Annotated in this window: 63 protein-coding genes and 1 pseudogene (1 of these 64 only partly in view); 53 read left to right on the top strand and 11 right to left on the bottom strand. The window is 35.8% G+C overall.

Going from position 1 to position 57,671, the window contains the following annotated elements; all coding sequences use genetic code 11:
• The 22 genes from H9655_RS11245 to H9655_RS11140 form a co-directional block, all read left to right on the top strand.
• A protein-coding gene (locus H9655_RS11245; protein WP_080848941.1) for an AraC family transcriptional regulator crosses the window boundary here: on the top strand, positions 1-314 show its 3' portion. Its footprint begins 40 nt before the window's first position; 314 of the gene's 354 nt are visible here — the last part of the coding sequence; the start codon falls outside the window, past its left edge; it ends in the stop codon at positions 312-314.
• On the top strand, positions 307-1,152 hold the full coding sequence (locus H9655_RS11240; RefSeq protein ID WP_080848940.1) for a TnsA endonuclease C-terminal domain-containing protein: 846 nt from the start codon (positions 307-309) through the stop codon (positions 1,150-1,152). Before H9655_RS11245 ends, H9655_RS11240 begins: the two co-directional genes overlap by 8 nt.
• The gene (locus H9655_RS11235; protein ID WP_080848939.1) at positions 1,136-3,262 is read left to right on the top strand and encodes an integrase catalytic domain-containing protein; all 2,127 of its coding nucleotides are present in this window, start codon (positions 1,136-1,138) and stop codon (positions 3,260-3,262) included. Before H9655_RS11240 ends, H9655_RS11235 begins: the two co-directional genes overlap by 17 nt.
• Positions 3,249-4,859: an ATP-binding protein gene (locus tag H9655_RS11230; RefSeq protein ID WP_026682635.1), complete on the top strand. Its 1,611-nt coding sequence runs from the start codon at positions 3,249-3,251 to the stop codon at positions 4,857-4,859. Before H9655_RS11235 ends, H9655_RS11230 begins: the two co-directional genes overlap by 14 nt.
• The gene (locus H9655_RS11225; RefSeq protein ID WP_026682634.1) at positions 4,856-6,712 is read left to right on the top strand and encodes a TnsD family Tn7-like transposition protein; all 1,857 of its coding nucleotides are present in this window, start codon (positions 4,856-4,858) and stop codon (positions 6,710-6,712) included. The genes H9655_RS11230 and H9655_RS11225 overlap by 4 nt, the downstream gene beginning before the upstream one ends.
• Positions 6,713-6,839: 127 nt before the next feature.
• Positions 6,840-7,712: an NYN domain-containing protein gene (locus tag H9655_RS11220; RefSeq protein WP_026682633.1), complete on the top strand. Its 873-nt coding sequence runs from the start codon at positions 6,840-6,842 to the stop codon at positions 7,710-7,712.
• A gap of 537 nt (positions 7,713-8,249) precedes the next feature.
• Positions 8,250-8,714 carry a MarR family winged helix-turn-helix transcriptional regulator gene (locus tag H9655_RS11215; protein ID WP_026682632.1) on the top strand — a complete coding sequence of 155 codons (465 nt, stop codon included), beginning with the start codon at positions 8,250-8,252 and terminating at the stop codon, positions 8,712-8,714.
• A gap of 72 nt (positions 8,715-8,786) precedes the next feature.
• The gene (locus H9655_RS11210) at positions 8,787-9,287 is read left to right on the top strand and encodes an arsinothricin resistance N-acetyltransferase ArsN1 family A (protein WP_026682631.1); all 501 of its coding nucleotides are present in this window, start codon (positions 8,787-8,789) and stop codon (positions 9,285-9,287) included.
• Between the two features lie 85 nt (positions 9,288-9,372).
• Positions 9,373-10,740, top strand: a complete 1,368-nt coding sequence (locus tag H9655_RS11205; RefSeq protein WP_026682630.1) for an NAD(P)-binding domain-containing protein — start codon at positions 9,373-9,375, stop codon at positions 10,738-10,740.
• A 59-nt stretch (positions 10,741-10,799) separates the two neighbouring features.
• Positions 10,800-11,006, top strand: a complete 207-nt coding sequence (locus H9655_RS11200; protein WP_026682629.1) for a hypothetical protein — start codon at positions 10,800-10,802, stop codon at positions 11,004-11,006.
• Positions 11,007-11,148: 142 nt separating this feature from the next.
• Positions 11,149-11,490, top strand: coding sequence for an ArsR/SmtB family transcription factor (locus H9655_RS11195; protein ID WP_026682628.1), 342 nt, complete (start codon positions 11,149-11,151; stop codon positions 11,488-11,490).
• A gap of 18 nt (positions 11,491-11,508) precedes the next feature.
• Positions 11,509-12,807 (top strand): arsenic transporter, encoded by a 1,299-nt coding sequence (locus tag H9655_RS11190; protein ID WP_026682627.1) that lies wholly within the window; start codon positions 11,509-11,511, stop codon positions 12,805-12,807.
• 14 nt (positions 12,808-12,821) lie between these two features.
• Complete coding sequence (gene arsC / locus H9655_RS11185) at positions 12,822-13,241, top strand: arsenate reductase (thioredoxin) (RefSeq protein WP_026682626.1); 420 nt, start codon at positions 12,822-12,824, stop codon at positions 13,239-13,241.
• A gap of 90 nt (positions 13,242-13,331) precedes the next feature.
• Positions 13,332-13,694: an arsenite efflux transporter metallochaperone ArsD gene (arsD, locus tag H9655_RS11180; RefSeq protein ID WP_019156609.1), complete on the top strand. Its 363-nt coding sequence runs from the start codon at positions 13,332-13,334 to the stop codon at positions 13,692-13,694.
• 19 nt (positions 13,695-13,713) lie between these two features.
• The gene (arsA, locus tag H9655_RS11175) at positions 13,714-15,483 is read left to right on the top strand and encodes an arsenical pump-driving ATPase (protein ID WP_019156608.1); all 1,770 of its coding nucleotides are present in this window, start codon (positions 13,714-13,716) and stop codon (positions 15,481-15,483) included.
• Positions 15,484-15,512: 29 nt separating this feature from the next.
• The gene (locus H9655_RS11170) at positions 15,513-15,941 is read left to right on the top strand and encodes a protein-tyrosine phosphatase family protein (protein ID WP_019156607.1); all 429 of its coding nucleotides are present in this window, start codon (positions 15,513-15,515) and stop codon (positions 15,939-15,941) included.
• Between the two features lie 13 nt (positions 15,942-15,954).
• Complete coding sequence (locus tag H9655_RS11165) at positions 15,955-16,230, top strand: iron-sulfur cluster assembly accessory protein (protein ID WP_019156606.1); 276 nt, start codon at positions 15,955-15,957, stop codon at positions 16,228-16,230.
• A 365-nt stretch (positions 16,231-16,595) separates the two neighbouring features.
• Positions 16,596-16,964 (top strand): ArsR/SmtB family transcription factor, encoded by a 369-nt coding sequence (locus tag H9655_RS11160; protein ID WP_019156605.1) that lies wholly within the window; start codon positions 16,596-16,598, stop codon positions 16,962-16,964.
• Positions 16,957-19,086: a heavy metal translocating P-type ATPase gene (locus H9655_RS11155; protein WP_019156604.1), complete on the top strand. Its 2,130-nt coding sequence runs from the start codon at positions 16,957-16,959 to the stop codon at positions 19,084-19,086. The genes H9655_RS11160 and H9655_RS11155 overlap by 8 nt, the downstream gene beginning before the upstream one ends.
• 122 nt (positions 19,087-19,208) lie before the next feature.
• Positions 19,209-19,607, top strand: a complete 399-nt coding sequence (gene merR, locus H9655_RS11150; protein ID WP_026682624.1) for an Hg(II)-responsive transcriptional regulator — start codon at positions 19,209-19,211, stop codon at positions 19,605-19,607.
• 55 nt (positions 19,608-19,662) lie between these two features.
• Positions 19,663-21,279: a mercury(II) reductase gene (gene merA, locus H9655_RS11145; RefSeq protein WP_225230588.1), complete on the top strand. Its 1,617-nt coding sequence runs from the start codon at positions 19,663-19,665 to the stop codon at positions 21,277-21,279.
• A gap of 32 nt (positions 21,280-21,311) precedes the next feature.
• On the top strand, positions 21,312-21,767 hold the full coding sequence (locus tag H9655_RS11140; protein WP_026682622.1) for an NUDIX domain-containing protein: 456 nt from the start codon (positions 21,312-21,314) through the stop codon (positions 21,765-21,767).
• Positions 21,768-22,572: 805 nt separating this feature from the next.
• Here H9655_RS11140 and H9655_RS11135 read toward each other — a convergent pair.
• Complete coding sequence (locus H9655_RS11135) at positions 22,573-23,349, bottom strand: MerR family transcriptional regulator (RefSeq protein WP_191813924.1); 777 nt, start codon at positions 23,347-23,349, stop codon at positions 22,573-22,575.
• A 13-nt stretch (positions 23,350-23,362) separates the two neighbouring features.
• On the bottom strand, positions 23,363-24,304 hold the full coding sequence (locus H9655_RS11130; protein WP_225230587.1) for an alpha/beta fold hydrolase: 942 nt from the start codon (positions 24,302-24,304) through the stop codon (positions 23,363-23,365).
• A gap of 523 nt (positions 24,305-24,827) precedes the next feature.
• Here H9655_RS11130 and H9655_RS22720 point away from each other — a divergent pair.
• The 6 genes from H9655_RS22720 (at position 24,828) to H9655_RS11100 (ending at position 28,552) form a co-directional block, all read left to right on the top strand.
• Positions 24,828-25,163 (top strand): CPCC family cysteine-rich protein, encoded by a 336-nt coding sequence (locus H9655_RS22720; RefSeq protein WP_191813920.1) that lies wholly within the window; start codon positions 24,828-24,830, stop codon positions 25,161-25,163.
• Between the two features lie 149 nt (positions 25,164-25,312).
• Positions 25,313-25,894 carry a GrpB family protein gene (locus H9655_RS11120; RefSeq protein ID WP_191813918.1) on the top strand — a complete coding sequence of 194 codons (582 nt, stop codon included), beginning with the start codon at positions 25,313-25,315 and terminating at the stop codon, positions 25,892-25,894.
• A 176-nt stretch (positions 25,895-26,070) separates the two neighbouring features.
• A complete protein-coding gene (locus tag H9655_RS11115; RefSeq protein WP_191813915.1) occupies positions 26,071-26,220 on the top strand; it encodes a hypothetical protein in 150 nt (49 codons plus the stop codon).
• A 326-nt stretch (positions 26,221-26,546) separates the two neighbouring features.
• A complete protein-coding gene (locus tag H9655_RS11110) occupies positions 26,547-26,765 on the top strand; it encodes a hypothetical protein (protein WP_191813913.1) in 219 nt (72 codons plus the stop codon).
• A gap of 322 nt (positions 26,766-27,087) precedes the next feature.
• Positions 27,088-27,564 carry an SRPBCC family protein gene (locus tag H9655_RS11105; protein WP_191813911.1) on the top strand — a complete coding sequence of 159 codons (477 nt, stop codon included), beginning with the start codon at positions 27,088-27,090 and terminating at the stop codon, positions 27,562-27,564.
• Positions 27,565-27,829: 265 nt separating this feature from the next.
• Positions 27,830-28,552, top strand: a complete 723-nt coding sequence (locus tag H9655_RS11100; RefSeq protein ID WP_191813909.1) for a MerR family transcriptional regulator — start codon at positions 27,830-27,832, stop codon at positions 28,550-28,552.
• Here H9655_RS11100 and H9655_RS11095 read toward each other — a convergent pair.
• Entirely contained in the window at positions 28,544-30,562 is a 2,019-nt protein-coding gene (locus H9655_RS11095) for a HelD family protein (protein WP_191813907.1), read from the bottom strand. The two genes, H9655_RS11100 and H9655_RS11095, sit on opposite strands and share 9 nt — an antisense overlap.
• Before the next feature lie 442 nt (positions 30,563-31,004).
• Here H9655_RS11095 and H9655_RS11090 point away from each other — a divergent pair, with 442 nt between their 5' ends.
• On the top strand, positions 31,005-31,493 hold the full coding sequence (locus tag H9655_RS11090) for a GNAT family N-acetyltransferase (protein WP_191813905.1): 489 nt from the start codon (positions 31,005-31,007) through the stop codon (positions 31,491-31,493).
• Positions 31,494-31,794: 301 nt separating this feature from the next.
• Here the strand turns inward: H9655_RS11090 and H9655_RS11085 are convergent, their stop codons facing one another.
• Entirely contained in the window at positions 31,795-32,685 is an 891-nt protein-coding gene (locus tag H9655_RS11085) for a LysR family transcriptional regulator (RefSeq protein ID WP_191813903.1), read from the bottom strand.
• A gap of 143 nt (positions 32,686-32,828) precedes the next feature.
• Between H9655_RS11085 and H9655_RS11080 the strand changes: the two genes are divergently transcribed.
• The 3 genes from H9655_RS11080 (at position 32,829) to tcuA (ending at position 36,738) form a co-directional block, all read left to right on the top strand.
• Positions 32,829-34,118: a CitMHS family transporter gene (locus tag H9655_RS11080; protein ID WP_191813901.1), complete on the top strand. Its 1,290-nt coding sequence runs from the start codon at positions 32,829-32,831 to the stop codon at positions 34,116-34,118.
• A gap of 18 nt (positions 34,119-34,136) precedes the next feature.
• A complete protein-coding gene (locus tag H9655_RS11075; RefSeq protein ID WP_191813899.1) occupies positions 34,137-35,159 on the top strand; it encodes an AbrB family transcriptional regulator in 1,023 nt (340 codons plus the stop codon).
• Positions 35,160-35,256: 97 nt separating this feature from the next.
• Entirely contained in the window at positions 35,257-36,738 is a 1,482-nt protein-coding gene (gene tcuA / locus H9655_RS11070; protein ID WP_191813897.1) for an FAD-dependent tricarballylate dehydrogenase TcuA, read from the top strand.
• 52 nt (positions 36,739-36,790) lie between these two features.
• On the opposite strand, the gene H9655_RS11065 is transcribed toward tcuA, so the two are convergent.
• Complete coding sequence (locus H9655_RS11065; protein ID WP_191813895.1) at positions 36,791-37,423, bottom strand: D-alanine--D-alanine ligase; 633 nt, start codon at positions 37,421-37,423, stop codon at positions 36,791-36,793.
• A 930-nt stretch (positions 37,424-38,353) separates the two neighbouring features.
• Between H9655_RS11065 and H9655_RS11055 the strand changes: the two genes are divergently transcribed.
• From H9655_RS11055 to H9655_RS11030, 6 genes are all read left to right on the top strand, one after another.
• The gene (locus tag H9655_RS11055; protein WP_191813893.1) at positions 38,354-38,581 is read left to right on the top strand and encodes a hypothetical protein; all 228 of its coding nucleotides are present in this window, start codon (positions 38,354-38,356) and stop codon (positions 38,579-38,581) included.
• Positions 38,545-38,874: a hypothetical protein gene (locus H9655_RS11050; protein ID WP_225230573.1), complete on the top strand. Its 330-nt coding sequence runs from the start codon at positions 38,545-38,547 to the stop codon at positions 38,872-38,874. Before H9655_RS11055 ends, H9655_RS11050 begins: the two co-directional genes overlap by 37 nt.
• 229 nt (positions 38,875-39,103) lie before the next feature.
• A complete protein-coding gene (locus H9655_RS11045) occupies positions 39,104-39,430 on the top strand; it encodes a hypothetical protein (RefSeq protein WP_225230572.1) in 327 nt (108 codons plus the stop codon).
• Positions 39,431-40,519: 1,089 nt separating this feature from the next.
• Complete coding sequence (locus H9655_RS11040) at positions 40,520-41,086, top strand: HAAS signaling domain-containing protein (protein WP_191813888.1); 567 nt, start codon at positions 40,520-40,522, stop codon at positions 41,084-41,086.
• On the top strand, positions 41,083-41,700 hold the full coding sequence (locus tag H9655_RS11035) for an NDxxF motif lipoprotein (RefSeq protein ID WP_191813886.1): 618 nt from the start codon (positions 41,083-41,085) through the stop codon (positions 41,698-41,700). Before H9655_RS11040 ends, H9655_RS11035 begins: the two co-directional genes overlap by 4 nt.
• A gap of 386 nt (positions 41,701-42,086) precedes the next feature.
• Positions 42,087-42,377, top strand: a complete 291-nt coding sequence (locus H9655_RS11030; protein ID WP_191813884.1) for a hypothetical protein — start codon at positions 42,087-42,089, stop codon at positions 42,375-42,377.
• Positions 42,378-42,785: 408 nt separating this feature from the next.
• On the opposite strand, the gene H9655_RS11025 is transcribed toward H9655_RS11030, so the two are convergent.
• Entirely contained in the window at positions 42,786-43,073 is a 288-nt protein-coding gene (locus H9655_RS11025; protein ID WP_225230571.1) for a DNA-binding protein, read from the bottom strand.
• 286 nt (positions 43,074-43,359) lie between these two features.
• Between H9655_RS11025 and H9655_RS11020 the strand changes: the two are divergent.
• The 5 genes and pseudogenes from H9655_RS11020 to H9655_RS11000 form a co-directional block, all read left to right on the top strand.
• Positions 43,360-44,448 (top strand): annotated as a pseudogene (locus H9655_RS11020) (glycosyltransferase family 2 protein); the annotation flags it as partial.
• Positions 44,449-44,862: 414 nt separating this feature from the next.
• Positions 44,863-46,104, top strand: coding sequence for a nucleotide sugar dehydrogenase (locus H9655_RS11015; RefSeq protein ID WP_191814026.1), 1,242 nt, complete (start codon positions 44,863-44,865; stop codon positions 46,102-46,104).
• 67 nt (positions 46,105-46,171) lie between these two features.
• Positions 46,172-47,656, top strand: coding sequence for a glycosyltransferase family 2 protein (locus H9655_RS11010; RefSeq protein ID WP_191813882.1), 1,485 nt, complete (start codon positions 46,172-46,174; stop codon positions 47,654-47,656).
• Positions 47,646-47,885 (top strand): hypothetical protein, encoded by a 240-nt coding sequence (locus H9655_RS11005; RefSeq protein ID WP_191813880.1) that lies wholly within the window; start codon positions 47,646-47,648, stop codon positions 47,883-47,885. Before H9655_RS11010 ends, H9655_RS11005 begins: the two co-directional genes overlap by 11 nt.
• 19 nt (positions 47,886-47,904) lie before the next feature.
• On the top strand, positions 47,905-48,144 hold the full coding sequence (locus H9655_RS11000) for a hypothetical protein (RefSeq protein ID WP_191813878.1): 240 nt from the start codon (positions 47,905-47,907) through the stop codon (positions 48,142-48,144).
• 265 nt (positions 48,145-48,409) lie between these two features.
• Here the strand turns inward: H9655_RS11000 and H9655_RS10995 are convergent, their stop codons facing one another.
• A complete protein-coding gene (locus H9655_RS10995) occupies positions 48,410-49,096 on the bottom strand; it encodes a DUF1796 family putative cysteine peptidase (protein WP_191813876.1) in 687 nt (228 codons plus the stop codon).
• 105 nt (positions 49,097-49,201) lie between these two features.
• Entirely contained in the window at positions 49,202-50,335 is a 1,134-nt protein-coding gene (locus tag H9655_RS10990; RefSeq protein WP_191813874.1) for a CamS family sex pheromone protein, read from the bottom strand.
• Between the two features lie 169 nt (positions 50,336-50,504).
• Between H9655_RS10990 and H9655_RS10985 the strand changes: the two genes are divergently transcribed.
• Positions 50,505-51,269: a hypothetical protein gene (locus H9655_RS10985; RefSeq protein WP_191813872.1), complete on the top strand. Its 765-nt coding sequence runs from the start codon at positions 50,505-50,507 to the stop codon at positions 51,267-51,269.
• A gap of 254 nt (positions 51,270-51,523) precedes the next feature.
• Here H9655_RS10985 and H9655_RS10980 read toward each other — a convergent pair whose 3' ends face one another.
• Positions 51,524-51,910 (bottom strand): hypothetical protein, encoded by a 387-nt coding sequence (locus H9655_RS10980; RefSeq protein ID WP_191813870.1) that lies wholly within the window; start codon positions 51,908-51,910, stop codon positions 51,524-51,526.
• A gap of 122 nt (positions 51,911-52,032) precedes the next feature.
• On the opposite strand from H9655_RS10980, the gene H9655_RS10975 reads away from it, so the two are divergent.
• On the top strand, positions 52,033-52,377 hold the full coding sequence (locus tag H9655_RS10975; RefSeq protein WP_191813868.1) for a hypothetical protein: 345 nt from the start codon (positions 52,033-52,035) through the stop codon (positions 52,375-52,377).
• Entirely contained in the window at positions 52,371-53,126 is a 756-nt protein-coding gene (locus H9655_RS10970) for a class I SAM-dependent methyltransferase (protein ID WP_191813865.1), read from the top strand. The genes H9655_RS10975 and H9655_RS10970 overlap by 7 nt, the downstream gene beginning before the upstream one ends.
• A gap of 50 nt (positions 53,127-53,176) precedes the next feature.
• Here the strand turns inward: H9655_RS10970 and H9655_RS10965 are convergent, their stop codons facing one another.
• The gene (locus H9655_RS10965; RefSeq protein WP_191813863.1) at positions 53,177-53,890 is read right to left on the bottom strand and encodes a class I SAM-dependent methyltransferase; all 714 of its coding nucleotides are present in this window, start codon (positions 53,888-53,890) and stop codon (positions 53,177-53,179) included.
• A 305-nt stretch (positions 53,891-54,195) separates the two neighbouring features.
• Here H9655_RS10965 and H9655_RS10960 point away from each other — a divergent pair, with 305 nt between their 5' ends.
• From H9655_RS10960 to H9655_RS10950, 3 genes are read left to right on the top strand one after another with little or no spacing between them, the layout of a single operon-like run.
• Complete coding sequence (locus H9655_RS10960) at positions 54,196-54,495, top strand: NUDIX hydrolase (protein ID WP_318245472.1); 300 nt, start codon at positions 54,196-54,198, stop codon at positions 54,493-54,495.
• Positions 54,488-55,033, top strand: coding sequence for a hypothetical protein (locus tag H9655_RS10955; RefSeq protein ID WP_191813861.1), 546 nt, complete (start codon positions 54,488-54,490; stop codon positions 55,031-55,033). The genes H9655_RS10960 and H9655_RS10955 overlap by 8 nt, the downstream gene beginning before the upstream one ends.
• 17 nt (positions 55,034-55,050) lie before the next feature.
• Positions 55,051-55,608, top strand: a complete 558-nt coding sequence (locus H9655_RS10950) for a DUF4256 domain-containing protein (protein WP_191813859.1) — start codon at positions 55,051-55,053, stop codon at positions 55,606-55,608.
• Between the two features lie 5 nt (positions 55,609-55,613).
• On the opposite strand, the gene H9655_RS10945 is transcribed toward H9655_RS10950, so the two are convergent.
• Positions 55,614-55,802 carry a hypothetical protein gene (locus H9655_RS10945; RefSeq protein ID WP_191813857.1) on the bottom strand — a complete coding sequence of 63 codons (189 nt, stop codon included), beginning with the start codon at positions 55,800-55,802 and terminating at the stop codon, positions 55,614-55,616.
• 60 nt (positions 55,803-55,862) lie between these two features.
• On the opposite strand from H9655_RS10945, the gene H9655_RS10940 reads away from it, so the two are divergent.
• The 4 genes from H9655_RS10940 to H9655_RS10925 all read left to right on the top strand — a co-directional run bounded on the left by H9655_RS10940 (position 55,863) and on the right by H9655_RS10925 (position 57,418).
• Positions 55,863-56,042, top strand: coding sequence for a hypothetical protein (locus tag H9655_RS10940; protein WP_191813855.1), 180 nt, complete (start codon positions 55,863-55,865; stop codon positions 56,040-56,042).
• A gap of 8 nt (positions 56,043-56,050) precedes the next feature.
• Positions 56,051-56,299, top strand: coding sequence for an HTH domain-containing protein (locus H9655_RS10935; RefSeq protein ID WP_191813852.1), 249 nt, complete (start codon positions 56,051-56,053; stop codon positions 56,297-56,299).
• A 24-nt stretch (positions 56,300-56,323) separates the two neighbouring features.
• Positions 56,324-56,638 (top strand): antibiotic biosynthesis monooxygenase family protein, encoded by a 315-nt coding sequence (locus tag H9655_RS10930; protein ID WP_191813850.1) that lies wholly within the window; start codon positions 56,324-56,326, stop codon positions 56,636-56,638.
• A gap of 81 nt (positions 56,639-56,719) precedes the next feature.
• Positions 56,720-57,418, top strand: coding sequence for a hypothetical protein (locus H9655_RS10925; RefSeq protein WP_191813848.1), 699 nt, complete (start codon positions 56,720-56,722; stop codon positions 57,416-57,418).
• The last annotated feature ends 253 nt before the right edge of the window (positions 57,419-57,671 follow it).

Genomic DNA, 57,671 nt, shown 5'->3' with positions numbered 1-57,671 from the left:
ATTATCATGATGAGATTTGCAATAAACATGTAGAAGAATTGGCGGGTTGTTCTTATGTTGATTTTGTTTCTGAATTCCAAAAAGTAACAGGGTCACAGTTCTTACGTTATTTAATCCGTAGGCAATTAACACTGATAAAAGAAGAATTATGTCGTATTAATGATTCACAGGATAAAAATTACTCTCCATTTAATGGTTGGGATGAATATTCTAATCTTTTTAAATGTGAATTCAAAACAACTGTTGATTCAGCAATTGATAATGAACACATTATTCTTCAAGAAAGAGGGAGTAGGGGGATACCGAATGATTAGAGAATGGAATGAAACAACTATTAAAAGGTTCCTAATGGAAAAACGAGGTCAAGGAACAGGAAAAGACTATAAACCATGGCTGCAAGTTCAAGACATAGCATCGAAAGGAAGATCTACTCGTATTTTTGGTCATACCACTCAAAGGGTCTACCATCTATTAAGCGATATGCAGTTATATTACTTCTACTTATTGGAATTTGACGACCATGTTACTGACATAAGGGAGCAGTACCCTTTACTAGATTTCCATGACATGAATATCCAAGTGGATGAGGAGCTTACAAAGAAACTATTTGATACGAAGACACAAGTACCACATATCTTTACGGTTTCTTTTTTTGTAACAAGGAAGGGGGAAAATGGAGAACCTTATTATCAAGCAAGAATAATTAAGCAATCACAGGAGTTAGAGAAAAATGCAACCTTGCAAAGATTGGAACTACAAAGAAGGTATTTTGAAAAGAAAGGGATTGATTTTGGAATTGTGACAGAAAAAGAAATCAATAAACAATTGGCACGAAATATTGGCTGGGCATTGAACTCCTATGACATTCAAGATTATCCATTGCTTACTTTGAATTTGCCCCACTTAAAAAGAGATATAGTTCAGTATTTGTCTAATAAATCGGATACGTTTCAAGGCATTTTTTCCCGATTGGAAAGAGAATATAGCTTGGATGAAGGATTGGGTCTAATCTTATTTAAACATTTGATAGCCCATAAAGAAGTAAGCATGGATTTAAGCAGGAAAATCTATTTGACTAATAAAATTGAAAATTATCATATTGAATTTACTGGTGAAAATGGTGGTGATGTAAGGTATGCAGTTGGTAATTAATGATTTATTACAAAGCACTGAAAATCCTGAATTTATTCAAAGGGTAGTTTGGGTCGATAATGAGCATCAACTTTGTTTTCTAGTTAATGTCCGTGAACCATCATTTCCTTACAGTGAGGAAATACACAGTATAGAATCCTCTTTGATCAAAGGTGAGATTACAAAGGTTGCAACTGAACCGTGGGCGTTCAGCGTGAAAGAAGAAGATTTATCTGGGATAGAAATTGAAAAACGTGATAAAGCATGGATAGTAATAAATCAAATCTATTTAATTCCTGACATTTTTATTCCAAAGAGGAGATCAGAGCTAATAAAAATGGCCAGTAAGGATTTTTTCCTTAGCACAAAGACCATTCGACAATATTTAAAACGATATTGGTCGAGAGGGATGGTAAAGAATGCTCTCTTACCCGACTTTAATAAGTGTGGGAAACAGCAAGGAAAGGAACGTAAATATATCAAAAAGGCAGGAAGACCCTTCGCTTACTCTTCCTCTATTCAAAGGGCAGCAATAACCGATGAATGGAAGAAAATCATTAGAATTAGCCTAGAAAAATACTACTTTATTCGTTCTAAACCCTCATTAAAATATGCTTATCAGCAAATGGTAAAGGAGTATTTCTCCAAAGAGGATGAAAAGTCAGGCTATAAAGTATTAGATTTAGATAAGCCAATTATTTCATATGACCAATTCTATTATTGGTATCGCAAGTGGTACAAACCGGAAGATGCCATTCATAAAAGAGAGGGCAGAAGGGAATTTTTACAAAACTATCGTGCTATAACCGGTTCAGCCACAGAAGATTCTATGGGGATAGGTACATATGCCATTGATGCAACCATTGGTGATGTTTATTTAGTTTCAAGTTTTGATAGGAATATAGTGATTGGCCGTCCTGTCATTTATTTAACTGTGGATATTTTTTCCAGGTGTATTGTTTCTGTATATGCAGGAATTCAAAATATGTCAAAAGAATCGTTGAGGTTGGCTCTTGCAAATGCCTTTGAAGATAAAAAGGAATTTTGCAAGCGGACCCTCGATATGGATATTGATGAAAATGATTGGCCTATTCATTATCTTCCGCATACTATTTTGGCGGATCGGGGTAGTGAGTTGATTTCCAATGAATTAACACAAATCACGGCGGATTTAAACATTAAGATCCAAAATTTAGGTCCGTACAGACCTGAGCTAAAGGCCGTATGCGAAAAATACTTTGACATTCTTCAGGACCACATCTCTCCATTCCTCCCTGGGGCGGTCCAAAAAGATTTTATGAAGCGTGGAGGAAAGGATTACAGGAAGAAAGCAGTGTTAAACCTAAACGAGTACGTCCAAATTTTAGTCAGAACGGTTCTATATTATAACAATCATAATTATTTATCGGACTACCCGTTAACGCAAAGTATGATAGCAGAAAAGGTCCCACCAATACCGATAGAAATATTTAAGTGGGGTTTGCGTAAAGGAACAGGATTACTGAGAACTATGCCTTTAGATGCGATCAGAAGTAGTGTTTTACCTAAAGCTAGTGCAAAAATCACCCCGAAAGGAATCAACTTTGGAGGTCTCTATTATACTTGTGCGAAAGCATTGAAAGAACGGTGGTTTTCTAAGGCTCGAATAAAAGGCAGTTGGAGTATGGGGGTGCATTATGATCCTCAAGACGTATCTAATATTTATATTCGTATAGATAGGTTGAACTATGAAGTTTGTTCATTAATCGAACAATACGAAATGTATCGTGGTGTAAAGATGGAAGAAGTTGTGAGTTTAAAAACTGAAAGAAAGCAACAAGAGGCAGAATATGAGGAAAGCAGTTTAAATGGAGCAATTCAATTAGCTCAGGACATAGAGGAGATTGTTAAAATGGCGAAAAAAGAGGCTAACAATCAAATCTTAAATGGTGAGGTTCCTAAAGATATAAAGAATATTAGAGAAAATCGAGAAAAAGAGAGAGAAATATTTAAAAGGGAAAAACAAACCGTGGTGGATCAAAATAACATTGGAAAGCAATCGAACGAAGTAAATCATGATACTGAACCGGTAAAAGTGTTGGATATTTTCCGAAAGAAACAAAAGGAAGTGCTTTATGATGGAGATAATTGAATTACATAATGGAACTGAGGCACAAATTGCAGAATATAGGGAACAAGAGATATTGGAATATCAAGGCAATCCTCTTATAGAGGCGTTGCCGCCAATCTATTCTCAGGAGGAAGTCATTGACCGTCTAAGCATGTATCCTCCATATAATAAGGAAGAAAGATATTTGAATGACCATCAGAGAGTTCATCTAATTTCTAGGTTGCTGCATTATTTTCAAGCTATCCCGATCCATCTAAGAATTGAGTCATCAATATCTAGGTTAATTAGAACTGGTTATACCTATCGCAATCCAGTAAGTTCTACTTATGCACAAACTTTTGTGGATAACTGGAATAATATACAAAATAAGTCTTTTGATAAGTCTATTATCCAGACAGGACAAACATTGAGTATTTTGGGGGTCTCAGGTGTAGGAAAAACACGTACATTACAGCGAGTCTTGCAAACCATTCCACAGGTCATTTCTCATGTTTCATATAAAGGGCAAGCCTTAAATCACTATCAAGTAACCTATTTAAAAATTGAAACCCCTTTTGATGGTTCCGTAAAAACCATTATTTACGATTTTATGTATCAAGTAGATCTACTTCTAGGCTCCAACTATTTTAATAGATACGTAAACAGTCATTTGTCAACAAGTCAGCTAATGCCCATTATGGCTCAGATTGCTAAAAGTATAAACCTTGGCATGCTATTCCTGGACGAGTTACAACATTTAAAGGGTATAAAAAGCTCTAGCTCAGCACAGATATTAAACTTTTTTACAGCGTTAATCAATACGATAAATATCCCTCTCATTATGGTTGGAACCCCAAAGGCAATGGATGTCTTACAATCACAGTTTAGACAAGCAAGAAGAAGCACTAATATGGGGAACATCATGTGGGATAGATTTGAAAAAGATGCTATTTGGGATTTATTTGTTCAGGGTATGTGGAAATATCAGTGGACAAAAGAGGAATCACCGATTACAGAACAAATTTCTTCAACCCTATATAATGAGTCTCAAGGAATTGCAGACATCGCAATTAAGCTCTATATGATGGTGCAGCTACGTGCTATTAGTAGTGGTAATGAAAAGATTACCACTGCGTTAATTAAACAAGTGGCTCAAGAAGAATTAAAAATGGTTCAGCCTATGCTAAATACATTAAAGAGCAAGGACTATAGCAAGCTAGTAAAATATGACGACATAATGCTACCAAATATTGAGGACTTTATTGAACAAGAACGGATTATTGTTGATCAAAATCAGGTACTGAACTCACTCCAAGAAGGAGCCGAACGGAAAAATGAGCAAGTACAATTAATTGATGATACTGTTTTCCGTTTAGGGATGCTAGGTTTTAATAATGATGTTGCTGTTAAGGCAGCACAAAAAGTTGTTTCTGAGAACAATCAAATAAGGGATGTATCACAAGTCGTAAAAGATGTTTTTCTTCTATTAAACAATAATGAAAAAAGTACGGATAAAGTAATAAGTAACGACCTAAGAACCATTATAAAAAAAGGGAAAGAACAACAAATAATTGCGTATCAAGCACTACTAGATGCTGGAGTAATTAAGCAGGATTACCCTGAGCGTGATGTTTCATGATTATACAATTCCCAACCCCATATCCTGATGAACTTTTATATAGTATTATTGCTCGGTATCACATCCGATCAGGAAATGTTTTTTGGAAACACACATTGGAAGATTTATTCGGTAAGAGGACGATAAGTGCTTCGGTATTTTTGCCATCTGGAATTGCCTCTCTAGTTCAGCATTTGCCTAAAAACACGACATTGAACGAACAGATGCTTATAGAGAAACATACAATGTATCCTTTTTATACAGTGTTCTTGCCAACAGAAAAGGCTCAATCAATTTATGAGTCTATGACAAGTGATGACGGAAAGAAGATTTATATGCAATCGGGTATTATGGCAAGTTCGATACCACAAAACAGGTATTTAAAATATTGTTCAGCCTGTGCTGAAGAAGATATAGCTACGTATCGAGAATTGTACTGGCATCGCCTTCATCAGTTACCTGGAAATCTCATTTGTGCTAAGCATGAGTTGTGGTTAGAGGATAGCGATGTATTGATAACTCATTCTAATAAACATGCTTTTATCTTACCAACCACCAGCAACTGTGATTTGAAAAGAAAGAGAAAAATAACTGAGAACAACCTAATACATCTCAAGGATATTGTTTTACGAGCAGAGCATTTATTGAATAGGAAATATCAAAATCAATGCTTTTCCCATTTCACAAAGTTTTATCGCTATCATTTAATGGAAAAAGGTTACGCTAGTTATAGAGGACAGGTTTATCAGAAAAAGTTGTATGATGATTTTCATACATATTTTTCACAGCAAGTTTTGGAAAATCTGCATGTGAAAATACGGCAATCCGATTCTTGGATAGCCAATATATCCCGTAAACATCGAAAGTCATTTCATCCTTATTATCACATTCTAATGCTAACCTTTCTTGGATTAGATACTAACTCAATATTTAAGGGCAATTCTTTTGAAAGTTATCCTTTCGGAAAGCCTAAATGGCCTTGCCTTAATGTCGTTTGTCCCAAGTATCATAAGAAGGTTATTGATGAAGTAACTGTAAGAATATGTGAGAAAACAAAGAAACCTATTGGGAGATTTACTTGTCCTGTATGTGGATTTTCTTATACAAGAAAAGGACAGGACCCAGAAAAAACAGGACAGTACCGCTATACACGGATTATGGATTTTGGTCCTATATGGAACAAGGTATTAAAAACTTTGTTAGAAGAAAAACTCAGTTATCGGGAGATTGCTCGAAGATTAAATGTTGATCCCGGAACTGTGATTAAATATAAATCAGAAAAAGAGGGGATAGAGAAATCAACAAAAGAAGTTTTGAAGCAGGATGAGAGTGGAACTATCGAAAGATATCGACAAGTTTGGATGCAGCTGCAAGGCGAGAATCCACGGCTATCTAAGACTCAACTAAGAAATATTAATCCAGCAACTTATGCCTATCTATATAGAAATGATAATGAGTGGCTTCAAAATAATTCACCTAATTTGAAAAAGAGAAGAAACGATAATAAGAGAGTGGATTGGCAGAAAAGAGACCAAGAGATATTAGCTAGTGTACAAAAGTCTATGGATGAAATTAGATATTACAACGATAAGCCTAAAAGGGTTACAGTTAAGAGGATTGGTGATGTAATTGGAGAAAGAGCGTTATTGGAGCAACATTTAGATAAGATGCCAAAAACCAAAGCATTGGTAGATGATGTTTGTGAGTCAGAAAAGGATTTTCGTGTACGAAGAATAGGTTATGTAATTGGTTTAATGAATAATGACGAAGATGAAATAAAGGTATGGAAGGTGCTTAGGAATGCCGGGATTAATAAAAAGTTCTACGAAGAGGTAAGTGAGTACATACGACAAATTACTAATTTCAGTATTTAATAGTATCCCGGTGCAAGTGATTACATAGTGTTTTGAAAAGTGTCTACTATTCTATAGTAAAAAAGAGGGGTTTTCAGTATAATAAATTTAGGAAATTATTACTAATTTTAATTTAAGGGGTATAGATATGGGGAAAGCGACAGCAGTATATATGGATTATGATAATTTATACCGTTCTATTAATGAATCATATTCCCAGTTTAAAACAAGTGAAGTAGTAAAAAAAATACTAGAACATTTAGCATTAGGAGAGGAAAATTCAGTCCAACTTATTAAAGCGTTTTGTGACTTTAAGACAGCAAATAATGAAATAAGTGATCTACAGGAGAATTTAGTAGAGTTACGGCATATTAATTCCATTGGAGATGGAAAAACCAATGCGTCTGATTTAGCTTTGGCGATTGATGTAATTAAATCGCTATATAATACTCGTAAGTTCGAACACTATGTAATTGTTTCCTCGGATTCTGATATGCTTCCTCTAATTTTAGAGCTTAGTTATCAAGATAAAGAAATAACTCTTTTATACTTAGAATCTAAAGTAAAAAAAAGATACGTAGAAAGCCTAAAAACTAGGATTAATGTAAAGAAGATTGAGGATATTTTAGGTGTGGAAACATACAGACCTTTTGATATAGAAGATATAGAATCAAGTGATGAGGAAAAGTTAAAATACTTAAATTGTATTAATAAAGGAATGAATAGACTATTTGTTAAATACGGTTCTAAACCTCTGACAGTAATTTATCAAAAAAATATTTTAGAATTTTTGAATGATGAGTCAAGTTTTAATTTGCAACCATCTGATTCCTCTGCAATACTGGATTATTTTAAAAATGAAAAATTAATTATTATTAAAGAGGTAGAAGTTAATATAGAGGATAAGGAAACAACAAGAAAAGCTAATTTTATAAACCCCGAAAAGCTGAATGAGCTAGGATTAACCTTGGACGAGGAAATAAATGTTAAATATGAAACAAGAGAAGAATCCTTAGTATAAGTGTCAAATTAATTAATTTATGTTAGATGTTTTAGCTAAACAAACACTGGTATCTCCTTCTCAAAGAATCAAAAAATCTTTAGAGTTAAAAAAAATTTAAAGAAAGTGTTGTATTTTTCTCTAAAAATGAATATAATGATGATGAAGATTCAAAAAGAACGATTAAAAAGAACGATTTATAAATGAACGAATTAAAGAACGAATTAAAAGAACGCTTTGAGGAGATCCTTCTAAAAATTGAAGGATCTTTTCTCATTTGGTGAACCTTCAAAATAAATGAATTTATGCCCTATAGGATTGGAAAATAGGTAAATAAGAAGGTAAAAAAGTGATTCCATAACAATCATAAATAATCAAATCAGTTAGTTATGCCTCAACAGAGTGTAAATGGAATGGAAAAGGAAATTACATAGGTAGACAACGAAAAGAATCCAATCGTGATTTCATCCTTTTTGCACAATATCCTTTCAATCTTTTGAATAATAGTTGACAAAGTCAATTGTTGTATATATCATTTACTGTGAGGTGAATGAAAAAATGAGTTTTAAAGAAGCAATTGAGATCAGAGAAATTCTTCAACAATTGGTTCGTGATTTTGGTTTATTACAGCGTGAAGGTTCAGAATGTTGCGGAATAACAGTCCTGCAAAGTCACATTATATATGAACTGGATAAAAATCCCCGTATTTCCTTAATTGATCTGGCTGAGAAATTATCCATGGATACCGGAATGCTAAGTAGGCAAATCAATAAAGTGGTGGAATTAGGGTATGTTTCTCGAACCCCAGATCCAAACGATAGACGTTATGTTGTTTTATTACTTACTGAAGAAGGGCAAGTAAAAGCAAACGAAATCTCCGGTCAAATGAATCAATACATTGGGCAGATTTTAGGATTCATTCCAGATGATAAAAAGGATCAGGTTATAGATAGTTTACAGGTCTTACTGAGTGCCATGAGGATGAATGATGGATCTGGTTCTGGTTGTTGTACCACTAAATAAATAGTGGTTTCCTTTTGGGTGATATTTGACTTTATCAAGTGTTGATTTTAGCAATTAAAGGAGGGGTGATTAATGATCATTAGGGAGGTCGAAGTAAAAGACTTGATGAAAGTTCTTCAGATTTATAATCAAGGAATAGAGGATCGGATTGCCACACTTGAAACTAGAACGAAAGATCAAGATTATATCCATTCCTGGTTTCTTCATCGTCAGGGGAGATACGTTGGGTTGGTCGCAGAGGATGAAGAAAGAAACATTGTCGGATGGGCAGCCATAAGTCCTTATAATCCTAGAGATGCCTATAGGGGAGTAGGGGAAATCTCGGTCTATATCCATCGTGATTTTAGAGGGAAAGGGATTGGGCAAAGGTTGCTAAAACAACTTGAAATAGAAGCATCGAATCATGACTTTTATAAATTAGTTTTATTTACTTTCCCATTTAACTCTATAGGTCAAGGCTTATATAACAAATTGAAGTATCGCCAAGTTGGGATATTTAAGAATCAAGGAATTCTTGATGGTGAATTTGTAGATGTAATGGCGATGGAAAAAATACTAGGTGCAAATTGTTAATCTAAGCATCTGGATTTTACATACAGCAAATATCTCAGTTACAAAGTCGAAGTAGTCTTCTTTAAAAAACATAATGAGAGGAAAGATGAAAATGGAATGGATAGAAATCAAACCGACCTGTTGTCAAGCTGAAGAGGAATTGAAAGAAACTAATAAAGATGAAAACAAACATTTACCCGTTGCAATTATTGGGGCGGGCCCTGTAGGTCTTGCAGCAGCAGCCCATTTAGCAAGATATGATCAACCATTTATTCTTTTAGAATCTGGAGCTCAAGTAGGGGCGAATATCCTAACATGGGGTCATGTTCGAGTATTTTCACCTTGGAGATATAACATTGATGAGACGGCATCTAAACTTCTTAAAGAACAAGGTTGGACTGAGCCAGACCTAAATGAATTACCTACTGGGAAAGAATTAGTTGATCAATATTTAAAGCCGTTGGCAAATACTCCTGAAATTAAAAAATCTTTGTTTGCTAATACAAAGGTTTTTTCAATTAGCCGAAAAAATATGGATAAAATGAAAACTGCTAATCGAGAAAAACAACCATTTGTCATTTATGCAGAGCAAAATGGCGAATTTAAAAAGTTTGAGGCGAGAGCAGTTATTGATGCAACAGGCACCTGGGGTAATCCTAATCCTGCAAATTCAAATGGCATTTGGTTAAAAGAAGAGGAAGCCATAAAAAATCAAATTTTCTATGGCATCCCAGATATTCTAGGAGCAGGTAAAAGCCGTTATCTAAATAAACGTGTTGCTGTTATTGGAAGTGGCCATTCTGCAATCAATTCATTATTAGAGTTAGCAAAATTAAGAGAAGAATATCCCGCAACAGAAATTGTATGGGTTTTGAGAAAAGTGCGAGTTGAAGAGGCTTATGGAGGAGAGGAACTGGATGCACTCGAGGCGAGAGGTGATTTAGGAAGTCGCATACACAAATTAGTGGATTCGTGCGTAGTTCAAGTTATTACTCCTTTTAGGATTCAAAACATTAAAGGGGAAAATGGGAAAATAGAGCTAGTAGGGGAGACTAAAGATGACTTAAAAACCTATTCAGATATAGATGAAATGATTGTCAATACAGGGAATCGTCCAGACTTTTCAATCCTTCGGGAAGTGAGGACCAGCATTGATACAGCAACGGAATGTGTCAAAGCTCTCGCTCCATTGATTGATCCTAATATTCATAGTTGTGGAACGGTACGTCCTCATGGGGAAAAAGAATTACGGCAACCTGAAAAAGATTTTTATATCGTTGGAGCAAAAAGCTATGGTCGAGCACCAACATTTTTAATGGCGACAGGATATGAGCAGGTTCGCTCCGTTGTAGCATACATATCAGGGGACTACGAAGCCTCAGAGAAGGTTGAGTTGGAATTACCTGAAACGGGTGTATGTAGTACGAATCTAAATGTTACAAAAGCATCCTGTAGTTCAAATTCATGCTGCTAAAATTGTGAAATTAGAAAGGGGGAGTCGAATATACTCTCCTTTTTTTGGAGGTAATGATGATGGTCATTAATAAAGGTGGTAATTTAAGTAAAGAATACTTTATTGCATATCTTAAATTAATTATGAATAGTAGACAATGCACCTTAGAAAAGGCAAAGGAAATCACGTTTGAGCGTCTATTTCAGAAAGATAAGGAAACACTTGGGAGCATTTCTTTTGAACGTTTTACAAATGCGTATGAGGATTTAAAAGAGGAAGGAAAGTGAGTTTAAAACCTTTTTACCATAGACAAATAGTTAGAGGGGAAAGTGCTGTGAAAAACCATTGAAGAAAAAACTTGAAACACATATATAAGTGGATTATTATATAAGTAAATACTTATTTAAAGTGAAAAAGTGAGGTGTAAAATTGAAAACGACTATTGAAATAGAACAAGTTGCTGTAATACTTAAACTATTAGGAGATAAAACTAGGCTAACCATGATGAAAATTCTTGATGGTGGAGCATGTTGTGTATGTGAATTTGTTGAGATATTTCAAATGACACAACCAGCTATAAGCCAACATCTAAGAAGGTTGAAAGATATGGGATTGGTTCAAGAGGAGAAAAAGGGACAGTGGGTTTTTTATTCAATTAATGAGAACAATATCTACTATCCATTTGTTACTCAGATTCTTAACCAATTACCTAGCCAAAAGGATAAGTTAGAGGATTTAGAAAAACAAGGGAAACGGATTTCTTGTTGTTAATATTGGGGGTTTTACATTTTGTCAGGAACACTTATTTTAGCTCTTATTATCTTTATTGCAACATTGATTTTAGTTATTTGGCAACCTAAAGGGTTAAATATTGGCTGGTCAGCTTGCGGAGGGGCTGTAATAGCTTTATTAGCAGGAGTAGTGGGATTTAGTGATGTTCTTGAAGTAATTGACATTACATGGAATGCAACGTTATCTTTCGTTGCAATTATCCTCATTTCATTAATATTAGATGAGATTGGATTATTTGAATGGGCAGCATTACACATGGCACGGGTAGCAAAAGGTCATGGAATAAAGATGTTTGTATACATCAGTATTCTAGGTGCTATTGTAGCGGCCTTATTTGCAAATGATGGTGCGGCATTAATTCTAACACCCATTGTACTTGCTATGGTACGAAATTTAAAGTTTAAAGAACAAATGATATTTCCCTTCATTATGGCAAGTGGATTTATTGCTGATACAACTTCACTTCCGTTTATTGTAAGTAACCTAGTAAATATAGTCTCTGCAGACTTTTTTGGTATCGGATTTGTGGAATATGCCTCACGAATGATAATTCCAAACTTATTTTCACTGATTGCGACGATTTTTGTATTGTTAATTTACTTTAGAAAAAGTATCCCTAGAAATTACGATTTATCAAAATTAAAGGAACCAAAAGAGGCTATTAAAGACTTAAAAATGTTTCGCTTATCATGGTATGTTCTTAGTTTATTAGTAATTGGATACTTTACTAGCGATTTCATCAACGTACCTGTTTCTATAATTGCAGGAACCATTGCTATTTTCTTTTTCATAATGGCAAGACGTAGTGCTTCTGTTAATACTAAGGAAGTTATTAAAAGTGCACCTTGGAATATTGTATTTTTCTCTATTGGAATGTATGTGGTGGTATATGGATTAGGAAATGCGGGACTTACATCTGCACTGGCAAGTGTCATTCAAACAGTAGCTGATCAAGGTTTATTTGTTGGAACTGTTGCAATGGGATTTTTAGCTGCTTTCCTCTCATCCATCATGAATAATATGCCAACCGTTATGATTGATGCTTTAGCCATTGCTGAAACAGATACATCTGGTGTGTTAAGGGAAGCACTTATTTATGCTAATGTAGTTGGCTCCGATTTAGGTCCAAAAATCACACCAATTGGTTCTTTAGCAACATTAGTATGGCTTCATGTATTGTCACAAAAAGGTGTTAAAATTTCATGGGGAACTTATTTTAAAACGGGTATTATTTTAACAATTCCAATTCTATTTATTACATTATTAGGTCTTTACCTAACACTTACTCTATTTTAAAAAGGAGAATTATTATGTCTAAAAAAACAATCTATTTTTTATGTACTGGAAATTCTTGCAGAAGCCAAATGGCTGAAGGCTGGGGGAAGAAGTATTTAGGTGATGAGTGGGAAGTTAAGAGTGCAGGTATCGAGGCACATGGCTTAAATCCCAATGCAGTGAAAGCAATGAATGAAGTAGAAATTGATATTTCAAATCAAACATCTGACATTATTGACCCAGAGATCCTAAACAATGCTGAATTTGTCGTTACTTTATGTGGAGATGCTGCTGATAAGTGTCCAATGACACCACCACATGTAAAACGTGATCATTGGGGATTTGATGACCCTGCAAAAGCTCAAGGAAGTGAAGAGGAAAAATGGGCTGTATTCCAACGAGTTCGTGACCAAATAGGTGAAAGAATCAAGCGTTTTGCTGAAACTGGAGAATAAAACAGCCTTATACCAAGAGATCCATCTCTTGGTTTTCTTTAAAGACTAATATAAGTATATGCTTATTTAATATTAATCGGAGGGTTTTAGATGAAAAAAGTCGAGATATTTGATCCAGCAATGTGTTGTTCAACAGGAGTATGTGGTCCATCAGTTGATCCAGAACTAACCAGAGTAGCATCTGCGGTATATTCTTTGGAGAAAAAAGGATTTGATGTGAAACGGTATCAATTAACAAATGACCCTGATAAATTTGGTAAAACACAGTCAGTGAATAGTGTTTTACATGAAAAGGGACCGGATGCGTTACCTGTAGTTTTAGTAGATGAACAAGTTGTTAAAGTTGGAACCTATCCAACAAATGAAGAACTTGCAGAATGGCTAGGGGTAAAAGCTGAAGAGCTTACTGAAAAACCGAAAGTCCGACTTTCATTAAACATAAAAAAACAGTGAAAAGAAAGAAGTGAAAAACATGTTTCAATCTTTCAAACCTCAAAATGTTGTGCAGACACAGTTTTTATTTTTAACTGGAAAAGGCGGAGTTGGAAAAACATCAACTGCATGTGCAACAGCCGTAGCTTTAGCGGAAAGTGGAAAAAAAGTTTTACTAATTAGTACAGACCCAGCATCTAATTTACAGGATGTTTTTGATTTTGAATTAACAAACTCGCCTAAAGCAGTTCCAACGGTAGAAAATTTATTTGCCAGTAATTTAGATCCCGAGGCATCAGCAAGTGCATATCGTGAAAAAGTAGTCGGTCCATACCGTGGAATATTACCAGATTCCGTTGTAGCTACAATGGAAGAGCAACTATCAGGAGCATGTACAGTCGAGATTGCCGCATTTGATGAATTTACAACTTTACTTACAAACACAGAAATTATAAACCAATATGACCATATCATTTTTGATACAGCACCAACGGGCCATACGTTACGTCTATTACAACTACCAACAGACTGGAACGGATTCTTAGAGGAAAGTACGCATGGTGCTTCTTGTTTAGGTCCTTTATCAGGACTTGCTGATAAGAAAAATTTATATTCGGAAACTGTTGATGTTCTTTCGGATTCAAATAAAACAACACTTATATTAGTAACAAGACCTGATATATCATCTCTAATAGAAGCAGACCGGGCATCAATAGAACTCAAAGAGATTGGAATAAAAAATCAAATACTTATTGTTAACGGTCTGCTTCTGAACTATATGAAAGACGATGAAGTTTCATCAGCTTTTTATCAAAGGCAAAGGAATGCTTTAAAGCAGATACCAGCTAATCTAAAACAGACAGTAAGCTATTCATTACCGTTTGTTTCATATTCTCTAACTGGGGTTGAAAATTTACGTTATTTATTTAAAGAATACGTTATTCCAGTATCAGAGGAAAACAGTGAGAACGAGATAGTAAGACTACCAAATCTAAACGATGTCATTAGTGATTTCTCATCAACTAATACAAGAATAATTTTTACTATGGGTAAAGGGGGCGTTGGAAAAACAACGGTCGCTTCAGCCATTGCAGTTGGTTTGGTGGAACAGGGCCATCGAGTTCATTTGACGACAACTGATCCTGCAGCTCACTTGCAGTATCAATTTCAAAGCGACCAATTAAATCAAAATCTAACTATTAGCAGCATTAATCCTAAAGATGAAGTAGAAAAATATAAAACCGAAGTGTTGGCGACTGCTGGTAAGGATTTAGATGAGGAAGGTCTGGCTTATTTACAGGAAGATTTAAACTCACCTTGTACAGAGGAAATTGCAGTCTTTCGTGCATTTGCCGAAGTAGTTGCCAAATCTGAAAATGAGATTGTCGTCATTGACACAGCTCCTACAGGTCATACATTACTCTTATTAGATGCAGCACAGTCATATAGCAAGGAAATTGCTAGGTCTACTGGCGAAGTGCCAGAAAGTGTAACAAAACTACTTCCAAAGATTAGAGATTCCAAGGAAACATCTGTCGTAATCGTTACCTTAGCTGAAGCTACACCTGTATTTGAAGCCTCCCGATTACAAGATGATTTAAGAAGAGCAAATATTAGCCCAAAATGGTGGGTTATTAATCAAAGTCTATTTGCCACTGATACCAAAGACCCTGTGTTAAGAGGGAAAGCAATTTCTGAAAAAGAGTGGATTCGTGAGGTCAATAATCATTTAGCCGATAGTTGTGCGATTATACCTTGGTTGCATGAAGAAAAGATTGGGTATGAGAAACTAAAAGACTATATAAATTAATGATGTAGAAAAATGATGGAGGTACTACAATGACAACAAAGAATTATCATGAATTAATCAAGGATAGAATTTACATCGGTGGTGCAGACGATGTAAATGATTTATTAGGGAATGAGAAAATAGATGTTGTATTTGATTTAAGAGCTGAGGCTCCGATAGAAGATGTAGTTTATAACCGTATTCATAGCCCTATTGTTGATGATGCAGCAGACCAAGAAGAATCTATTAAGAAATCTATTGATCATGTAATAAAAGCATATAACGAGGGTAAGAATATTTACTTCCATTGCCAAGGAGGAAGTAATCGCACTGGTACTGTTGCAATCGGAACATTATTAGCCTTAGAAAAAGCAAGTACAATTGCTGAAGCAGAAGAAATTGCTAAGGCAGCAAGACCAAAAATTAATGTGAAGCCAGAAATGAAAGAGGCTTTAAAAAGAATTTATCCAAATGGATAGGGGAGAAACCTTAATGAAAATTACAGATGCTGCGAAACACTTATTAGAAAATGTATTAACGGAAAATGGTGCAGAAGGTATACGCCTTTATTCAGTTGCTGGATGCTGCGGACCACAATTTGCGTTATCTTTAGATGCACCACTTGAAACTGATATAATTGAAACTATTAATGGTATTAAAGTAGCAATTGATTCACAGGTTGCTACAACTGAGGAGCTAACTTTAGACAAAGAAGAAAATCAGAACGGTGAAGGTTTAGTATTATTAGGTGCAAGTGGTTGTTGTTAGGAAAAGGTAAAAAGGAGTAGTTAGCTCATTCATGAGTTGATTACTCCTTTTTATTTTAGATTTTGCTAAGTATCCTTAGAGACACTTGCTGAGGAGATTCGGAATCAATTTGACACCGGTCCAATATAGTGAGGAAGCTCAATAAGGTAAGGTTTGTAGCTGTGCAACTGCATAAATAACGAAAAATATAACAGAGGTTATCCGGATATTTTGTGATAACCTTTTATTTTGTATTAAAAAAATTGTTATTAGAATCGGATACCATAATTCAATTTTACATTCATTCAAATAACCACTTGAATGTTAGCGAGTAAAAGGAGTATACTATATTCAAATAAACACTTGAATGAGAATGGAGTGAAAAAATGAATAAAAAAGATACCTGTGAGATTTATTGTTATGATGAAGAAAAGGTAAATCGAATACAAGGGGATTTACAATCAATTGACATTGTTAGTGTATCCCAAATGCTAAAAGCTATTGCAGATGAAAATAGAGCAAAAATTACCTACGCTTTGTGCCAAGATGAAGAACTATGTGTGTGCGATATAGCAAATATTGTAGGTGTTACTGTAGCGAATGCTTCTCATCATTTACGTACCCTCCACAAGCAAGGGATTGTTAAGTTCAGAAAAGAGGGAAAACTAGCATTTTATTCATTAGATGATGACCACATCAAACAGATAATGATGATTGCGTTAGCACATAAAAACGAGGTGAAAACCAATGTCTGATCAAACAGCAAAACTAAATGAACAAGAATTGAAAGCCTATCGTGTTCAAGGATTTACTTGTGCCAACTGTGCTGCCATTTTTGAAGATAATGTAAAAGATCTTCCTGGTGTTCAGAATGCGAAAGTAAACTTTGGAGCATCTAAAGTTTATGTTCAAGGGAATACAACGATTGAGGAATTGGAAAAAGCAGGGGCGTTTGAAAATTTAAAGATTCGGGATGAAAAAGAACAAAAAGTAGAGCGTGAACCATTCTGGAAACAGAAAGAAAACATTAAGGTATATATATCTGCCATTTTGCTTGTAGTCAGTTGGTTCTTAGGTGAGCAATATGGTGAGGAGCATATACTACCTTCGATTGGTTATGCAGCGTCTATTTTAATTGGGGGGTATTCGCTATTCATTAAAGGACTTAAAAATCTAAGCAGATTACTCTTTGATATGAATACGCTAATGACCATTGCGATTATAGGAGCTGCCCTTATTGGTGAGTGGGGTGAAGGAGCAACCGTTGTCATCTTATTTGCGATCAGTGAAGCGTTAGAGCGTTATTCAATGGATAAAGCTCGTCAATCAATTGAATCATTAATGGATATTGCTCCAAAAGAAGCATTGATTCGCCGTGGAAATGAAGAAATGATGATTCATGTTGATGAAATTCAAGTTGGAGACATCATGATTGTAAAGCCTGGCCAAAAATTAGCAATGGATGGAATCGTTATAAAAGGAACGTCCACGTTAAATCAGGCTGCTATTACTGGTGAAAGTGTTCCGGTAACGAAAACGATAGATGAAGAAGTTTTTGCGGGAACCTTAAATGAAGAAGGGTTACTTGAAGTTAAAGTGACAAAACGAGTAGAAGATACCACTCTTTCAAAAATCATTCACTTGGTAGAAGAAGCTCAAGCAGAACGGGCACCTTCTCAAGCGTTCGTCGATAAATTTGCGAAATACTATACACCAGTTATTGTGATCTTGGCTCTTTTAATTGCGGTTATTCCACCGTTATTTGGGGGAGATTGGAGCGAATGGGTTTATCAAGGTTTAGCTGTATTAGTAGTTGGTTGTCCATGTGCCTTGGTTGTTTCTACTCCAGTTGCGGTTGTAACTGCAATAGGAAATGCAGCAAAAAATGGAGTGTTAATTAAAGGTGGCATCCATTTAGAAGAAGCAGGGCATTTGAAGGCTATTGCTTTTGATAAAACAGGTACATTAACTAAAGGGATTCCTGCTGTAACAGACATTATGATATATGGTGGAAATGAAAATGAACAGTTAACCATTACAGCAGCGATTGAAAAAGGATCCCAACATCCATTAGCTTCAGCTATTATGCGGAAAGCAGAAGAAAAGGGATTAGACTTTAATGATGTAATAGTTGAAGACTTCCAATCTATTACAGGTAAAGGTGTAAAAGCCAAGGTAAATAACGAAATGTATTATGTTGGAAGTCCAGCACTTTTTGAAGAATTACACGGAAGCATTGAAAGTGATAGAAAACAAAAGATTACTGAAATGCAAACCCAAGGAAAAACCGTGATGGTACTAGGAACGGAGAAAGCGATTCTTTCGTTAATCGCCGTAGCCGATGAAATTAGGGAAACATCAAAAGAAGTCATTGGTAAATTGAATAATATTGGAATTGAAACGGTAATGTTGACAGGGGATAACAAAAGAACTGCATCAGCAATTGGGAAACAAGTTGGAGTTACTGATATAAAAGCTGATTTGCTACCAGAGGATAAGTTGAATTTTATTAAAGAACTTCGAGGAAAACATCAAAGTGTAGCAATGGTTGGGGATGGTGTGAATGATGCACCAGCACTTGCAGCTTCCACTGTTGGTGTAGCGATGGGTGGTGCTGGAACAGATACAGCATTAGAAACGGCTGATATTGCCTTAATGTCTGATGATTTAAGCAAATTGCCATATACAATAAAGTTAAGTCGTAAGGCTTTAGTAATCATCAAGCAAAATATTACCTTCTCTTTAGCGATTAAATTAGTGGCATTATTGTTAGTTATGCCTGGTTGGTTAACGCTATGGATAGCGATATTTGCAGATATGGGTGCAACATTACTTGTGACATTAAACAGTTTGCGATTGCTAAAAGTTAAAGAATAGAATCATATGTAAAAGGGATAGCAAGACGTTAACGGGCAGAATACTTGAAGAAAAGAATTTTAATATTATACTTGACCGTGTACCTTAGTACACGGTTTATTATGTTTATAGGGGTGAATAATTTGAGTTACCGAATTAGTGTGTTTGCCGAAAAATCCGGTGTAAATAAAGAGACAATTAGGTATTACGAAAAAAAATCATTATTAAAAGATCCTTCCCGAACGAATGAAGGTTATCGGATATATTCAGATGATGATGTTAAGCGTGTAAAATTTATTAAAAGACTGCAAAATCTTGGCTTTTCATTGAGTGAAATATATATATTACTTGGAGTTGTCGATAATGATGAAGTTCGCTGCAAAAATATATTTGAATTTGTATCAAAAAAAGAATTAGAAATTCAAGAACAAATTGCAGATTTAAAGCGTATTGAATCAATGTTAAAGGACTTAAAAAGTCGATGTCCAGATCAAAAGGCAATACATCAATGTCCTATTGTTGAATCTTTGATTTTTGATTGATTTTTAAATAGAGGAGGAAGAAAAGGTGAAAAAATATCGGATTAAAATCAACGGAATGACCTGTACAGGCTGTGAACAACATATTTATGCTGCTTTAACCAACATAGGTGCTTTAAATATCGAAACCAGTTTTAGACGTGGTGAATCGGTATTTGAAATACCAGATGATGTTAATGCTGAAAATGTAAGACAAGCAATTAAACAAGCAAAATATCAACCAGAAGACATAGAAGATATTTCAACACAGAAGCTAAAAGATATAGAGTTAGATATTAAAAGTGATTACGATTTACTTATCATTGGTTCAGGCGGGGCAGCTTTTTCTGCTGCCATTAAATCAATTGAATATGGGGCAAAAGTGGGGATGATTGAACGTGGAACTGTTGGTGGAACTTGCGTGAATGTTGGTTGTGTTCCATCAAAAACACTTCTTAGAGCAGGAGAAATCAATCATATAGCAAAAGCAAATCCATTTATAGGGTTACAAACATCTGTTGGAGAAGTCGATTTAGCCTCTTTGGTGAAGCAAAAGGATGAATTAGTTAGCGAACTTCGAAATCAAAAATATATAGACTTAATTGATGAATATGGTATTGATTTAATAAAGGGTGAAGCAAAATTTATTGATGAAAATACAGTTGAAGTAAATGGGGAGAAACATTCTGCTAAACGCTTTTTAATTGCAACAGGTGCTTCACCATCAATACCAACAATTTCAGGACTTGAAGAAGTAGATTATATTACAAGTACAACACTACTTGAATTAAAAAAGATGCCTAAGCGATTAACAGTAATGGGTTCAGGCTATATCGGGTTGGAACTTGGGCAACTGTTTCATAATTTAGGTTCAGAAGTAACTCTTATCCAAAGAAGTGATTGTCTTTTAAAAGAATATGATCCAGAGATTTCAGAAGCTGTAGAAAAGGTTTTGACAGAACAAGGTATAAACCTTTTGAAAGGGGCAACTTATGAGCGTGTAGAGCAAGTTGGAGCGGTAAAAAAGGTTTATGTAACGGTAGATGGCAAGAAAAAAGTTGTGGAATCAGAACAACTACTTGTTGCAACAGGAAGAAAACCAAATACGGATTCTTTAAATTTAAGTGCAGCAGGGGTTGAAGTCGGAAAACGAAATGAAATACTGATAAATGATTATGCCAGAACAAGTAATCAGAAGATTTATGCAGCAGGAGATGTAACATTAGGGCCGCAATTTGTATATGTAGCAGCCTATGAAGGTGGGGTTGTTGCTGATAATGCGATTGGTGGGTTAAATAAAAAATTAGATTTATCAGTTTTTCCTGCTGTCACATTTATAAATCCATCCATTGCAACAGTTGGTTTAACAGAGAAAAAGGCAAAAGAACAAGGCTATGAAGTAAAAACATCTGTACTATCTTTAGATTCCGTTCCAAGAGCATTAGTAAACCGTGAAACGACAGGTGTATTTAAGGTTGTTGCTGATGCTAAAACATTAAAAATTCTTGGAGTTCATATTGTATCTGAAAATGCAGGTGATGTGATTTATGCAGCGACATTAGCAGTTAAGTTTGGTTTAACCGTGGAGGATTTAAAAGATAGCCTTGCACCATATTTAACAATGGCAGAAGGACTAAGACTAACTGCTCTTACATTTGATAAAGATGTTTCGAAGCTATCTTGTTGTGCAGGGTAAATGTAAATAAATTAATATCATCGGAGGTATGTATGGATTATTGTGAAAATATGAGACAAATGATTGGGAATTCTTCACTAATTATTGTTCGGCCAAGTGTAGCTATTGTTAATCATTACGGAGAAATATTATTAAGTAGATATTCAGGAGCAACTTGGGGGATTCCGGGTGGAATTTTGCAGTTAAATGAGTCAGTTGAGGATTGTATTACACGAAAAGTCTTTCAAGAAATAGGCTTAAAGATAAAAGAGTTAAAATTATTTGGTGTCTATTCAGGAAAGGAATTAATAAATCGTGTCGAGGAAAGTGGAGACGAGTATCAAACGGTTGCAATTGGTTATTTATGTACCAAGTACGAAGGAGAAATAACACCTGAAAGCAACCAAGGAATAGAGGCACAATTTTTTGGATTAGATCATTTACCTGACGAGATTGACCCTTTTATTAAAGACAAGTTAGTTGGGGTAAAAGGTCAACTTGAAAAATAAAACTCTCTTATTAAGCCAAGGGGCGAATGCTTTACTTTATAATAGCATTGCCTTTTTTTGTTTACGTAGAATATTGTGAAGTATCACACCTTAAAGTAATGGGGCGAGATAACTTATCCTTTTTATATTTATTTCATCTTGTTTCTTTATTCTTTTTTCTATTATATGTAGCTGTCTTATTCTTCTTCTCCATGCTAAAAAGTCGGTAGCTACTGTTAAATAGTTGGTATCCAGAGCGGAAGGAAGAGTGAGGAAAAAAGAGCAGGCGAACAATATGTACTCAATCATTTTTCAATCGTAAAATCAATTATATTTCAGGCTGGATCCAATAGTGGTCCAGTCTTTTTGTTTTGTCCAATATCTCCTCAATCCCTTGTCCAGTAGGGGTTCAATCATCCTTGCTCATTCTTTTCTCTCTTCTAATATGTTGTTTTCCTCACTGCATAAACCCGTAGGGTTTCAGTTCTTTTTCGTGTATTTCTCAACGTGTTTTTTCAATCTTTTCTCTTGATTCTTCCCTCCATTATGGAAGAACTTTTTAACATTGTCTGAATATTCGATACGACCCAGAACGGAAAAAAGAGGGCGAAAATGGGGGTTTTGGGGAAGAACTATGTAGCAGAATGGAATGAAGAAAAAAGGCAAGATAAGAAGGGTGGGGCTTAGAGTCGCAAGGGTTTGAGGGGAGTGAGAGGGAGAGGAAGACGGGGAAGGACTTTTTAGCAGGGCAATATGAAGATCAAAGTCAAAAAATGATCAAACTTAATTCCAAAGCTACAGTTTGAACTATCAAATAAACACCCCATTAGATATTTTTATCTAATGGGGTGTTTTTCATATATGATTTAAGAAGTTCCTCCAAGTAAGGCTCTGCTTCTTCGAGAAGGTCTTTTTCCCCTTTATTCCACCTTTCGCGATTCGCATCTACTTGGAGAAAGGAGTTTAAAATCTCTGGTTTGCCTTTTGTCACTTTTTCAATCATTTTAAGCCATTCTTTAGCTAATTCAATGGCAAGTTTTGAATTTACAGGGACCCCAGCCCCTTTATATGAAGCAGCCTTGATGGCAAGTTTTCGAAACGTATGATAAAATTGGAAAACTTGCTGTTGAGAATCAAATATACTTTCAAATATAGTTAATTGAGTTTCTGAGAAGGGGTAGGTACTCCAAATAGACATATCGACTTTATTTAGCCCCTTCATAATTTTCGATAAAAGCTCCCAAGGAGGGGTATATCCTTCTGCAATTAATCTTTTGGAAGTGGAGACTGCATCGACTCTTCCCTGAATCTCTTCTAACTGTGAATATAAATGGGTTTCTTGTTTCGTGAGTATATTTAGTAATGCTTCTTTTTGATCATTGTAGTTGATTTCTTCTTTTATCTGTTTAAGAGAAAAACCTAAATTACGGTAAAAAGTAATTTGTTCTAATATACTCAATTCCTTTGTTGTATAATAGCGTCGATTATGTTCATCTCGACCGGCAGGTTTTAAGATTCCTTCATTATCATAGTATTGAATGGTTCGCTTAGTTAACCCTGATATGTTAGAAATATCACTTACATAATAGCGTTCCTTTTTCATATCTGGAGCTCCTTTATTCACTTATATTTGTTTCTACTTTCCCTAAAAAATCGTTGATATGCTGAGCTAGCTCATCTGGGTATTCACCATTAATAGCGTGAGAGGCATTTGCAAACATGACCATTTGACTTAATGGATTTTTCAAGTTTTCTATTCCAACTTCCATTGATTTCTTTGAATGATGCATCGTTGAATCTTCAGCTATAATACCTAATACTGGTATTTTTAATTCTTGCAATTGTTCTTCTGTTATTTTCTCAGGTAAAGGGAGTTTACTTTTATAGGTTCTCATACTTGTTTCAATCAGCTTACCTATTGGTTCATTTTCATCAGTTTCTGCACCGCCAGAAATATAACTTAACATCTTTTCCCGAATCGGTTTTGGTACAGCTGAGACAGAAGCCGGTATAGAAGCAAATATCATCTTTAAAGGAATCGGCCCAAAAACGTATACTGGATCTATTAATATGATAGAGGCAATTTTTGTTGAATTAAATAAGGTGACATTTACAACATTCCATCCCCCAAATGATAAGCCTGCAAGATGAACCGTTTCTTCTGGCAATTGTTCAATTACGTTATTCAAATAAGCAGCTTGGTCTGCAGCAGTTTTCAAACGCTTTGTGAGCACACTCAGTCCTGGTTCTCCTAGTAAATCTATCGTGTATACGGGTCTATCCTTCATTAGATCTTTCAAATTTGGTTCCCACATGGGGGTAGGGGCTGACTTTCCTGGTAACAGTAATAATGGAATTCTTGATTCCGTTCCTTCTTCTAAAAATTTATAAACCTTCACCTTTCCAAAATCAGTTTCTACCCAAAATTCTTCCTTTGGTTTAGGCAAATCCTCCATGGCAATATCGTATGCTTGGATAAACTCCTTTTCCCCTTCCTCAGATGTAAAACCTCCCAATGTGCCGTCATCACGAAAAAATAATCCAACAGCAAGCAACATGACAAACAATATCCCTATTATTATGATTACTAATGTTATTCTTCGTTTCCTTTTCATAAACTCAACTCCATGATCTATTTGCTTATAGCATAATCTATTACGCAACGTTATAAGCAAGTGATCATCTTTCTTTTTTAATATGAAGATTCAAAAGAAAAATCAATGGGCCAAAAACATTTAGCGTTCATTATTAAAAAAGAAGGTAAGTTTAAATCTTTCGGAAACGAGTCAAGAAATTGGAAAGCTTTGTTGGGCTATGTCTTTTAGGAGCGGTAAGTGTGGTTCTTTCGATTAAGTTGATTGTCAGAGTGGGGGATGTATAGTTTTAATATGGTATTGGAGGGGTGGGAGTTGCCAATTGAGTTGCATAAATATTTTTTTAACATATGGTAAAGTAAGGATATAATAAAGGATTTGTGAAAAAGTGTACTTACACTAACGCATCAGATAGTTGAACAAGCTACATAGTTTTATAATGAACTAGAAAGATATAATTAAGAAATAAGAAAGGGAGTTGGTGCGTTTGAGATATACTTGTCCCTGTTGTGGTTTTAAAACATTAGACGATCCTTTCAATTACGATATATGTGAGGTTTGTTATTGGGAAGATGACCCAACACAACTAGAATATCCAGCGTTGGAATTAGGTCCTAATGATGGAAGTTTATGTGAAGAACAAGCGAAAATTTTAAAAGCGATATCCGTTACAATTAAAGAATATAAGGGTTTTTCAAGAGATGATGAGTGGAGACCACTACATTCTGATGAATGTATTACACCCTCTAAACCCCATAAAAATGGGCTGGATTATTTTAACCTTATTGGTGAAGAACAATTAAAATATTATTGGGAAAAGTAAGCGAGCTCCTTTCACGAACGGGTGCGTTAGTTGAAGGGTGTTGTTTATCTTGTATAAAATGAAAAGAATAGGTTTTTGATTCTTTTCCAATGACAAAAATTTGAGCTTTTCTTTAATAACGATTCACTAAGTAAAGGGAGGATTGTATTGTGGGTAAGCGTTTATCAGAAATGTCACTTGAAGAATTGTGGGAACTATTTCCGGTTATTCTGAAAGAACATGATCCAATATGGAAAGATTGGTATTTACAAGAAGAAAAACTGCTAAAAAAAATCGATAATCAATATATTGAACGAATAAATCACATAGGAAGTACTTCTGTTAATGGGTTATTAGCAAAGCCAACGATAGATATATTGTTTGAAATCACAGAAGACTGCGATTTGAAGTTTTTAGTGAGTATGTTAGAGGAAAACGGATATATTTTTGAAAAGCAACCACAAAAGCCAGCACCTCATATGATGTTTATGAAAGGCTATACAGAAAAAGGATTTGCCGAAAAAGTATTTCATCTTCATGTTAGATACATAGGCGATTGGAATGAATTGTATTTTAGAGATTTTTTACAGCTGCATAAAGAGGTTGCTCAAGAATATAGTAACTTAAAACTGAGCTTAATAGACAAATATGAACATGACAGGGATGGATATACGGAAGCAAAAACAGAGTTTGTGAACAAATACACTAAAATGGCAAGAATTGAATTTGAAAACAAATATACTCCATACTAATGAGCTTTTACTTCCAACCAATCTTAAAAAAATATTGATTACATTAAACCTAGTAAGAGCCCGTTTTGATCAATCTTTATTCAAAACTGAGTTTTTATATCAAGTGCATTGTATAAGGATTCCAGAGACTGCTTCCAAGATTGTGATTGATTCACTAAACCGTTAGGGTGATAAAAATGATGAAAATTATGTTTTTGCTTGCAACATTTAGTATAGGCCTATTTGCATTCTTAGATAAGCATTTTTGGGGCTTCATGCTTGGGCTTGCATTCTTTTTTATCGGTTTATTTTTCATTAAGCCACGCTTTAAAAAAAATAACGATTAGCGTAATGGCAATTGGAGAAAGATTAACTTTCCTTATTAAACACTTTTAATCCAGATTTAGATTAAAAGTGTAAAAATTAAATTTAGTAAGCTTTTATGAAGATAAGAAAGCCCGCATATAGCGTCTATCAACGGTAGACCGAATAAGGAGTTGATCGACTCACTTCACCAAGACCCTTTTAGTGTGTCAAAAGGTCTCCAATTTCAATTCAGCGGTATAGAGTTGAAGGTTTTTAGTGCCTTTCGGTATTTTCCTTACTAATCAGATTGAAACATTTTCCTAAGGCTCACCGTATATAATGCTAATAAACAAAAGGAGGGGAGTTAATGAGTGTTGTAACAAATCAAGAAGATTCAATAAAAGTTGTATTTGTCTTTCAAAAAAATGAAGAGACAGAAGAAGTAACACTTAATACTGCTCAAATAACGGCATTATTGAATTCGAAACAGGTTTGGATTGAAAAATTTAGTGCTAACTTAAAAATAGAAAATACAGTTTGGTCTTATGCAAATAATCATATATCAATGCAAATTTATTTGAAATAATTGTTGTTGAAATTAAAGGCTTCTTAAAAGAATAAGACACTTCCAAAAAGAGCTTATATATCTCCCTGTAACTATTGGTTTCTGAAAGAGAAAAATTAGGACAAACATAGATGTATTCAGGTGGTTTTCCAATAATCATACAAGCGTTTGTTTAATATCAAAATCAACACCCATTTCAGGCTAGATCTAGTATCGAATCAGCCTGTTTCTTTTTGCCCAACACCCCACAATTGCTTATCAATATTATTTCGCAAATGGGCAAAGTTTAAGATCAAACTTTTTGCTAATGTTAATAAAGAATAAAAATGTAAGGGAGAATAAAATGACTGAATACGGTAAGTTATATGAAGTTAATGGTCGTTATGTTTTGCAATTTGAGCGTTTGTTTGCCTATAAACCTGAGGTTGTTTTCCGCTGTGTAACAGATCCTGATTACTTTACCAAGTGGTATCCGTTTGCAACAGGAGAGATGGATCTTAAGGAAGATGGCAAAATAGCTTTTGATGATGGTGAGGGGACGAAGTACGAAGGAATCATTACTGAATACCAACCACCTGCAGTTTTTGCTTTTCGTGAAGGTGCTGATTTGCTGAGAATTGAGTTGGAAAATAGCAGTGATGGGAGCAGAATGACTTTTAAGCATACGTTTGATGACCGGTCTTGGGCAGCGGCAACAGCTGCGGGATGGCATCGCTGTCTTGATGCATTGGTTATGTTGGTTAATGAACAGTCGCCTGAATGGCCGGATAACGGAGCGGAGTTAAGAGGTTTTTATCGGGAAGCATTTGATTCAAATTAAGTGGAAATGATTGAACTAATGCTCAAGGGTATACGAAGAAAGTTAATAGTGAATGAAAAATGGAAAAAAATAAATAAAATGGCTTTTTTGCGAGCATTCATACCAAGCCCATTTTGAGCAGGTTGTACCGCATTCGTTCATCATTTTTTTTCGGATATCTAGCTATTTTTATCACTTGCTTTACCCCTTTTGATATGATAAATCTTAATTATTCGTAGGATTTTTTTCATTACATTCTATCTTCAGTGAGTAAGGTGGCTTTTTTATGAAAACTAGTGAAATCGCTAAATTATCTAAGGTTCATCCAAATACCGTAAGACTTTATGAAGAATGGCAGTTTATTTCGCCTGTACCAAGAAAACCAAATGGTTACAGAGTTTATTCTGAACTTCATCTTAAACAAATGGAAATTTCTAGACTTGCTTTTAGACAAGAATTTATACAGAATAATCTTCGCAAAAAGGCAACAGAAATTGTTAGACTTAGTGGTCGCGAACAGTTCAAGGATAGCTTACGAGCAGCAGAATCCTATTTAACCTATTTGCAAACAGAATATGAGTTTGCTTTAAAAGCAATTGAAACGGTGAAAAATTTATTACAAAACAAATCGATTACTGGTCAAACGTACTCCCACAAGTCTGTTGCTTCTATGCTTCAGTTAACGGAAGAAACAATACGGAATTGGGAACGGAATCATCTGTATACTGTTAAAAGAAATGCACAAAATCGAAGAATCTATACAGAGCGTGATATCCAAAAATTACTTGTAATACGGACGTTACGCAGTGCACATTTCTCGATTACTAGCATTGCCCATTTATTTCAAGAAATGAAACAATCGAAAAAAAACACAGATATCCTGGAAATTTTACAAACGCCCACCTTTTCATCGGATTTTTTCCATGTAACTGACGATTTAATGAATCAATTAAAGATAGCAATGGATGACTTGAAATCAATCATTGCTATCTTAACAGAATTACAATAACGGGGATGGTGCTTCTTGATCCACTAATACGGTTAATTCATGCATCGCTCTTGTTGAAGCTATATACAGTAGTCCACGATCAAATTCGGTTTTATAATTGGTTTCATTCACAAAAGGTACAATGACAACATCAAATTCAAGACCTTTCGCATACTGAATCGTCGTTAAAAGTAGACCTGTTTCAAACTTTTCCGTTTGGCCATCCAGTACTGTAAAAGGTATGTTTAAATGTTCCTGCAAGATCTGTAAGTCTTCCTCCATCTTACAGATAATGGCCGTCGTTCGATAATCATTCTTCGCAATTTCATGAATCTGTTTCATCATTTGTTCAATTGTTAAATACATCCATTCTTTTGGCTCTTTCCCGTGTCTTGCAATTGGATGAATTTCCCCATTACGCATGAATTTTTTTGCATACATTGCGATTTCATACGATGATCGATAGGTGGTTGTTAATTCGACGTATTCTAGATTATTAAACATGGCTTCAAATCCCTCTTTTGATATCGTTTCATATGGTAAGAGGGCCTGACTAAAATCACCAATGATTGTTCGTTTACACGTAAACACTTTAGAAAGTACAGCATATTGGATCGGTGTATAATCCTGCATTTCATCTAGTAAAAAATGCTGTACGAGCTCATACTGCTTAATTCCTTTAAAATATAACTGTACAAAAAGATAAGGGTATACATCATTAAATTCAAAATGTTTTTTCGAAAACTGAAAAGAATCCTCCCCAAGTGTTTCGGTAAAAGATCGATAAATCTCTAATGGTGAAGAAAATAAGAGACGTTTTTTTAGACGCTTTATGATTTCATTTTTACTCGGTATTTTCCCTTCCCTATCCCACTTAGATTTAAGCACTTGAATGATATCATCTGCCATAAGTTCTAAACGTGTAATAATCGGTTCTTTTCGATATTGAAGGAAGCGACCTTGTAAATAATCAGCTTGTAGCGCTACACCAGCAATGGAGATGCTTTCGTTTTTAAGAAGCCTTGAGTCTAAGTTAGATAAAAAGGATTGTAGCTTTTGAACAAATGAATAATTCCCCTTCATTTTTGCACGTGAAGCCAACGGCCCATTTGGATTCGATAAAATCTCTTTTGTTTCTTCCTCAAATGATTTAAACGTTACATCAGCTGGTAATAAATTTGCCGTAAGCTCGTCCAATGTAAAGGAGCGAATTAGCTCTTCACCTAGTTCCGGTAGGACGTTAGAAATATAGTCACCGAATACTTTATTTGGCGACAAAATAAAAATACGTTCTGCTCGTAACGTATCACGGAATTTATATAAATAATAAGCTAAGCGATGCAAGGCAACGGCTGTTTTTCCAGAACCAGCGACTCCTTGAATGATGACATTATACGCTGATTCATTCCTTACAATTTTATTTTGTTCTCGTTGAATCGAAGTGACGATTGTTTTCATCTTATCATTTGTATGCTGATTTAATGTTTGTTGTAGTACTTGATCTTGTATCGTTAATGAGCTATCAAGCACATATTCTAGCTTAGAATTTTCAATTTTAATCTGACGTTTCTTAATCAGTTCCCCGTCAAATTGCTGATCCATCGCAATATAATAGGCCTCACCGATTTCAAATTCATAGTACATATTACAAATAGGTGCACGCCAATCGTAGATAAATTGTGTCCCTTCTTCATCGGCAAAACCGAAGCGCCCGATATAGAACGTCTCTGCTTCACTAGGATCGTCACCATGATATAAAAAATCAAATCGACCGAAGTATGGGGAATCTATCAGCTTTCTTACTTGCTCACGTTCCACCACTTGTGCGAAACCCTGTTTGTCTATCATACTTAAGGTTTGCTGGTAGTCATACACCTGGAATTTATCGAGTTCATTTTTATATTCAACCATATATTTTTGTAAATCCTTAAAATTGTGGTCTTGATCAATAATGTTTGATGAAAGCTTTTTATATGCCTTTGTTAATTCATTTATCGTTTTTTCAAGATAAGCAATTTCGCTTGTCTCCATCAAAAATTCCCTCCTTTTCAAGTGTATCACCAAATATAACAAAAAGATTCTCGTTGGTGTCTAAATGGATGGTTATATTTTTTAGATCTTAAATCTATTGTAACCAACAAGTTAAATACATCGTATTTTTCCTCTAATAATTAGTTATATCACCTCATATGAAAAAATATCCATATTTCGATTAACCTGACTCTATTGTGACTTAAGAAAAGGACCAACCTGTTAATGCCCCTGTTAGTTTATGGTTTAAGAGTAATTGTTCACAATATAGGCTCTAGCTTACTTAGGTTAGAAGTAGCAGTAATATACGGGTTTTTCAGCAAAATGATGCAGGGAAAACATCCATCACGAAAATTGTAACGGGTTTAATTCATCCTTTTGCAGGAGAGATTGTGTTGTTTGGTGAAAATATACAAAAAAACAAAAAGGTGGAGCTAATATAATGTCTGTGGCACTTAGAGAAGTATTAAAATCAGAAAAGAATATTTTAAAAAACCTTTACTCTTTGTACCTTCATGACCTTTCAAGATACACATCAACACTTGACATCGGGCCAGACGGCATTTTTGAATATGAGGGATTAGATCAGTTTTGGGAAGTAGATGGTCTCTCCCCATACTTCATCATGAAAGATATGAATATTATAGGGTTTATCCTCCTATTAGAGCGGCCTTTGTTAAAAAAAGATCATGATTTTGCAGTGAATGATCTTTTCATGCTTAAAAAATACAGAGGGCAAGGAAATAGCACGCAAGCTATGCAAGAGTTATTTGATAAGAGACAAGGAAAGTATTACGTCATTGAGTTGATAGAAAATAAACCCGCGGTATCGTTTTGGAAAAAAATATATAACGATTTCAATATTCAGTACGAAGAAAAGCAGGATCGTATTGACGATGAATTATGTCTGATCCAATCATTTAACATATAAATGTTCATCATAATGATTCAGGATGATAAGTGCTATGTAGCTTGATAGCATTTTTCCTATGAAGGTGACCATGGACAGAATTTTTATCTGATATAAAAAAATAAGAATTGCCTTAATGGGTGGGATGCAATCAGATCAACCCTGGTCCTTTAAAATACTGTCCTTTAAGCACTATTTTAAATGGCGCTCAAACGCATGTGTAGAATGAGTGATTATAAGAAAACGAAAGCAATAAACAAAGTAGATGAGAGATATTTTGAGGATAGACTTAAAGGCTTTATAATATAGCCCGAGCCAAACGCTAACGCTTGGCTCCCCCCTCAGCTATTTCCACATCATAATGACTCTTCAAAAAATCTATAAATAATTTAACATGACGTAAGTTCTCGACGAATGGATTATAAAATAGACTCGTTTCTCGATAATAGATGTCTTCTCCAAATTCATTTAATGAAATAGTGTATAAGTCGTCTTCGCCTTCGATACTGATGCCGGGTAGTACGGCGATACCAACATTATACTTTACCATCTCTTTGCATGTAGCGGCTTGATCTGTTTCGATGCTTGGGTGGATTGGTTGTTGAAAATTGGTACGCCACCATTTATCAATTAAGAGACTTAATGAAGGGTCTGTTTTATAGGTGATAAAGGGTAAGTGCGGGATATCCTCCTTTTTAAACGGTGTTTTCGATACGACAAATAATTCTTCAGTACAGAGTGTGTATTTCTTTGCATTTAAAGCGTAATTTCCCCGGATAATGGCTAAATGAATATCTTCTGCATTGAGTGCTTCTTTCATACCGCTACTCCATCCCGTTTTAAGTTGTATATGAATGTTAGGATAAAGTTCTTTAAAATCATTCAATATTTTAGGTAGATGATATAACGAGAACAAACCAGAAGCACCAATAGCAATGGTCCCCCGTGTATCCACTGTTAGATTAGCTAAACGGTCAACTAATAATCTTTCGGTATGGATGATATGTTCTGCGTGTTCATAAAGAATTCGCCCTTCCTCCGTAAAATCGATTCCTTTTGAGCCTCGTACGATTAATTCTATTTCATACTTTTTTTCTAATTGTTTAATACGATAAGTGATTGCAGGTTGGGATGTATATAAATGATTGGCTGTGTGCGTAATATTTTTTGTTTTGTACAAATCGATGAGCATGTGGCAATCGTTCAGATTCATAGAAACTCCTTTCCGCTTGAAATAAAAATTTTTTATAGGTATTACTGAAAACTATTTATTTTATTTATTAGAATATATCATATATTCTGTAAAAAAGATAAATAAAACGCTTTCAAAACTAAGAGAAAAGGGGGAGAGTTCTTTTGCTAGCTACTTTAGGATTTGTCTTGATTATTGTATTTACATATCTAATCATGAGTAATCGTTTGTCTCCAATTGTGGCATTGATCACCGTTCCGATCATCTTTGCTTTGTTTGGAGGGTTTGTTTCTTCGCTTGGCGACATGATGTTAGATGGGGTAAAGCAAGTCTCGCCAACTGCAGCTTTATTATTATTCGCTATTTTATATTTTGGTGTGATGATAGATGCAGGTTTATTCGATCCATTTATACGACGACTTTTAGCTATTGTCAAAGGGGATCCAGTTAAAATTGCTATAGGTACAGGGGCGTTAGCATTAGCAGTTGCATTAGATGGAGATGGAACAACAACGTACATGATTACAGTCTCAGCATTATTACCATTATATTTGAGAATAGGTATGAATCCATTAATTTTAGCAACCATCGCTATGATCTCTTTAAGTGTCATGAGTGGGATGACGCCGTGGGGTGGACCAGCAACACGGGCAATTGTTGCAACTGGTGTGGATGCGTCGGAGTTTTTTGTTCCATTGATTCCGTTAATGGTAGTTGGGGCGATATGGGTACTTTTCGTCGCCTATTTTTTAGGGAAGAGAGAACGTAACCGTGTAGGGATTCATGACATTTCCATTGATCATATCGTCCATACAGGTGAAGAAAGTGCCGGTAAACCGTCCCGTATCCGGTGGTGGACTAACTTAGTATTAACGGTTGTTATTATGGTCGTCCTCGTAAAAGGGGTTTGGCCACCGTCGGTTATTTTTATCCTTGGTTTTGCTATGGCATTAATGATTAACTTCCCGAAAAATAATGTGCAAAAAGAAATAATCATGAAGCATGCAGGGAATGCATTAATCGTCACAGCGCTTGTTTTTGCGGCTGGGATTTTTACAGGCATCTTATCGGGGACGGGTATGGTCACAGCGATGTCAAATGCGCTTATTTCTTTAATCCCTGACTCTTTAGGTTCACAATTTCCTTTAATTGTAGCGATTACAAGTATTCCTTTTACTTTTGTTATGTCCAATGACGCTTATTACTTTGGTGTTCTGCCAGTCTTAGCAGAAACGGCTACATCATTCGGAATTGATCCCATTGAAGTAGCAAGAGCGTCTGTACTTGGTCAACCAGTTCATCTTCTAAGTCCGTTAGTTGCTTCGACATTTTTATTAGTCGGAATGATTTCAAGAGAATTAGGAGAATACCAAAAGTATGCGGTTCTTTGGTGTTTCTTAACATCTGTTGTCTTAATAATAACAGCGGTCATTACTGGAGCCATTAGCGTTTAATCATTAGGAGGAAATATAATGCGCGCAATTTTCCCTATTGTCACAGTGGTAATTGTAGCAATTATTGGTGTAATTGTTTTCCATCTGCTCTCCTTCCCTATGCCTTGGATGTTAGGCTCTTTATTTGGTGTATTGCTCACACAGCTGATATGGAAAATACCGATGAAATGGCCTGTTATGATGCGAAATATTGGACTCCTAATAGTAGGGACGGCGATTGGTCAACTTTTTACTTTCAATATATTGATTGCTATGAAAGACACATTATTGTTTATGTTCATGCTCAACATTGTTTTAAGTTTATTTTGTTTGGCAATGGCGTATCTCTTGAAAAAATGGGCACGTATCCCATTTGCCACAGCGATAATAGCTAGCATTCCTGGTGGTTTATCGCAATTAGTCGTTTTTGCAGAAGAACAAAAGGATATTGATGTAACAGTAGTCACGTTTTTTCATGTTATTCGCGTCCTGTTTGTTGTTGGTCTCATTCCGATTATTGTTTCCCTAACAGGTGAAGTTCCGGGAGCACCCGCACAAGGTTCATCCAATCTTCTGCATAATCTTAGCTTAATCTTACTAGGATTGCTCTTGTTACCGATTGGAAAAAAATTAAGATTACCTGTGCCGCATTTTTTAACGCCTGTTCTGATCGGACTACTACTAAGTCTTTTTAAAGTAGACGTAGACCCAATGGATGGTCACTTGCTACATATAGCACAGCTTTGTATTGGTGCATACATTGGCTTACTTTTACATCCGAAATCTTTACGTTTACCTGTTCGTGTTTTAATTGGCGGGATCAGTAGCGCCATCTTACTGCTAGTCCTGACCTTTTTTATTGCAGAGGGGATGGTGTTCTTCTTTGATTTGGACTTTGCTACTAGTTATTTAAGTACTGCCCCGGGAGGTATGGATCAAATGGGGCTCATTGCTACAGCTTTACAAGCTGATGCAACACATGTGACGATTTTTCAATTATTTCGGATGTTATTTATTTATGTGATTATCCTACCAATATTAAAGTGGAAAATATTAAAGTGATAAAAAATATTTATGCTTATTACTAAAAATCCTGTATTTTATTTATCTCTAATTATTTCTTATAGTTAAAATATCAATAAAAAAGGGGATATGCTTGATGTTAAAATATGACGTCGTGATTGTTGGTGCAGGAAATGCGGCCTTATGTGCAGCGATATCTGCAAAAGAGCAAGGGAGTTCGGTACTCGTTTTAGAAAAAGGACCAATTGAAAAACGTGGTGGTAATTCATTTTTTACAGACGGTGCCATTCGTGTAGCTTATCAAGACTTAGAAGCCATTACGAAAGTGATTGATTTAGATCAAGAAACGATTAATAAAATTGATATGCCCGTATACGGAACAGAAGACTTTTATGAAGATATTATGCGTGTTTCAAAGAATCAAAGTAAACCAGAGCTGATTCGTCAATTAGTCGATCAATCTCTACCAACCATTGAATGGATGAAAACGCATGGGGTTGCGTTTGAGTTAAACTATGCGAATCAATCTTTTGAAAAAGAAGGGAAAATTCATTTCTGGGGCGGTTTACCAGTTAAAACCGTTGATAAAGGGATTGGTTTAATGCGCAGCTTATTTCATCGCTGTGAAGAGTTGGGAATTGAGGTTTGGTATGAAAGTGCAGCTACAAATATTGTCACGGAAAATGAGGCAGTAGTGGCGATTGAAGTGCAAAGAAAAGAGCAGCTGCAGACGATTCAATGTGAAAGTGTTGTTTTAGCATGTGGAAGTATAGAAGCAGACAACAAGAAACGTGCTGAGGCATTAGGAAGTGAGTGGAACGAAGCAATCGTTAGAGGGACGGAGTTTAACACGGGCGATGGCATTGATATGGCGATATCTATCGGTGCACAAACGTTTGGACAAAGGAATGGCTGTCACGCCATTGGAACTGATGCCAATGCACCAAGAGTAGGAGATTTCCAAAAACCAGGTGATATCTTTAAAAAACATTCTTACCCGTATAGTGTGATGGTGAATGTGGAAGGCAAACGCTTTGTAGACGAGGGAGCCGATTTCCGTAACTATACCTATGCAAAATACGGTAAAGAAATCTTAAAACAACCGAAAAATATTGCCTACCAAATTTATGATGCAAAAGTTCGCCCAATCTTGCGTGCGGAATATGATTTAGAAGAAGCAACAGTCTTTGAAGCAGCTACACTTGAAGCGCTTGCAGACCAATTAGATGTGAATAAAGAACAGTTTCTACAAACCATTCATGCATATAATGCAGCTATCCAAGAGGGCGAATTCAACCCTTCAGAAAAAGACGGTAAAGCGACAAAAGGCATTACCCCAGCTAAATCTAACTGGGCACAAACGATAAGTGAAGGACCATTCTATGCCTATCCTGTGACGTGTGGAATTACTTTCTCATTTTGGGGATTAGCGACAACAATAGAAGGGGAAGTAGTCAATCAAGTAAATGAACCGATCGAAGGTTTATATGCGGCTGGAGAAATGATTGGTGGTATTTTCTATGAGAATTACCCCGGTGGCTCGGGCTTAATGTCTGGCGCGGTTTTTGGCAAATTAGCTGGTGCAGCGGCTTCACGTCATGCCCAAAAAGTAAGATAATTTATTCAGAACGACTCCCAGTATGAAAAGGTGGGAGTCGTCTTGATATCCATTATGGATGGAGTAATGTTTTCACAGTCTGGTTAGCGACGTTATGATGCGAGGATTGTGCTAATTGCTCTAATACATAAAAGGTAGAAGGCATAGAGGTTGCCGCTCCTTGGTTTAATAAAATCGATTTCATTGATAAAATATAACTCAATTGCTCTTGTTCAGTAAGTTGTTGCCAACGTTCGCCATCCATCTGTTTATGATTTAAATCAGCCATTGTATACAGATTCATACCACTATATTTGCTTTGGGCATGCTCAACTTCATATAGTGTCGATAAATAAGCATCAACGTAGAAATCAGCCTTAGATAAATCCTTGTGGTAGATTGCACTCTTCAATTGAATCAGCATCGTTTGGGCCTGTTGAAGCAACGGTTGATCCAGTCCACTAGCCTCCGCTAAATCTCCTTGAAGCTGTTGTAGTTTGGCTAACTCTTTTCTCGTGTCATACACCTCTTCATGATCATGCATTGCTACATAACTTGTTTGTAAATAGTGATTGATCGATTGCAAACAATCGTTTCCTGACCTTTCATCATGAGCTAATGGGGTTTTTATAAAACATAAAAAAACCAATGCGATGACGAGCAAACTGACAAGTACATATTTTGCAGAAAAAAGAACGATTTTCATGCAAAACGCCTCCTTTATGAGTTAGACAAAGATAGTAAAGATTGACCTTTTTTTTATTATTGTATTCTAACGGTGTCTTAGTTAACCATTTAATAAACGATTTTGTTCGCCTCTGAAAAGAGCTTTTTCTGTTCGTTTAAGATTTCGGCTCACGAAAGGTATTTTCCTCCTCAAACAACCCTCTAGTATTTTTCTATAAAACTTTCTTTTTGGTCCATCGTACGGTCTAAGGTAGTAATGCAATGAGAGATATGGTATAACCCATTCCAACAAATGGTTTATGCTGATAAAATATAAATTAACACTTTTTGTTTAAATATGCCGTAGCGGTAATGGAGGGGCTGGACCATTTGCCCCTGTAGGAGCGGCGGTTGGCGGAATTGTAGGTAGTTCTGTAGGTGAATGGGCAACAAAGTATACTAGTAAATTTATAGGGGATGTTGGCGAAAAAGTAGGCGAAGTTTCACATGCAGTGAAAGACAAGGCGAAAGAGGCACTAGATGGCGCGAAAAATGTATTTAATGGTGCCACGAATGCCCTATTCGGGTGGCTATAAATTAATATAAAGGTAGTGTAGTGAGGTGTTATATATTATATGATGGGTTTTATCGCAGTATTGTTTGGAACGCTAGGGTTTTTTTTAATAGTTAATCTATTTTTTTCTTTTTTGTATTTGATTAGTCGAGCAGCAGGAGGTAAATTTTATAGCTGGATTGTGCACGATTTTGAATTCTTAATGATTTTATCATTACCTTTGTTTGGATTAACCGAAATAATCGCTAATGAACTCTATGAGAGATACAACGGTTTGGTAACAAGAATGCTATTGCTCATTTATGCTTTTTTAGTGTTCATTCTTGCTATAATTTGTTTTATATTCTTTTTCTATTTTGCGGATAAATGATAATCATCTAATGAAAGGAATAAAATATGAACTATACATTAACGGCTGAAGAATACATATTATCTCTTTTTTTACTAAATGGTGCTGAAGTTGCTCACTCTATTAAAGAAGAGGTGTTTGGAGAGATTTCGGAGAAAGAACTTGAAACTAGGCTTGATAGTGCAACTAGTGGATTAATATCTAAAGGTTTATTAACATTTGAAAATCAACAAGAAGAATGGATGAAACGTTCAAAAGTTTCATATTGGGTTTAACAAGAGTAAAAAGAGTCATTCGTTGCCAAATTGCTTCGGATGACGGAGTATTTAGCACTTCCCTATTTTGCCATGATTCGTTTTTTATCCAGAATGCTTTATACGATAATCGAATATATCACCTATATGAAAAAAATGATCATGCTGACTTGCCTGCATTAATAGACCTTAATCCCTATGTTGAAAGCGGGGAGCCATTTTCTATTAAAGAGCAACTTTTTGAGAGAGTAATAGATAAATTATTGGGTAATGAAGAATTAGCAAACGAAGAAATAGACCACTTTTCTTCTTAAAAGCTTTACAAGTAAAACATGGGAAATTAAACGCATTATACGATTATATTCTGGGTAGAAAGTTTCAATCGGATCTTTACTATACATAACATATGAAGAGGAGTCATGGTCTATAGAGTGAAAGACAAGGCGAAAGAGGCACTAGATGGCGCGAAAAATGTATTTAATGGTGCCGCGAATGCCCTATTCGGGTTGCTATAAATTAATGTATCGAGGTGATATTTATTATATGATGGGTTTTATCGCAGTATTGTTTGGAACGCTAGGATTTTTTTTAATAGTTAATCTATTTTTTTCTTTTTTGTATTTGATTAGTCGAGCAGCAGGGGGTAAATTTTATAGCTGGATTGTGTATGATTTTGAATTCTTAATGATTTTAGCATTACCTTTTTTTGGATTAACCGAATATGTTGCTAATGAATTCTATGAGAGATTCAACGGTTTTGTAACAAGAATGCTACTGCTTGTTTATGCATTATTAGTATTCATTCTTGCTATAATTTGTTTTATATTATTTGGTTATTTTGCTGATTTGGATTATAGGGGAGGGGAATAGTGTGCAATCAATAGAAGTGATTGGTGAGCTTATCCATTAAAATCAATCGGGAGTGTATTTTAGCGATTGCATTATGACAACCTTTTCTATTCGTGGTCATAGGTGTAGCCCCCTTTATAGCGCATTACAATAGGAAAAATTATGAATACAATTACTGGAGTATTCCATAAGAAGTAACTCAAGATATTGTGGGATGAAGGAAATACTTTAGTGGTTACTAAGATTAATCTTTTTCATATTCCACTATTCAAGGTAATGGGCAACTAAGAAACTTGTTAGGTAAGGGGGGGGGATAAATGAATATTCTTAATTTAGGAAGATTGAATAATACACCTCAAAATAAACTCATTAGAACGATGTTTTTTGCTTTTGCAGAATTTGAAAGAGATATTTTAAATTAAATATTAAATGTACTCGAGCTTATTCCATATAAATTATTCTAATAATTAAGTTTTTTCATTTTGCGATCCCCTCATTTGTTTTCTTTAAATGTCCTAATATGCAACTTTTTATTAATTTTACAATTCTTGGTATATTTATATACCAGGTTTGCTTTATAATGGGAAATATAGGATGAGGGTAGGTGATTTATATTAGAATGCATATCTATTTACTACTTAATTAAAGAATTTGAAAAGTATAATGACAAATAACTCCTCATAAAGATTTCCTTTATTTTATTTTCCTATACCTCAAGTACGATGTAACAATAAATTAAATCAATTTATAATACCCACAATTGTTAAATTAGCTAACGAAAAATATAGAGTGTGGATTTTAGCAACAATCATCCATATGATCCTTTTAAGGTATTAATTACTTATAATTTTAATATTATGATATTTATATACAGTGTTAAGTGTAGTACCTTTTAATACACATGTAGTATTAAATAAATTAAAAACGCTTGTGATAATTATGAACGCACAGTTTAAAAGGTGTACTGGAATGAATAGTCTTATTAATAATAAATACCTAATCAATTATTATATCTGAGGGAACTATTTACCCGATTTGAAGAAGGTTGGTTTAAAAAGAAGGACCATATAGAAAATTACTACAGAATTCAAAGGGGGGGTATGGATAAACTTGAACAAAAATAATTTCTTAAAACGACTTAAAAATAGCTTGAAGTTTATGTCTGAAAAAGAACAAAAAGATATATTAGAAGAATATATAATACATTTTACAGAAGGGAAAAGTGAAAATAAGAGTGAAGAGGAGATATCTAAAGAATTAGGAAACCCTGAAGAAATCGCTAAAGAATTAAACGCTGTTTATGCGATTAATAAGATTGAGGAGAATAAAAACTTAAGAAGTATACTTACAGCATTGCTGACAATTATGGGATTAAGCGTAATGAATTGCTTTATTATTATAGTGAGTTTAATCTTTTTGATATTACTAACACCATTTATATTGGCCTATATAATTAGTGTACCTATAATGATACTCTCTCCCATAATTTTAATTATAATGGGATTTGTTAATGAATTTACAATAGGATTTGCAGAAATTCTCGAGTCCATAAAAGGTCTAATTATAGGTTCAATTTTAGCACTCCTAGGGTATTATATAGGGAGGTCATTTGTTAGATTATTTATTAAATACCTAAGATGGCATACGTCAATTGCAAGGGGGAAGAATGGAATATGAAAAGATTGTTTTGTATCCTAATACTCTTTATGTTAAGTGCATGTTCAAATGGAGAAAGTATTGACACTACAGAAGATGAAATGCTTGATACCAAGAATGTAGACATTCCTAGTATTATTTTTACTTCCAATAAGCAAAACAGTGTAATTGATGAAAAAGAAATGAAATCAAGCATAAAAACTTACCTAGACACTTATGAAGCATTATATCTTGCAAGTTATCCATTTCAAGGAAAGATAGATGATGAAATAAAATTGACTCAAAGTGAATTGGACAAATTAGACCAAATTTACAGACTTACAAAAGAAAATGATGAAAATTTCTCCAATTATATTTCACAAAATACATTACCTGAAGGTTATCTAGAGGAGTCTGAAAGAATTAGCAGATATATTACAGGTATAAATGAGATGCTGTATGAAATAGATATAATGCTCAATCAACTTACAGACGACATAGATAAAGGAGTTATTCCAACAATAAACTTAGATTCAATAACAAAAAAAAGTGATGTCGTGAATGGAAGAGAACAGAAAAAAATAGAAGAATTCCTTGAGCGTAAAGATATTGATACTAATGCATTCGGGGAGAATTCACTAAGAAAATCAGAATAATCTTATTTGTTTCTAGATGTACAAAAAAGTGTGCCCAGATTTAGTTTTTGGTACACTTTTTTCTTTGTATTTCGTACGGGAAAGGCTCCTTTTAGCATTGCCATTCTTCCTTAGATATTCTTTTTAAGTGATATTTCCAATGAATGATTGAAATGTAAAAGTATATATTTGTAAAAAATATAACTATTGGTATAATTTAAACAAAACGTGTTGATCGTAAAACTTAAAAATATGAGCAATATAACTCTAAAATTCATAGCTAATAACATACCTTAGAATATATAAGTAACGCAAACCCATAAATCACACCAACTAATGTAAGTTATAACCCACACAAATACTCACAGCCAATTACATATAAATCATAAGAGAGGGTGCATCCACTAATGAAAAAGTTTTTCTTGAATTTGATGAGCATTATTTCTTTTTCCCCCTTTATTACGCAAGTCACGCAAGAGGATGTAACACATAATCTGCGGAAGTTGAAGGAGTATAGTTGGTTTAATGCTTATTTGGAGAATGAGATTTTTCGAAACTTAATCGTCCATAATGACCGTGTACGGAATGTGATTGGTGAATTTAACGAAAAGAGATTTAGCCATTGTTCTTATCAGAAGAAGATGAACAAGAGGTTAAATGCAGTGTTATTGAATGAGGAAGTCCGAACGACTGTGTAATCGTTCGGATTTCTGTTTGTATGTTCCCCTTTTTTACAAGTTGTTTTTGTTTCGAGATAGGATAATCGGATTGACTGCAATTTGCTGCAGAAAAGTCTCTTTCTCCACCTTACTACAATCCTCTTGATTGGATTTTCTCAACAAAAAAGCCCCTCTATCTATTAATAAATGAGAGATTCATACGCGACATTCACTAGAGTTGAGACCATTCGATTTGCTCAATACATGTATCCGTGGAGTCTAAATATTCCTTCCCATTTCTCTTTATGAAATAGTGGTCGATATAAATCGCTCTCCTTCAGTATTTCACCGGGCCATTCCCTCCACCTTTCTGAATAAGAGAATGACATATTTATAATATTGTGAATTTTATAGATGGATTAGCGTGAAACTGTCAAAACAAATTCTTCATGAGTGATATATATCATCAGAATCAAGCCATGCGCGAAATTTATGTAGATGATAATAATGCTTGCCATTAAGCGTAACTTTTGGTGCGTGAGGATGCTTCTCCAACAGATCTTTCATATCTTCTTCACTTAAGTAAAAGTAAAGATGAAGGTGGCTCTGTTCCACAAGTAAACTATTCATATTTGCTTCGGTCTTGCTCTTAAATTGCTTTAAGCCATTGCCTATGAAATAGCCAAGTAATGCTAAACCGACGGCAATCCAGAAAAAATTCAACTCGAATTCCAATTTGTACGCCCCCTTAAATATATATATATATCTACTTTAACATGTCCTAATAAGTAATAAAAATATGATTTTTGAGTATCAAAATTTGATCATTCCTCGATAATTAAACCAATCTCCCCTGTCTATCGCACCATCTTTCATAGATTGTATACTTGTCCGAGAACAAAAATGGCCAAGCTGTATATATTGATATTACTTAGTGTTTTTCTCGGGTTTGTGATGGAAAAGGCTATAGTTACAGCACAAAGGAGACTATTAATTTTGCTGAAGGAGAGAAGTGAAGTGTATGAATCTATCTGTTATTATTCCCATTCAGAATGAAGAGTCTACGTTGGCACCCGTATTAGAAGAGTTAGTGAAGATTGAGCCATATGAAATCATCGCTGTTTTGAATGGTTCAACAGATGGATCGGAAAAAATAGCGGAAGCATTCGGGTGTAGAATGCTCGTTTATGAAGAACCCCTTGGCGTAGATATTGGACGAGCAATTGGTGCAAGGGAGGCAAAAGGAGATACGCTTCTTTTTATCGATGGAGATATTGTCGTTAGAGCACAAGAGTTACAAGGATTGCTTGATGGCATTCGGGATGGGGCGGATATTGCCCTAAATGACTTAAGCTGGACCATGAAGCGCCCCATTAGACCACATCCGACGGCAGTATCGAAGTTCTCTCTTAATCATTTTTTAGGTAAAGGTGAATTATCCGTTAATTCCTTAGTCGCTGTTCCTCATGTAATGACAAAAACAGCGCTTGATACGATTGGTTGGGAGAATTTAGCCTGTCCTCCATTGGCTCATTGTATAGCTGTGATGAAAGAATTAAAGATGAGTGCACCGGTAGCCATTGATGTGATTGCTACAAATAAGATTCGACCGAAACATCATCAGAAGATTACTGGCTCCTCTTTTTCAATTTCCACAAATTTAATCATTGGTGACCACTTACGTGCAGTGGCGCAATTGATTGAAGAGAGAGGCTTTCGCGGTGGTTTAAATGATGGAAGGCGAAATCGTCCATCTTTTAAGGAATATGTACAAGCTTTTTCGGTAAAGGAAGAGAAACGAGCGAAGTATAGTGCGATTATTCCTGCAGGGAAAGAGCCGGATACGATTGCTGAAGTGATTGCTGAGGTAAAAAAGACAGGCATTGATGAAATTATTGTTGTTTTAAATGGTGCAGATGAACGAACAAAGGAAAAGGTAGAAGAATCAGGTGTGAAAGTGATCGTATTTGATCATTCGCTCGGACATAATATTCCAAGAGCCATTGGTGCGCTTCACAGTACAGGAGATATTTGTTTGTTCTTAGATAGTGATTTTGTTATTAAAGCAGAAAACCTAACACCTTTTATAAAAGCTGTAGAAGCAGGAGCAGATATGGCACTTAATGATTTAGAGGTATTGCTCGATCGTGCCCATCCGTTGCATTCCGTGAGTGCTGCTAAATATTTATTGAATATGGCGCTGAAAAGAGAGGACCTCACTGTTAATTCTCTTACTGCCATCCCACACGCAATGAGCAGGAAAGTGATTGACGAGGTTGGTATCCTCACATTGATGTCTCCACCGTTATTTCAAGCAAAGGCTATTTTAAAAGGATTTAAAGTCGAAGCCGTTCATTATGTTGATGTCGTCAAGCCGAATAAAATCAGAATACAGCATCACAGGCAAGCCGATGGTCGAGTCGAATCAACGGATCGGATTCTAGGTGATCATATTGAAGCATTTTCATATTTATTATCGTTCAATCAAAGATGCGGTTATACAGATGGCAATCGAAAATGGGACATGCTCCTAGGTCACACAGATAGAGTAGCTGTTATTGGTCTCGGCTATGTTGGTCTACCACTTGCCCTCCACTTAGCAGAAAAGGGCTGTCATGTAACAGGCATCGATCAAGATACTCAAAAGATTGAGTTATTACAGCAAGGTAGCAGTTATATTCCTGATGTAACAGACGAAGAGCTGCAAGCAATAAAGCATTTTATTCCAAGGCATACGGACACAGCGGAGGAATTGCTTAAAGCCGCTGACTATATTATCGTCACAGTTCCAACACCGATTGACGAACAGGATGAACCAGATTTAAGTGCGATGATTGCAGCTACTAACTATCTTTGCCAATATTTACAGACGGGACAAACGATTATTTATGAAAGCTCTACTTATCCGGGAACAGTAGAAGAGGTGATTGAGCCCATATTCACACGCCATCACTTTAAAGCTGGTGAAGATTACTATTTATGTTATTCACCTGAGAGAATTGATCCAGCAAATAAGCAATATACGTTAGCCTCTATCCCAAAAGTGATCAGCGGTCAAACGGATAGTTCTCTTGCGAAAATAGAACAGTTTTATGCAAAGTATTTTGCTGAAGTTGTACCAGTAAGTTCGCCGAAAGTTGCAGAGTTAGCAAAGTTATTTGAAAACACACAGCGATTGGTCAATATTTCACTAGTGAATGAGTTGGACGAGCTATGTGATCGATTAGACATTGATTTTTTTGAAGCTTTGCAGGCAGCTGCGACAAAGCCATTTGGATTTACTCCCTATTGGCCTGGTCCTGGAATAGGTGGACATTGTATCCCTGTTGACCCTATTTATTTACAATGGAAGTTCAATCAATACGGCTTAAGTAGTCAGCTTGTAGCAGCTGCAAGAGAGATTAATGATACGATGCCTCAAAAAATCGTCAAAAAAGTAGAAGCTGAATTAGGAGGGGAAGCTGGAGCAATCCTTGTGGTTGGCCTTGCGTACAAAAGAGATGTGAACGATGTCCGCGAATCTCCAGCTTTAACGATTTTTAGTGAACTCTTGCAAAAAGGTTATCAGGTAGACTATCACGATCCTTATGTACCCACTATTATCCTTGAAAATAAAAGCTATCAATCCGTTCCGTTAACGAAAGAGAAATTATCACAGTATCAATTAACCCTGCTTCTTACCGACCATAGTAATTTGGATTATAAACTTTTGTCGAAAGTTGAAAATATTATTGATACAAGGCATGTATTAAAAACAGGGAAATGAACAGGCGATACAATATTCTCCTTGTAAGGGGGTGATGCCACTTAAAGATATAAGGAGACGATGATTTTTGGATGGTTCATGTTTATCTTTGATTGTTCCTATTAGTCGGGATGCAAGTAATCAGTATGTAAGTAAGTTAATCCACACCTATCAATCTATCACAAATGTTGAAGTAATCTTTGTTGCCCACAAATCACGCAATGTTGATCCGTTTCGCCTCGTAGTCAATGATGCTTGGCAGGATGTCTACGAAGCACATGTCATCGGGGCAAAAAAGGCAACGAGAACATGTATGTTATTTTTAGACCTCAACCAACATATTACGGTACCGACGCTCCAGCAATTTTTACAACCACTGATGGATAATAGCGCGGATGTTGTTCTTAATAATATGGACTATGAATTTCAAAAAAAACACCGCCATATTCCTTCTACTATTTTCCCGCAAATAACCAATGCTTTTATTCATCGTTCAGATTTAAAAATAGACCAAATCATATTTGTCCCTTATGGACTCTCTAAAAAAACAATAGATACAATTGGTATCGATACACTTAGCAATCCTGTTGAAGCACATGTGAAATTAGTTCAACAAGGCTATGTATTGTCACATCAGCTTCCTATTCGTAATATCTTTCAGCTGCAAAATCAAGTGTGGGATAGGAAGGATGATAGGAGAAGAATAGACAATTATTTACGAGCGTACACACAAAGATACCCACCTAATAGTCGTTCTAGATTTTCTGATGGTGAAAGGAGATTAGATGTACTAGATGCGGTTATCCAGGGCTATGAGCCAACTATTCGAAAAAATGACCATGCCAATCCCTTATCCCAATTATCGATTATCATCCCAGCGCAAAATGAACAAGCACGAATGAAGGCAGTAATTGATGAGTGTATGCGATTAGCTCCGTTAGAAATCATCGTTGTTGTGAATGGGTCAAATGATCAGACAGCGGTTCATGCATATGATGCAGGGGCAACGGTGATTCAGTTTCCTGAAAAACTAGGTTTAGATACTGGTAGAGCGATAGGTGCACACTTTGCCACCGGTGAGATTTTGTTATTTGTTGATGGCGATTTTGTCATTTCGATGGAAGACTTACAGCCGTTTGTAGAGGCCGTAGAGCGGGGCGTTGATGTTGCAGTAAATGACCTCAATGCTAGCTTAAAGCAGCACTGGCCGCTTCATTTAGTTACTGCCTGTAAATATGCAATAAATTTAGCCTGTGATCGAGCTGATTTAGGTGTTGGCTCCACTGTTGCTGTCCCCCATGCCTTGAGTAGGAAAAGTATTGAAAAAGTAGGAGTGCAATCATTAGCTAATCCTGTATTAGCTTACGTAAAGTTACTTGTTACTAATTGTGTAGTCGAAAATGTACACCATGTAGAAGTGGATAAAATCAATCGCTTTCGCCCGCATACTCATTATGCAAATCAAAAAGGAAGTCTAGCACCGACTACTTCAGTTATCGTCGGTGATCATTTAGAGGCGATGATATATTTAGGGAATTTACAAAAAAAAGGAGAGAAGAAGAATGGCTTGTAAAAATGAAAGTTGTTTTGATGTGTGTTTAAAATTGGTGGTAAATACGAATAGCAAACGAGCAGAAACGTCCGTTGAGTGCGATGAATCTTGCGGTGGGATCGATTTCGAATTTGAAAATGGTGTCATTCATATCACATTGCCACTTGTAGCGTGTGTGGAAACGACATTAAAAGATGATTTAAGTGCGAGTGCAGTGCTAACAAGTTTATCTTTACCAGGCTATCAATAAACACAAGGAGTGAATGGAAATGGCATGTAGTCATGAAAGTTGTTTTGATATTTGTCTGAAAATCATGGTGAATACAAGAACAGGAAGAGCAGAAACGAAAATACAATGTGATGAGGTTTGCCCAGGTCTTGAGTTTGAATTCGAAAATGGCATCATCATCATCACAATTCCGCTAGTTGCCTGTGTGGAAACAACCTTACGAGACTCCCTGCGTGCAGATGCACAACTCGTCAGTTTATCTTTGCCAGGTTATTCATAAACAAATAAGGCGTACGGAACCTGATACCATTTTGGTGTGAGGTTCTTTTTTGTTGATAGTGTATAACGGTGAGGAGTAGGAGGAGAGGGAAAGTCGGCCAAAGTTGGCTTGAGAACTACGGGAAAAAGGAAACAGTCGCACTTGGGATTCTAAAATATGTTGATAACGTGGAAAAGGGGACCCTGCCAATCTTTAAAGTGTTTGAATAGGGAGAGATAATAAAGTCTTGTTTAAATAAAAAAAGACAGTGCATCATCGACTGTCTTTACTTCCTCAAACTTACACCCGTAAGGATTTCATTCCATATTTGTTTATCATAATGATGGTTAACGGGTATTTTTACGAAGCAGATTCCTTCATGTGGCCATTCCTCATCAATGAGTGGTCGCTCTAATGGTATATCTACTTGTTGGATGATGATGATGTTGAAGGGGCCACGGGTGAGTTTCGAAAGGGTCGTTTGCAATTCAATAATGTCATCATAGTTTGCAATTTCCCATTCATATCGGATGAATAACGTTTTTTTGCTGGTTTGGATCTTTGTGAGAAAATTTCGGATGCGTTTGTAGAGTTTTTGTTTGAATGCTGGATATTGCTCGGTCCAATGTTGGTTGGCAATCATAGGGAAATCGTGGACAGAATCGATTTGATATAGACGGTCCTGAACAAAATGAGCTCTTGTAGGAGTGTTGCCACCTTCTTCATAAATGACTTGTCCTTCGTTGACGAAATGAGCCGTAATATTCTTTTCCACCATGTGATCTTTTTCCATGTAATTTTTAAACTTGTTTTTAAGTAGTTGATTGACCATGTTTAGATGTGTTGACTGTACCCAATCAAAAGGAAATGAATTTTTTCTTAAGTTATACTCTTTTGTATAGATGGCAGGGCCACACCAACTGCCTAAACTTACAACGAGATCGTATGCGCCTTTTGTTTCTGAAAGTTTCAAGTTATCACTCCTTTACTTATCATTATTTTATTAACAAGGAAGAGGAAGTGATTGGACAAACAGTAAAAAGGCTCCTCCTTTTTTAAAAAAGAAGAAGCCTATCCTTTATAATATTTCCGTTAAGATTTCTTTTTTCTCTGTATCCCAAATCATAAGCCCAAGTTCTTCATCTACATTGATGATGCGAATGGAGACGGGCACATGGTCGCCTGCTATAGAATTAATTTTCGTACCGCAAAAGTTAAGAATGCTCGTTAACTCGGTCTTTGAAATACCTGGTGCATAGATTTTTAATTCTATATTTGTTAAATTATCATGCTCATAATTAATATCGCCGTTTAATCTTAAATCCAAATTTGTAAAGTAGGTAAGAAGGTCATCTGATAGATAATTGAGACTATCGTGGAGACTTTTATCCACTTCATTTAATTCATCTGAAGGATAGACATATTGGTCTTTTTCAACCTTTTCCCAGCTGCTAATCCCCTGTTTCCCTTTATCAATATAAGTATGAGCTAGGAATTGGCCAGGTGTAATTTCATTTGGGCCTGCTTCTTCATAGATAGATAAGACAATGGGTACATTAGGGACATTTTCAACCCCTCTGACGGCAGAAATGACATCTTTTGCGATGTTTTTTGCATATTTTTCGTTGTAACTTTTGTCTTTATAAACTTCATTCACTCTTACTTCACCTGTGTGAACTAAGCCAGCATCATCCATTACCCGAATATGGTAGTAATCATTGATGGAAATAGCTAATGAAATGCCAACAACTTTCCCTTTTTCATTTAAGTAATTTTGTTCGTGAATGTGAGAGATGATATTAGGGGTTTTTTCCTCATCTTCCAGTCGATCTTTTGTTTCCTTCATTTTGGGGTTCAGCCCATTAGGCGTATCATTAGATTCTCTTGCAAGTAATTCATTAAGCAAGTCACTATCTATATATTGACCTGATTGATAAAGGTGGTCTTCTGGTGAAAAATATTCAGAAGTGATATCCATCAACCCCAGTTCAATCTCAGTGATATCGTAGTTATTAGACACATTTGCTGTAATTGCGCCTCGTGCATTAGCTGGTTTAAACGGTTGCTTGACTTTAAATATATTATTCTCAATTTGCGTTGGAATGACGATATCATCGGGTTGATCCGTGGTTTCTTCCTCGTCCTTATTCATACATGCTGTTAGCGTAATAAGTAGTAATGGTGTAAGTGTAAGTAGTAGAAGCCTTCTCATGGTTAACTCCTTGTTTGTATGTATTTGAACCAATCATCTTGCAAATAAAAGGTACCATATAATGACATTATGTACAAATGATATTTTCATAGCTTGCTTGAAAAAAAGAAGGAATATGAAAGGTGGAATAGAAAGGGTTAGAACAGAAAGAAGATGGATGTGAATGATCATGAGAGCAACCGAAAGTATTCAGCAAGTTTGGAATCAATTTAACACGTTCCCAATGGATAATCTGACGAAAATATGGTATCACCAAAAGGGTAGTGAGAAAAAGCAAAGAGAACTATCGCTAATGAAAGAACATAGAGAACAATATGGCCTTACCGGTAATTGCTTTGATTTAGCTATTTGGTTGCTAGATGCGTTTCAACAATCAAGAATTCAAGCATTCCCAATCGGTCATGATTTAGGGACAGTACGTGCCCATGTAGCAGTGGTGGCGGTAGATGATGATGGTAGCCGATACTTATGTGATTTAGGTGATCAGTGGATAAACCCAGTGTTAATAGATAAGCACCATGAACATTTTACAAGTGAAAAACAAGGCGGTTTTTTTCCCGGTGCTAACATTCAATTAATACCGAATGAAGATATGGTAGAAGTTCGCTATCATAGATCGAATGGGAAAGAATCAAGGCAAATCTATGATACACGTCCGGTTGATCGTGATGTTTTTCTCCATGCAGCTGAACATTCGCAAAATCTCATTAAGCCTACTCCCTTACTCGAATGCAGAATCCCCTACCAAACAGAAGTAGCGCACTGGGAATTTACGAATTGGACCAGCTTTTTGAGCACGAATCATGGACTAATTAAAGAAAGTCCGTTAAACAGTATCGATGAATGGGTTATGAAAATCCATGAAAAAACGGGATATAATAAAGAAATTCTGTTGGAGGTGTTGATGTTGTATCATGCTTTTCAAAATAAATAATAAGACTTGAGATGTGATATGGGTTCTTGTTTTTTTGTCTAATAATTTTGATTATTCGTTAAGTAAATCTTATAATCAGCCAAGCCCATGCTAAATCAAAAAAATTTAATATGAACGCTGTTGAGGAAGGTCCCGTTACATCGGTTGTTATGCTTTGGTTTAAATAGCGTTCACCTGTTATAGTTTGTTTATCACCCCTCAGAGCTTTATGTGAAATTAGGTAATTTCGGATCGTTCTTCACCTGTTATTATTTTTAGTCTGTATTTTGAAATGGAAGGCGAGGTTTTTCTTCTTCATAGAACGAATAACTCCAACCTTCATTTTTCATACTGGAGCATTGCTTATTACTGCAGGAAAATAGGTAAGTTTGTTGCTCAGTTCTAACACTTACTTCCATATAAAACGGGAAGACACCACCATTAAACTTGTTAATATCTGGTTCGATGGCAATGATTTTTTCTCTTTCCCTTAAAGCTAAGTAATCCTCACTTTCAACCGTTTTTAGTATCATTTCACTTAAAATAATCGATTCTTCTGTAGTTGCTTCAAACCATTGATTAAACAAGAACCATTTACCAAAGAAATATATATTCAGTAGTAGACTAGCAATTAATAAGAGAAATACTAGTTTGTTTTTCAATAAAGGTCACCCAATTATATTTTTAGTGTAATTTTATACTATTCAGTTTGTGGATTCAATCTTGCATTCATTTTATGCTGAACAACCTTAAAAAATAGTCTCTAATAAGGGGGGAAAACAAATTGATTATTACACTTTGTGGTTCAACCAAATTTAAACAACAATTTATCCATACAGAAGGGGCATTGACCTACAATGGTCATATCGTTTTAAGCCTTGGTTTCTTTGAACATAGTGATCGCATTTATTTATCAGATGAGAAGTTAAATATGCTACAAGAGTTACATTTAAGAAAGATTGATTTGAGTGACGCCATTTATGTGATTGATGAGGGTGCATACATTGGAGAGAGTACGCGAAAGGAAATACAATATGCAAAGAGTAAAGGTAAAGACATTTATTATTATTCATCTACTAAAAATAAGTTAGACATGCCCCTTCAGAAAGGGTGTGAGAGTCATTGTTAAGTTATTATAGTAAACTTTCTTCTGAAGTATATGATTTAGATAAATATATAGGTTCAACATTTGGAGACATTGCCTTTTACCGTGATAGATTAGCTACTTGTAAAGGCAGGATTCTTGAACCTGGAGTGGGTACGGGGAGGACGCTTATTCCCCTTCTGGAAGCGGGTTTTACGGTTGAAGGGTTTGATGTATCAGATGAGATGCTCCGTATATGTCGGCGTCATTGTGCAGAAAGAGGGCTTGAGACCAATGTATTTAGCGGGAAAATGGAATCGTTTAGTTTACCAACAAAATATGAAGCGATAATTATTCCAACAGGTACTTTTCTGTTGCTGCATGAACGAGACGACTCTATAAAGGCATTAAAAAATTTCCACCACCATCTCTCGCCAGGTGGAAAGTTGATTGTAGATATTTTTTTACAACCGGACGTTACTCTAAATCAAGCATCGACTAAGACATGGAGAACAGAAAATGGCGATGTAATTACGCTGGAGAAAAAGGTGATTGAAGTCAATTATATAAAACAATACACGGTTTCTCACCATCGTTATGAAAAATGGAGAGATGGGCAGCTGATACAAACAGAATTGGAACATTTTCCTCTCCGTTGGTACGGAGTCGAAGAGTTTAAGACCATTCTTGAGGCAACGGGTTTCCACGACATCATTATTTCAGCCGATTATGAACAAGGGCTATATCCTACTAATGCCCATCAATCGATTACATTTGAGGCGGTAGCGAAATAGAGCAAGCGTGCAAAAAAAAGCCAGTGACCACACCACTGACTTTACTTAATTTATTTCATACAGTGAAAAACAAAACTAACTGAATCATTATTCGCTTGTTTATCTTGATAATCTCCGTAACATGATTTGATCGTAAACCCGGCTCTTGATAGAGAGCTCTCAATATCTTTAAGTGTGCGGAACCTTATTTGATGCTTACTTTGAGTGATAAGTTCACCGTTATCACAGTATTGAACGGTCTCATAGAAGGTAAAAACATCATTTTCCATTCCTTCATACGACGAAATAATGGTAAGTTTCTCTCCAGTATAGGGATGAGTTGTATAGTCGGGTGTCTCATCCGCCATCCATTTCTCCCATTCTTTTGCATAAATGTTGCGGCAATCAAATATAAGGGAGCCATTAGGTTGTAAAGCCTGATGGATATCAGAAAGCGTTGCTGTCCAACTCTCATCTGTTAAAAATACTTGGGCAACATTTGCTGTCATGATGATGGCATCGTAGGTGTTTGCCTGCAGGAGTCGACTATCACCAACCAGCCATTGGACATTTGCTAACCCTCTATTTTTAGCAACGAATAGTGCCTCATCATCGGGATCAATTGCCGTAATTCCATATCCCTTCGTATCTAAGTAACTGGTTAATCTTCCTGTACCGCATCCTAAATCTGCTAAGCGATGAATCTGTAAATTGTTGATGATTGATAATAAAAATTTATCGTCGGGTCCGATTTTATACATTTGGTCATATATCAAAGGTATCATCTTAAAGTGCTGTCTCCTTTAGTAGTAAATAAAGATCTCCAATCGTATATTTAAATTTCGACACGAGCAAAACTAAACCCTTTAAAGGAAATGGCTGTAGCTGAGCGAATAAATAAGTGAGGTGTTTTTTATGACGAATCGCCCATTTATTGTAGTGGCATAGCCGTTGTTTTACTAAAAAAGTATGAGGATGATATGTTCGTTCTGCTTATGAAAAGAAATTCAGAGCCTTTTCTTCGCGAATGATGCTATGTCGGTGGCGCCATTGAAGAGGCGAAAAGGCGTAAGAAGCAGCACTAAGAGAGGTGAGAGAAGAAACGGGGCTAACGGATATTCGTTTATATGTCAGCAATACATTTGAGCAGTACTATCATCCAAAAGGTGATTTCATCTATATGGCACCGGTTTTTGTGGGCTTTGTTGGTGAAGAAGAGCAGGTGAAGTTGAACGAAGAGCATAGCGATTTTGTCTGGTTTTCATTCGAGAAGGCACTTCAGCAAATAACGGTGCCTGGCAATGACTGCGTGCTTTCTTTTGTTGAGAAGCACTTTGTGAAAGCAAAACCGTACACGCAATTGGAAGTGAAGTGGTGGCTAGATGAATAAGGAATTCTATATCATGACAGAAGCCTGTCCTGCGCTAAATTTTTTCATCTATATTCAAAATATATATGGAAATCAGAAGAAAAATAATAAGCCAAGGTTTCCTTATATGACTAGGGAATATGCTTTTCGTCAAAACTTTGAACAATGCTATAAAGAGAAATGGGGAGAAGCGGTTTCTCTTGTAGCTGAGAATAGGTTTAACGGGGAAAAGTTATTTTATGATCAAAAAAACGACTTCTTTAAAGGGTTGTTTATCGATGATGCAAGCTTTAATGAAGTATATCAATCTTTTCAAGTATGGTGGGGGAGTCTAACAGGGCAACTGGCCATCACAAGGACAGTAGATGATGAGATAAGTAGTGTTTACGATGATTTGGCGAAGTTTTCCCCGAAACAAAACTTATATGTGGAGATTGTGTATGATGATTGTTTCTTAAGCGACTTGAGAAACCGACCATATTTTAGTATTTTAACGATAGAACAATGTTTGCACGGCAAAGAGAAGCTACTCGCCCGATTGCTAACAAGTATGAGATAAAGGAAGGAATAAAGCCGATGACTAAGAAATTATCAGAAGAACAACAAGAAGCGTTATTATCTACTTTGAAATTGCGTTTTGAAAAAAACCCAGACAGGCATGAAGGCATTGAATGGGAGAAGGTGCAAGAAAAAATAACAGCACAACCGGACAAGTTGTGGTCCCTTCATGAAATGGAGAGAACAGAAGGTGAACCTGATGTGGTGGGCTATGATGAATCCACAGGCGAATACCTCTTTTACGACTGCTCTAAGGAAAGTCCAAAGGGGCGCCGTAGTGTTTGTTATGACAGAGAGGCACTTGAGGCTAGAAAAAAACATAAGCCAGAAACGAGCGCGATGGATTTAGCAAATGAGATGGGCATTACCATTCTTACTGAAGAACAGTATGAATCATTGCAGCAGCTAGGGAACTTTGACCTGAAAACATCTAGCTGGATACAGACTCCAGAGAATATTAGAAACCTCGGGGGTGCATTATTTTGTGACCGCCGCTATGATCATGTATTTGTCTACCATAACGGCGCCGATTCATACTACGGGGCTAGAGGTTTCCGTGGTGAGTTGAGGGTTTGATTTTGTTAATGATTGATGGTTCGAGAAAAGCTGATTTGACTCCAAACCCACGTTTGAAAAATGGCATCTACTCTGTTCTCTAGCTCTTCGGTTGACATCTGTTTATGTAGAGATAGTTCTTCAAGCGTAAAGGTTTCGGTAAGTGGGGAAGACAATCCTTTTACTTGCATGGAGAATGTCACAGTCGGATTCATAGAAGAACCTCCTTAAAATGGATAATTACAACCATTATATACAAATAGGCGGTGCTGTGATTGAAAGATTCACAAATACTTTTTTCCATTAATGACCCAAGGGATTTTATCACTGTATTGATGAATGAGTTGAGAATGGATGCGCAAACATTAGAGAAAATTTCTGGCATTAATCAGATGGCTATAGAGACGTATCGAAAAAAGACAGTACGTGTGATTGCGGAGAGCTTAATGATGTAAATAGGCGTATGGATTTCGATCGCCTTTTAGCTTTATTAACGACTGGCATGTTTGCTTGTGATATGGATAGTCGTTTGCAAGCGGTCATTGACGTTTTGCTCACGAATAAGAGTTTTAACGTAAAAACGATTTCTATTTATACAAGAGTGAGCGAAGAGGACATCGAGAATTTTCTAGTTGACAGTAACTCGGTGTCTGTTGAAACAAAATATAAGCTTGCTGTGCCTGTACTATTTTTACATTATATTTGTAAATAATACATCATTTAATGGGGGTCAATCATGCAGGAGCTACCACCGTCTTATTATGCTGTGATCTTTACTTCCAAAAGAACAATGGGCGATAACGGGTATGAAAAAATGGCACTGACCATGGAGGAATTAGCGCAAAAGGAAGAAGGTTTCCTCGGTATCGAAAGTGCCAGGGACTCACAATTAGGGATTACTGTTTCTTATTGGGCAACGCTAGAGGATATTAAAAGGTGGAAAGACCACACCGCTCATAAAGTTGCACAGGAAAAGGGAAAGTCGGAATGGTATGAACACTATCAGGTGCGTATTTGTAAGGTGGAAGGAAGTTATAGTTTTGAACGATGAAGTCTACTTTAGAGGTAGGCTTTTTTTGTAAAATTGAAACTTTTTACCATTTCGTTCGTATATAAACGAAGGGGTGTTTGGTTGGTTAAATTAAATTTATTATTTGTTTTGATATCGTTAATTTTGTTTGTCCGCTTCATGATGTTTGGTGCATTTAACCCGTGGCATGCGGCTACGATATTTTTATTCCCGGCAACTGCGTTTGTTATTTATTTAGTTAGTAAATGGATGGCTAGAAAAGAAGCCACCTATCAACCTCCTAATCATGAGTGTTGGTCGTTTTATTTTCTGCAACGAACATTCCTGAATAAGAAGCAGCTTTTTAAAGGTGAGGGAAAACGCGGGTCCATTCAGCAATATTTCACGAAGAAATGGCAATATTTTGTGAGTGATTTCTTCGATTTGCGCTGGTATTTATCTTTGCGTATTTATATAGGGGAAGATTCCTTTGATGTTCGTTGGAAAAGAAGTAGGAGGTTTTCTCAACAGGAGCAATGGCTGATTTACAAAAATGGTGTCGTAATTGGCAAAGCCAACACAGGAATCAATGTGAAAAATATGTCCAAGCTGAAAGAAGTGATTATTTTTGAACTAGGAGAGGAAACCTGGAACACAAGTGCATTGACGGTCACTTCATCAATCTCGCTGATGAAAGATAATAGGCAGGAAGGTGTCTTGCGGCGTAATCATCTGATAAGTAATGTCCAAGCCATAAATGTAACCGATGATCGCTCAGAATATATCATGTCTCTCATCCTTCACTCTTATTACTTTAAGTAAGATACTGAGATATATGAGGCAAATGGAAGTACATAGAGAGTGTTGTATTAAGATATGAGTGATGCAAAAGGGGGAATCGAGGCAGATAGAGAGTCGGATTAAGGTATGAGCGATGAAAAAGGGGAAAACAAAGCAGATGGAGAGTGTTATCAAGATATGAGCCACGCAAATGGAAAAATCGAAGCAAATAGAGAGACGCATCAAGATATAAGCCACGCAAAAGGGGAAAACAAAGCAGATAGAGAGTCGGATT

This window comes from Cytobacillus stercorigallinarum, from assembly GCF_014836495.1.
In the GTDB taxonomy this organism is placed as follows: domain Bacteria; phylum Bacillota; class Bacilli; order Bacillales; family Cytobacillaceae; genus Cytobacillus; species Cytobacillus stercorigallinarum.
Note: the sequence above shows the minus strand (reverse complement) of the source record. Positions and strands in the feature narration are given on the sequence as shown.

Bases quoted from the DNA above. Each gene is read 5' to 3' on its own strand.
- H9655_RS11240 (WP_080848940.1), top strand. From the start codon at position 307: ATGATTAGAGAATGGAATGAAACAACTATTAAAAGGTTCCTAATGGAA.
- H9655_RS11235 (WP_080848939.1), top strand. From the start codon at position 1,136: ATGCAGTTGGTAATTAATGATTTATTACAAAGCACTGAAAATCCTGAA.
- H9655_RS11230 (WP_026682635.1), top strand. From the start codon at position 3,249: ATGGAGATAATTGAATTACATAATGGAACTGAGGCACAAATTGCAGAA.
- H9655_RS11225 (WP_026682634.1), top strand. From the start codon at position 4,856: ATGATTATACAATTCCCAACCCCATATCCTGATGAACTTTTATATAGT.
- H9655_RS11220 (WP_026682633.1), top strand. From the start codon at position 6,840: ATGGGGAAAGCGACAGCAGTATATATGGATTATGATAATTTATACCGT.
- H9655_RS11215 (WP_026682632.1), top strand. From the start codon at position 8,250: ATGAGTTTTAAAGAAGCAATTGAGATCAGAGAAATTCTTCAACAATTG.
- H9655_RS11210 (WP_026682631.1), top strand. From the start codon at position 8,787: ATGATCATTAGGGAGGTCGAAGTAAAAGACTTGATGAAAGTTCTTCAG.
- H9655_RS11205 (WP_026682630.1), top strand. From the start codon at position 9,373: ATGAAAATGGAATGGATAGAAATCAAACCGACCTGTTGTCAAGCTGAA.
- H9655_RS11200 (WP_026682629.1), top strand. From the start codon at position 10,800: ATGGTCATTAATAAAGGTGGTAATTTAAGTAAAGAATACTTTATTGCA.
- arsC (WP_026682626.1), top strand. From the start codon at position 12,822: ATGTCTAAAAAAACAATCTATTTTTTATGTACTGGAAATTCTTGCAGA.
- arsD (WP_019156609.1), top strand. From the start codon at position 13,332: ATGAAAAAAGTCGAGATATTTGATCCAGCAATGTGTTGTTCAACAGGA.
- arsA (WP_019156608.1), top strand. From the start codon at position 13,714: ATGTTTCAATCTTTCAAACCTCAAAATGTTGTGCAGACACAGTTTTTA.
- H9655_RS11170 (WP_019156607.1), top strand. From the start codon at position 15,513: ATGACAACAAAGAATTATCATGAATTAATCAAGGATAGAATTTACATC.
- H9655_RS11165 (WP_019156606.1), top strand. From the start codon at position 15,955: ATGAAAATTACAGATGCTGCGAAACACTTATTAGAAAATGTATTAACG.
- H9655_RS11160 (WP_019156605.1), top strand. From the start codon at position 16,596: ATGAATAAAAAAGATACCTGTGAGATTTATTGTTATGATGAAGAAAAG.
- H9655_RS11155 (WP_019156604.1), top strand. From the start codon at position 16,957: ATGTCTGATCAAACAGCAAAACTAAATGAACAAGAATTGAAAGCCTAT.
- merA (WP_225230588.1), top strand. From the start codon at position 19,663: ATGACCTGTACAGGCTGTGAACAACATATTTATGCTGCTTTAACCAAC.
- H9655_RS11140 (WP_026682622.1), top strand. From the start codon at position 21,312: ATGGATTATTGTGAAAATATGAGACAAATGATTGGGAATTCTTCACTA.
- H9655_RS11135 (WP_191813924.1), bottom strand. From the start codon at position 23,349: ATGAAAAAGGAACGCTATTATGTAAGTGATATTTCTAACATATCAGGG.
- H9655_RS11130 (WP_225230587.1), bottom strand. From the start codon at position 24,304: ATGTTGCTTGCTGTTGGATTATTTTTTCGTGATGACGGCACATTGGGA.
- H9655_RS11115 (WP_191813915.1), top strand. From the start codon at position 26,071: ATGATGAAAATTATGTTTTTGCTTGCAACATTTAGTATAGGCCTATTT.
- H9655_RS11110 (WP_191813913.1), top strand. From the start codon at position 26,547: ATGAGTGTTGTAACAAATCAAGAAGATTCAATAAAAGTTGTATTTGTC.
- H9655_RS11105 (WP_191813911.1), top strand. From the start codon at position 27,088: ATGACTGAATACGGTAAGTTATATGAAGTTAATGGTCGTTATGTTTTG.
- H9655_RS11100 (WP_191813909.1), top strand. From the start codon at position 27,830: ATGAAAACTAGTGAAATCGCTAAATTATCTAAGGTTCATCCAAATACC.
- H9655_RS11095 (WP_191813907.1), bottom strand. From the start codon at position 30,562: ATGGAGACAAGCGAAATTGCTTATCTTGAAAAAACGATAAATGAATTA.
- H9655_RS11090 (WP_191813905.1), top strand. From the start codon at position 31,005: ATGTCTGTGGCACTTAGAGAAGTATTAAAATCAGAAAAGAATATTTTA.
- H9655_RS11085 (WP_191813903.1), bottom strand. From the start codon at position 32,685: ATGAATCTGAACGATTGCCACATGCTCATCGATTTGTACAAAACAAAA.
- H9655_RS11075 (WP_191813899.1), top strand. From the start codon at position 34,137: ATGCGCGCAATTTTCCCTATTGTCACAGTGGTAATTGTAGCAATTATT.
- tcuA (WP_191813897.1), top strand. From the start codon at position 35,257: ATGTTAAAATATGACGTCGTGATTGTTGGTGCAGGAAATGCGGCCTTA.
- H9655_RS11065 (WP_191813895.1), bottom strand. From the start codon at position 37,423: ATGAAAATCGTTCTTTTTTCTGCAAAATATGTACTTGTCAGTTTGCTC.
- H9655_RS11055 (WP_191813893.1), top strand. From the start codon at position 38,354: ATGAACTATACATTAACGGCTGAAGAATACATATTATCTCTTTTTTTA.
- H9655_RS11050 (WP_225230573.1), top strand. From the start codon at position 38,545: ATGGATGAAACGTTCAAAAGTTTCATATTGGGTTTAACAAGAGTAAAA.
- H9655_RS11045 (WP_225230572.1), top strand. From the start codon at position 39,104: ATGATGGGTTTTATCGCAGTATTGTTTGGAACGCTAGGATTTTTTTTA.
- H9655_RS11035 (WP_191813886.1), top strand. From the start codon at position 41,083: ATGAAAAGATTGTTTTGTATCCTAATACTCTTTATGTTAAGTGCATGT.
- H9655_RS11030 (WP_191813884.1), top strand. From the start codon at position 42,087: ATGAAAAAGTTTTTCTTGAATTTGATGAGCATTATTTCTTTTTCCCCC.
- H9655_RS11015 (WP_191814026.1), top strand. From the start codon at position 44,863: ATGCTCCTAGGTCACACAGATAGAGTAGCTGTTATTGGTCTCGGCTAT.
- H9655_RS11005 (WP_191813880.1), top strand. From the start codon at position 47,646: ATGGCTTGTAAAAATGAAAGTTGTTTTGATGTGTGTTTAAAATTGGTG.
- H9655_RS11000 (WP_191813878.1), top strand. From the start codon at position 47,905: ATGGCATGTAGTCATGAAAGTTGTTTTGATATTTGTCTGAAAATCATG.
- H9655_RS10990 (WP_191813874.1), bottom strand. From the start codon at position 50,335: ATGAGAAGGCTTCTACTACTTACACTTACACCATTACTACTTATTACG.
- H9655_RS10985 (WP_191813872.1), top strand. From the start codon at position 50,505: ATGAGAGCAACCGAAAGTATTCAGCAAGTTTGGAATCAATTTAACACG.
- H9655_RS10965 (WP_191813863.1), bottom strand. From the start codon at position 53,890: ATGATACCTTTGATATATGACCAAATGTATAAAATCGGACCCGACGAT.
- H9655_RS10955 (WP_191813861.1), top strand. From the start codon at position 54,488: ATGAATAAGGAATTCTATATCATGACAGAAGCCTGTCCTGCGCTAAAT.
- H9655_RS10950 (WP_191813859.1), top strand. From the start codon at position 55,051: ATGACTAAGAAATTATCAGAAGAACAACAAGAAGCGTTATTATCTACT.
- H9655_RS10945 (WP_191813857.1), bottom strand. From the start codon at position 55,802: ATGAATCCGACTGTGACATTCTCCATGCAAGTAAAAGGATTGTCTTCC.
- H9655_RS10935 (WP_191813852.1), top strand. From the start codon at position 56,051: ATGGATTTCGATCGCCTTTTAGCTTTATTAACGACTGGCATGTTTGCT.
- H9655_RS10930 (WP_191813850.1), top strand. From the start codon at position 56,324: ATGCAGGAGCTACCACCGTCTTATTATGCTGTGATCTTTACTTCCAAA.